This is a genomic window from Paenibacillus motobuensis (genome assembly GCF_039521865.1).
GTDB classification, from domain to species: domain Bacteria; phylum Bacillota; class Bacilli; order Paenibacillales; family Paenibacillaceae; genus Fontibacillus; species Fontibacillus motobuensis.
On record NZ_BAAACX010000015.1, the window covers coordinates 205,002 to 262,672 of the forward strand.

Genomic DNA, 57,671 nt, shown 5'->3' on the forward strand with positions numbered 1-57,671 from the left:
TATATTGAATACCCAGAATTTCTTGTTGCTTAACGTTATCTTGAAGGCCTTGGCTAGCTTTAGCGGTTGTTCCTGCGAGGCTTCAGGCCGTTCTCGGACATATATCATACAGAGGAACATAAATACGCCAAATATAAGGGCATAGATCAGAGCCATGCTCGGGAAGTTAAGTGCGGTATAAATAATTGGAGTCAATGCGGACGCGATAAGCAGCGCCACCACTTGATAGCCTTGCTGAATCGCTGAAGCCTTGGCCCGCAGCCGATCGCCGCGGAACAATTCGGGGAACAGGGCTCCATAATTCACCCATAGTACCGTAGCTGCGGCCTCGAACAGAATAAGCGCCGTCAGGAACCAGGTGAAGAGCGTATTTTGTGTTAAACCACTGGGAGGGGAGAAGACCATGATGAAGAACAGCATGAATAAGGGAATTGTGCCAAATACCCAAGGACGACGCCTTCCGTAACGGGTATTCGTGCGATCTGACCAATATCCGAATAACGGATTGTTCACCGCATCCCAGATTAGAAAGATCGTGCGCGCTAGGGTAGCTAGCCCTATTCCGAGCCCTAGCTTCTCCACGTAGAAATAACTATAGAAAGAACTGAAGGCCTGACTCGGGACCATCATAGCAAACATGCCAAACGCAAAGGTGTATGGTGAGTTGATCCATTTATGCTTCAAGCAGTTCCCCTCCTAGATAAAGAATATTAAAGTATATTTCGGGAAAGAGATTAATATAAGGGCTGCACTAAAATAAGTCTTAAACTAATGAGCGAGGAGTATTCAAATTATTACGATTTAATGAAAGGAAAGCCAATTCGGTGAATTAATAAGGAGGATGTATTGACTTATATTACATTAATAGCACTATTATACTTGGTTGGGGATTATTATCTTAAAGACAATTGTGGCTGTGTCCGTTGATGTTAAGAAGTATAATCTAAAATGAAACAAACTAACTACATATATATGTAGTTAGTTTGTTTGTTTCATAAGGGGGCGGATGAATATTGGCTAAGAAAAATAAGTATGCTTGGATCCTTATAATTATTCTTTGCATTATATCGATAGTTGGTACAATGTATTATTTCCGCCCACTAAATGCAAATAGCGTTTTTCCTGAATTGGAAAGTATAGAAAAGGTAATCTTTAATGTAAGATTTGACGAAAAGAAAAGTAGTAAATTTTTGGAGACTGAGATTAAGGGGAGAGAAGCTGAATATTTTGTTGATTTATTAGAGATGACAAAGTATCGAAGGGTTTTTGGAAGGACAAATATTCAAAGCCAGACAAATGCTTATGATATAGTAATAGTTTACAATTCGAACAATTATTCGATTGTGATTAGTGATAGAGGATACGTAGTTGTAGATGTTATAAGCAATAAAAAGAAATATAAAATCTTAAGTTCAAAAAGCGATACTTTATTAAAGTTAGTGGATGAGATGCTAATGCCGATGAGGTGACTTCCCCATTTTCTTCGCTGTAGGTTTGCTTTCTCTAACAAACGAAATGATGATAGAAAATTAGACAGGTCAGATTATCAGGTGTCTGTTTCTTGAAAAAGCACCGCCTAAAAAGCGTCTGGACGCTTTATAGGCGGTGCAATAAAAGGTATCCGTGTTTGCGTGAGCCCAGGATTGTCCTACAGTTGCATTATCCCTTCACAGACCCTGCCGCTATACCTTCTACGATACGATCGCTGAGGAACAAGAACATAATCAAGATCGGGAGAATACTGATCATCAGCGTTGCCCCGATTGCGCCCCAGTCCGTCGTGTATTGTCCGACGAAGTTTTGGACGCCGACAGTCAGTGTCTTGTAGGAGTCTGAACTGATGAATGTATTTACGAAGATAAATTCATTCCAGTTGTAGATCATATTAATGATCGCTGTCGTTGCGACAACAGAGCCTGTCATTGGCAGTACGATCCGGAAGAACATCCGGTTAACGGAACAGCCGTCAATGATTGCGGCCTCTTCTACCTCGCGCGGAAGCGCATAATAGAATCCAAGTAGAATCATGATCGTAATCGGCATATTAAATGCGACATAAGAGAGAACCAATGATAAAGGATGGTCCGTTAATCCTACTTTATTGAAGAAACTGAATAGCGGGATCAATGTAGAATGGACAGGGATCATCATCGCAACCATGAACAGGCCGAGAACGAAAGAGCTGCCCTTCCACTTCATGCGAGTAATCGCGTAAGTTACCAGACTGCCCAGGACGACGGTTAGTACCGTGGCTACAACGGTAATCCATAAGCTATTCAGGAAATACACATCAATATTCCCGGCATTCCATACCTTCGAATAGTTCTCCCAGCGCGGATGCATCGGCAAAGAGAGCGGAGGGAGGTTAAAGACTTCCTGATTGTTCTTGAGTGAGAAGAACATCAGCCAGACGAGTGGGAATAACTGAAATATGGCGACGATAATCAGGACGATGTACATGATTGAATATCCAATCCGTCCGAGTAGGCGCCATCCCCCGCTGTTAACACTAGTTTGCAGTTCTACGTTTCCGGTCATCATTTACGCCTCCCTCTTATGAATATTGAATGGTATCTTTCGATCTGGTTAACCAGCGAATGACCCAGGTGACTACAAGACAGATGACAAGCAGGAAGAAGGCAGTCGCACTACCGTATCCGAAATCATAAGCTCTGAACGCGGTATGATACATATACGAGGCCATAACCTCACTAGATCCGTTCGGGCCACCGTCCGTCATCACGAAGATAAGATCGAAATATTTCAGCGATCCGACAACAGCGAGTACGATCGTTACTTTAACCGTCTCCATAATCAGCGGGAACTTGATCTTCCAGGCGATCTGCCAGGAGGTGGCGCCGTCAATGCGAGCAGCTTCATCCAAGGATGTCGGAATATTCTTAAGTGCTGCGTAGTAAATCAGAATATAAAAACCCGCATACTGCCACAGGATTGGAATGAATAGAGCCAACAATACCAGTGATGGCTCTGCCAGCCAAGCGGGAGGATTATCAACTCCAATGGATTGCAAGACACTGTTCAATATACCGTTGGACGGGTTGTAAATTCTGAGCCACAGCTGAGCGATGGCGACGGATGACAATAGCATAGGGATAAGATAAATTTTACGGAACAAGTTAGCCCCTTTAATCCGGGCCGCCAATACCATGGAAATCATCAAATAGATAATGAGACTAAGGCCTGAGAATAGGGCCAAGAGCAAAGAATGCCATGCGCTATCCCAAAACTTCCCGTCTTTCATTAAGTTAGCGTAATTCTCCAGCCCAATAAATTTCATACTGCCAATGCCATTCCATTCATTCAGACCATAGTACCCGGTAAGGACAATCGGAATATAGACAATGGTTAGAATAAGCAATAATGAGGGGAGAACGTAGAGAGCAATCATTTTCTTGTTGGACAGCACTTTATCCATAATGGTTCAGCTCCATTCCTTTCAATCATTGGAGGAGAGGACCTATCCCGCTAGCATTTCCGAGGGATAAGTCCTCCTGGCATACATCTTAGAAATTACTTAGCGAGAGCCTTATCATGCTCAGCCGCGAACTCCTGAGGTGTTACTGCCTTACCGAACAATGCTTGAATCATGTTCAAATGCGTCTCAGCTGCTTTGGCTGGCATTTGAACGTCTGCGAATAGAGTGACACTGCTTGCTTGGTTCATCTCTGCGAATAGATCCTTGTAGAGCTGTGGCAAATCCATGTTCTCTGCGTCAACCTTCGTTGCTGGAATTACGCCAGCGTCAGTTACGGACTGCTCGCCCCATTTAGTTACGAAATATTCTACGAATTTCTTAGCTTCGTCTTTCACTTTGGAGTTCTCAGCTACGAACAAGCCTACACCAGGACCGCCTACCCAGCTGTTAATATCGCCTTTGCCGCCGTCCACAGTCGGGAATTTGAAGAATCCGACTTTATCACGGAATTCCTTTGGAATTTCTTCATTCGTGGTGAAGTTTGGAATATCCCAGGAGCCCATCAGGTACATCGCTGCTTTCTCATTCAGGAATTCCGATTTCGCTTCTTCATTGGATTGGCCGTTGAAGCCCTTAATAAATGCGTTGTTGTCAACGAGCCATTGCACTTCTTGAGCTGCTTGAACCAGACCTGGGTCGGTGAACGAAGCGGAGCCGCTAATGGTGTCAGCAAGTGTCTTCTGTCCAGCGATACGGTCTGCCAAGTACATGTACCAGAGGGAGCCGGTCCAACGATCCTTGTTGCCAAGTGCGATTGGAGCGATACCCTTAGCAGACAATGTTGTTACAACATTTTTAAATTCTTCATAGGTTGTTGGTACACTGAGACCGTTCTTCTCGAACAGGTCTTTATTGTAATAAATCGGAGCGATGTTGAATTCGATTGGGAGTGCATAAGTTTTGCCGTTAACAGCGTAAGCCTCAGTGGTACCGGCAACGAATTTGTCCTTCAGTTCACCGTTCAACAGATCGTCGAGTGGAGTGAACAGATTGCCTTCTACATAAGGCTGCATGAAGCCTGCTGCCCAAGTTACGCCGACATCAGGAAGCTCGTTGGAAGCGGACAGAACTTTTAATTTATTTTTATATTGTTCGTTGTCCAGTACTTCCTGCTTGATTGTGACATTCGGGTTCTCATCTTGGTATTCTTTAATGATTTGGTTAACAATTTTGTTCTGACCGGCAGATACGCCTTCCGGCCACAAGTGCATCAGCTTAACGGTTACTTTCTCGCCACCGGAAGCGGTATCATTTCCTTCTGAGCCATTCGCTTGATTGTTCTTACCGCCGCCACCGCAAGCCGAGACGATGACTGCCATACAAATCGTGAGCAAGAGTACTGACCATGCCTTTTTCTTCATGCTGAAAGTCCCCTTTTCTAAAAGAAATTATCAAGCGCTTACTGTAAACGCTTTAATAATTAAATTGTATCGCTAGAGTGAAAGACATGTAAGGTAACTGAGATTAGGACTAATACCACTATTATCAGTTGTTGCTCTCATTCATTTGTTGTCTGTACTGTCCGGGGCTCATGCCCTCAAGCTTTCTGAAGACCTTGATGAAGTATTTTGCAGTCTGATAACCGACACGCTCGGAGATTTCATTCACGGACAGGGTTGTACCTACGATTAGTTCCTTGGCTCGTTGAACCCTACGTCTGGTCAGGTAATCGCTGAAGGTCAGTCCGGTATGCTCTTTGAACAGCACGCTGAAGTAATTGGCGTTCATATGCGACATCTCTGCCAGCTCGCGCAAGGAGATGGGCTCTTCCAGATGGGCCTCGATATAGTTGATAGCTTCCCTTACTGGCTCGCTGTATTGATTATTTCCGTCCGAGGTGCTCATTAGCCGGGTATCGACGATTTTCTCCATGCGCTCGATCCTCTGTTTCTGGTCGTTCCGTTCCAGTGCTACTTCAACGGCGTGAGTTAATTTATTCTTGTCGATGGGCTTCAATAAATAATCGATTACCCCATATTGCAGAGCCGTTCTGGCATATTCGAATTCAGAGTACCCTGAGATGACGATGACGAAGAGGGCGGGGTGCTTGTCGTTGATTTCTTCGATCAGCCGAAGTCCATTAATTTCAGGCATACGAATATCTGTAATGAGCAGAACTGCTTCATTCGACTGCAGCCAGTCCATCGCTTCCTGAGCGCTGGCGAAGGTCTCAAACTGGTAATGCCCAGGAGACCAAGACTCCAGAGTCCTTTTGATCCCTTGTCTTGTTCGTGGTTCATCATCAACGATAAGAATGGTCTTCATGTGTTTAGCCCTCCTTGAAATTCATTGGGAATTTCGAACATAATTGAGGTTCCTTGTCCAAGCTGGCTTTCTATCGTTAACCCGGACGCCTTGGAATCATAGTATAGACGAAGTCTGCGCTCGACATTAATCAAGCCAATGCCTTGTTTGCCGGAATGCTGCATTTCATCCGTCTGTAAGGTGTTGTACAGTTCACTAAGTTTATCTTCATCCATCCCTGGACCGCTATCGGAGACAGTAACTTTCGTGTAACCCTCGCGGTCTGAAGCCTGGATCGACAGGACCACCGTGCCTGGTTCGTTGCTCTTCTCAACGCCGTGCATAATGGCATTCTCCACCAGAGGCTGGATCATCAGCTTCGGAATAGGGATATGGCGGAAGGCTTCCTCGATGTCAATTTTCCATTCCAGTCGGTCGATAAGTCTCATTTCCATAATTTTAAAATACAACTCCGCATGATCCACCTCATCCCCGATGGTTACCCATTCGACATCATCGGAGCGATTGATGACATAACGGAACAATCCCGACATGGCCAGTACGTTGTCAGCCAGCTCATCCTCGCCCTTCTCGTCCAGCGCCCAGAAGAAAGCCTCCAGGGTGTTGAAGAGGAAGTGCGGGTTAATCTGGGCCTGCAGTGCCTTCAGTTCGGTGCGGCTCTGAATGATCTCCTTCTGATAGACGACCTGAATCATCTCATTCATCGAGTCTACCATCTGGTTATACGTATGATTCAGCTCCATAAGTTCCATCGTTGATGACTTATCCGGATTGCGCTGCAAGGTACCAAATCGGGCCCCACGCATCGTGCGGATCAGATTCAGGATCGGTCTAGTAATCATCGTTGATAGAATAAAGGAGCAGATCAGGAACAGGAGCCCGCCAACAGCAATAGACACGAAAATTGCTGTCCGTAGGACCGATATGCCTTCGGTCGTATATCTGGCCGGGGTTAGAATAACCAGTGTCCAGCCGCTTAGCTCCGACTGATGTCTGACTTCAATGAACGTCTCGCCATCGATCGTTACCGAATCATGATCCATATCGAGCAATATATCTTTGTTCAGCCTGAGCGGAGAATCAGCGATGATCTCATGGCCTCCACCATCGAACAATAGCATCATTTCACGGCTATCGCCCCCGGATTCCCCCGCGGCGGTTCCGGTAAGTTCGAAATAATTGCGGTCGATGCGAAGCATCAAATACCCGGCATGCATATAGGAACGATCTATTAATCTAACGCTGCGGATCGCAATGACCGTATTCGGATCCAGAGGGTCCAGTCCGATCCACACAAGCCGGCCTTTCTGTTTATCGGCTAGTTCAACCCAGTCCTTAGGAACACGATCATTGAGCTGAACATCATCCAGCGGCAGCAATCTGCGGTAATCTGAGGTATACAGCTCCAGAGATCGGATTCCGGTGGCATATGCTTCATAGCTACGCACTTCTTCCTGGAGCGATTGGCGTTCTGAGAAGCTTAGCATCTGCCCGTCCATTTCCTGCGCGAGCTTCTTCTGCACTAAGCTGTTGGTAGAGACCTGCATCATCAAGGAATCAATCTGCTGGAACAAAGCATCCAGTTTGCCAGTCGTCTGAACGGCAGTCTGTTTTATATGCCGCTCAGCGCTTGCACGCAACAGGACGGAGACCTGGTTATAGGTGAAGACTCCAATAGCCGTCAGTACGATGATCATCACGAGCATAAACCCGATGAAGATCTGGTTGCGCAGTGTATTCCATCCATGTAGCTTGTTCAAACAGCGACACTCCCCTTCGATAGTATCCTAATTTAATATACATGACCTGTTCTAAAAAGAGAAACCCCTTTCATTTTCATAGTAAGAGGTCATAGTAATCGTAGGGAAGGGAAGAAGCCCTGTCCAGAAAGGGCAACTTTACGGATACAGAAATCGAAAATATATACCCACATTTGAGCCACCAAAGCCAGTTGAGCTCGCGAACCTCACTAGACAAAACGATCAGTATTCTCCCTTTACATGGGAATTTCAGCAAGTTAGGGTGCTGGAATCCTAAAGCTAGCGTGATCGCACTTATCAAAGCGGTCAATAATGTCCAAATGATCAGGTCAAACTTGGGTATTCAACATTTTGGGGCACGCAAAAAGGCCGTCTCCAAGGCGGGAAATCAACTTTTGAGACAGCCCCTTCACGGGTTCGATCGTTATTTCAGAATAAATTGCCCAGTCACCGGATTATGATCGCTGTTGCTGAAGCCTAGATCGTGTCCAGTGACACTTACCACCTCGACATTGGGGGATACGAGGAAGCCATCGATGACGGCTAGGAAATTGACCCCCTCATTGTACGCGGAGTCCAATGTTCGTACGCTAGGGGTGTTCGGGTCAACGGCCCATTTGAAATCACTGGGGCCGAAGCTGTCCGGGAAGGGCTGCAGCCATTCTGGCCATTCCTGCTGTGTCTTGAAAATAGCGGGATCCGTGCCTGGAAGGGCATGATTCCAATCACCACCGATGATCAGATAATTGTCATTCTCCATCTCCCGCTGGATATACTGTTCAAGGAACTCAAGCTGCTGCTTGCGGATCTTGCCGCCTTTATCAAAGGCTGACAGGTGTAGGTTAATCAGGATCAGCTCCTTGCCTTGATCTACAGGAATTCTGCTCTCCACGAAGGCGCGATCCAGTTCAAATAATTGAACCGGCCAGCTCTCCTTGCCGGGCAGATCGAAGCGGGTCTGGCTTGTGCTGTGGAAGGAGGATAAGGTCAACAGGCCGCTCTGTACTGAGCCCATTGGTCTAGTAATAGGGACGGGGACCCACGGTACTTTGTAGTTGTATGCAAAAGTATAGCCGTAGCTCTGAAGCGCATCGCTGATCTGTTTGACCTCATTGATATGGTTGCTTCTTGAGGAATCGACATCTACTTCCTGTACCAGGTAGAAGCTGGAGCCCGCATTTTCGAGAAAATGGGTGATCGCCTGGAGATTGGTCTCAGTCTGCTGACGGCTACTGGAGCGAGACATACTGCCACCATCCATGAAGAAATCCTGCCCTTGATCAAGTCCGGCATAACCGATATTGAACGTCGTGACGGAGAAAGGCTTGCCCTGCCCGATTCTGGCCTCAGGATCGCGGTCTACCGTGAGCTTAATCTCGGCCGCGGGTTTGTAGTCAGATGCAGTGACATAGATGAGGAAGACGGCAATTATCGCGATGAGAGCAAGTAGAATCCAGATGATGCCTTTAAGTGTCAGTCTGATCATTTTGTGAATGTCCCCTCCTTGGAAGAACAGTGTGTATTATGATGATTATATAGCATTGTAGGCGAGATGAGACTTAGAATATGATCTCGTAAAATGTCGAATCAAGAAATTTTAAGTAAAACTATGGCGCAGGATTATTGAACTATATATACTATATTCTTAAAGGGGACTGGAAAGATTGGGCAATCTATCCTATCTATAAAGTGTCAGGGAACTCAAGTCATTCTTACTAGCAAATCTGTCTTGATCTAGGGGGAAGCTCGTCTCATCAAGATAAATACATACATAAGGTCAAATACATAACTATTTCAACAACCGTATACCCCTCAAGGAACCTCCCTATTTGCCTGATAAAGAGGCATGCTTCATCAGTGCGAATCGGGAATTGCTGCTTACTTACGCCTGGCAAGACGAATTTCCATAGCTAGCAATTTGATGACATGACATTTTGATAGATCGAGCAATATGCTCTAACCGGATGAGATAGGCCCACAGTATAGTCGTCTCCTGGTTTGTTCTTTCATCCGCTAAGTATTTGTTGGAGAACGGACAATAAGAAGAAGAGGGGAATTGATAAACAGTATGGATAAGTTTTGTGAAAATTGCGGTGCGCCTAGGAGGGAGGGCGCTAAATTCTGTAGAGAATGCGGCCAATCATTCCCTCAGGCGGAGACTGTTCCTGTAGAAGCAGCCCCGAAAGGCATCGAACCCCAGGTAGAATCCACCGTTCCCGTACATCCGGAACAGCCTGTAGCACCGATGACCACAGAGCCAGTCACAGAGGCGGCATCAACTCCAGCAGCTGAGCCAACGATGACGGAGGTTCCTGCTCCGTCTGACGTGACCCCAGTATCCACACCTTCAGTAGAGCATTCTGCTCCCGAAAGCGTTGATACACCAGTAGAACAGGCAGCGCCTATTCAATCTCAACCAGATGCATCTGTAGAGACGCCTAGATCAACTGCAAATGACGCTTCACAAGCCGCATCGTTTACTGAGGTGCCTCCAGCTACGCCTGTACCAAGCCCTGTGCCAAACTTTGTACCACCTGTCGTTCCTCCAGCGGGAAATATTCCGACCATGCAGAGCGTGAACGGTGTGAACGGGACTACAGCCGCAGCGACACCGACACCTGCCTGGAACGAAATAGCCGATGATCTTGAAAATACTGGAAAGAAGAAGTCGAAGCTGAAGCTTCCGCTCATTATCGGCTCCATTCTAATCGGTCTATTGCTCGTTGGTGGTGCAGTATGGGCAATGATCTCCTTAAATGCCTCCAGCTCCAATCCAACACTGATATATGTTAAAGATAAGGATTTGATGCTGTCTGCCAGCAAGAAGAGCGAACCGATCAAAGCGGTGAATAATTGGCTGGATATAGATGACAGCATCAAAGAAGACTACCTTAACGTGTCATACTATGACGGGGACAGCGACGCCAGAGGTATGGAGTTCTCCATGCTGGGCGATGGCATCGGACGCTGGATCAAGTTCAATAAGAGCGGCACGCGTATGTTCTATTTGGGCAAGGTTACGGACGATGGAACAGCTAATTTGTATTATAATGATCCGTCCAAGCTGGCCAAGTCCAAGAAGGAGGATGTCGAGCCGGGCGAACGGGTGGCTTCGAATGTAAGTATTGGCGCGAATCGTTACGCTCCATTTCAAATTAGTGAGTCAGGGGATCGTGTACTCTATTTCAAGAACTATGATGAGAAAGAGTACAGCGGTAGCTTGTATATCAACGATTTGAAAGAGGAACAGCTGATCGACAATGACGTATATGGATTCTATTTTATTTCCAAAGACGAGTCGACGGTGATGTATACGAAGGCTGCGGATTCGGATTCCTACAACTATGATTTGTATATCAAGTCCCTCAATGGGAAGAGCGACAAGGTGAAGATCGATAGCGATATCAGCTATGTGGTTAATTACAGCGATGATTTCAAGAAGATTTACTATGTCAAAAATAATGGCGATATCGACGATCTGAACTATAACTCGCTCTATCTGAAAGAGGAGGGCAAGGACAAGCAGAAGCTGATCTCTGACTTCACCAGCATAGAGTCCAGCGACCAGAACGGCGTATTCTATTTCACGCGCACGAATGAGAAGAAGACCAAGCTTGTCGATCTGGTTGAGGACGATATGGCTGAGAGTGATCTGAAGATCACTGAGCCTCACTATAGTGACTTTGAGTATGAAGATTCCTATGAGGTATGGGGATACGAGTACACATCCACTGAAGTTGATTATGATAAATATTATGAAGCTTATGACTTGTATATGGGTAAGCTTGACCGCGACAGTCTCCGCAGCAGCTTGAAGGAAGAGGAGATCAACACAACAAGCAGGCAATTGTTCCTCTATTCGGCGGGGAAGGAGAAAGAGTTGTCCAATAATATCGCTTGGGTGAACTTCGCAGATGTTGCTAATAAATCAGTGATCTATTCCAAGACGGATACGGAGAAGGGACCAGTCGGCAAGATTAAGATGTCGGAGATTAAGAGCCTTTATGACGTTAGAGACCACTTCGAGGGCGATTCATCTGATATGACGGGCAAGGGCCGCTATATCATTCTGAATGACGGCCAGGAGCAAGAAATTGCCGGGGAAGCCGATGACTATTATAGCTTCCAACTCAGTGGGAATGGCAAGAAGCTGTACTATATGGAAGGGGCAGCAAGCAGTACTTCCGGTACTCTGGTCGCATACGATGTGCTGGATGGCAAGCTTAGCAATCGTAAGGTGATTGACGAGAATGTCAACTATTACATGATTCTGAGTGACGTTATCTGGTATTACAAAGATGTGAAAGATGGCAAGGGCGAACTGGACTCTTACTCAGATGGAAAGAAGACGAAGATTGCTTTCGATGTTGAAGTAGGCAGTACAAGCATCTATCCGGAGGATAACACAGTTCTCTATATTGCCGATTTCAACAGCAAGCGTCATATGGGCTCCCTATATTTGAAGCAGGGGCAAGGCGAGGCTGTCAAAGTCAATGACGATGTGAGCTTCTATAATTACGATAAAGGCAATCACCTCTTCTATATTACGGATTATAACGACAGCAAGGAATCTGGCGACTTGTGGGAATATCGTGGGAAGGACCAGAAGAAGCTGATCGACAATTCCGTTGAGGCGATGCTTCCGTTGAGAGTCGGTTATAACTTCTAAAGTATGAATATATAAGCCCCTATCAAATTCTGATAGGGGCTCTTCTACGTGTATATGAATATGATCTTGGGGTCTTGCCACCCCACTGCTTACAGTGGCTGTCTATCATGGAATACCTTTGATTCCAGCAATTCAATAGCCTGCTCGATCTCGGTCAGCTCCTCTGTGGACATATGACCGGTCCGTTCCCAGAAGCGAGCCTCAATGGTGGCAAATGCCTTATTCATCATCACCTCTCCTTGGTCGGTAAGGCGGATGTACTGCATGCGCCGATCCTCGGGAGCCGTATATTTCTCACATAGTCCCTTCTGAACCAGCTTCTTGATCTCGCGGCTCGTATTCGGTAGAGAGATATACAGGCAATCGCTGATTTGACTTGGAGTAACAAGTCCAGTCACGGCAACGTATTCCAAAATGCTATATTGCAGGGGAGTGATTGTATCTTCTCTGACACCCATTGTGATCTCATGAGTCAGTTGATGTACAGACGTCGTAAACCTTACAAATTTTTGGAACAGTGGAGCTTTGTCCAACGGAATCACCTCCTTCACAAGATAACAAACTAATTATCAAATAACAATTATCATTTGACAACTATTAATTGAATGGATATGATATTGTTATCAAATGATAAGTAAAGGAGGGGGAGGATGAACGCGTTGATCATTTATACACATCCAAACCATCAAAGTCTAAGCTATGCATTTCTACAGAGAACGATCGAGGGCTGTCAAGAGAACAAAGAGATAGATGAAATTAAAGTGCTTGATTTATATGAGGAAGGCTTCGATCCTGTGCTTGTCTTCAATGAGCAGAAGCGCCGGAGAGATATGCATAAGGAACCGAGCCTTGAGGTATACCGGCAACAATTAATCTGGGCAGATAAAATTATATTCATTTATCCGATTTGGTGGGGACGCCCCCCAGCGATGCTGCTAGGATATATCGATAGGCTGTTCGCCTCTGGATTTGCTTATCAGGACAAGGGTGGTCTGCTTCCAGAAGGGCTGCTGAAGGGGAAATCAGCCGTCTGTATCTCGTCGATGATGGGACCTGCGCTCTATCCGCTGTTCTGGTTGAACAATGCGCATAAGGTGTTAATGCGTAAGGCCTTGCTCCAGTATGTCGGCATTCGTAGCGTAAAATTTTTTGAATTTGGAAATATGGAGAGCGCCAAGGGAAGGCAGGAACAGAAGCTGGAGCGGGTACATCGATATTTTCGGGCAGTGAGCCATTGACCCATTGACCCATTGACCCATACTCAGGCCTGATACCTCATAAAAAGACGGCCTATGCGATGTCTCCAACATCGCAAAGCCGTCTAGCCACAATCGAGGAATATCTCTACCAAGTTTCTTTATTTCTCAGCAGCACTTGCTGACTAACCTCCAGACCTTGTCTGGCCGCCGCCTTGTACATCGTTAACGCTTCTTCAATCTGCCCATTCTGATGCAGCAGGATGGCATAGTTATGTTGTGCCATGGCATCGCCTTGCTCAGCCGCTGCTTGATACCATCTCATGGCCTCCTCACGGTCACCCTTATAGGCTAGCAAATTAGCGAGATTGTATTGGGAGTCAATGTCTCCCTTGTTAGCGGCAGCCTTATACCATTCAATCGCTTCATCGAAGTACTGTTCTTCTTCCAGCAGAGCGGCCATCTGGAATTGTGCACTGATCAGACCTTGTCTAGCTGCCATCTCGCACCATTTCTTGGCTTCATCCCTCTGTCCTTCCGCAATCAGCAGCAGCGATAGCCGGTACTGGGCTTGCTCATGCCCTTGCTCAGCCGCCAGCTTGAATAGCTCCAGGGCGTATTTCTTCTGCCCTGCCTTGGAGTAGATCAGGGCCAGATTAAATGCGGCCTGGATATGTCCCTCTACGACGGCCAGGTCGTACCAATGGACAGCCATCTGGGTGTTATTCTGATCCTCATAATAAGTTCCAAGGCGATACATCGCTTCCACAGAACCTTCGGCCGCCGCAATCTCACAGTCCTCAAATGATTCTGGTTCATCGCTGGACGAGTCATACGAACTTGAATCTTCGTCGTACTCATGATCATCGTGATCTTCCAGATTAGTAGCGTCCAAGCCCAATTGTTCCGCAAGACTGTACCATTTCTCCGCCTTCTTGTGCTTGTTCTGGGAACGATAAATATCGGCAATGGCTAGTCCGGCCTCAGCCGACCCTTGCTTCGCGGCCTTCTTTAACCAATAAATAGCACGCCAATAATCTTTAAAATTCCGGTATACCTCACCTAGAGCCAGTTGAGCTTCGGCCTCGCCACGCTTGGCTTGCCGGAGCAGTCTGTCCATGTCCAATTTTTCCTTCGAATGTAATTCCATCGCTGCCATGTTTCCTTTCTCTAATGACTGAAAGTAAGTACACACTCCATTGTACACTGTTCTTAGGTGAGAAATGAAGTTCGAGAGGGCTTAATGCTTTTCTCCTAATTGCTTGTAAAAGTTCAGCCAAAGCGTCACAATATAGACAATGTTGCATAAGTTCCGCGACTTGGAAGCGAATGTGGTGAACAAACTATAACTGCTGGCAATAGATAGACTTAAGAATCGGAGGGATTGAGGATGGAAATAGGAATAAGTACGTTTGCTGAGACATCACCAGATGTGCATACTGGTGAAGTAATGAGCCATGCGCAGAGACTGCGCGAGGTTGTGGAGGAAATCGTCCTCGCCGATCAGGTAGGGCTGGATGTATATGGAGTAGGAGAGCATCACCGCAAGGACTACGCAGCCTCTTCGCCTACGCTTGTATTGGCGGCGGCTGCATCGCAGACGAAACGGATCAGGCTGACCAGCGCCGTCACCGTATTATCCTCAGATGATCCGGTACGCGTATTCCAGGATTTTGCGACCCTGGACGGTATCTCTAACGGACGTGCTGAGATCATGGCTGGGCGGGGCTCTTTTATCGAATCTTTTCCGCTCTTTGGATATGATCTGGACGACTATGACGAGTTGTTCGATGAGAAGCTGGAGCTGCTGCTAAAGCTTCGCGAATCCGAATTTATTACCTGGGAAGGCAAGCACCGCCCAGCGATACATAATCTGGGCGTGTATCCGCGCCCGGTGCAGCATCCGCTTCCGGTCTGGATCGGCAGCGGCGGCAATCCGGATTCCGTCGTTCGTGCCGGACTCCTGGGTCTGCCACTGGTACTGGCGATCATCGGTGGACGACCTGTACAGTTCGCACCGTTAGTGGAGCTGTACAAGAGAGCGGCAGCCCAGGCTGGCTATGATGTGTCGAAGCTGCCGGTCGCTTCGCATTCACATGGCTTTATCGCCGACAATCTGGATGATGCAGTGGAGAAGTTCTTCCTGCCTACTCAGGCAAGCATGAATGTCATCGGCAGGGAACGCGGCTGGGGACATTATACTCGGGCTAGCTATGATGCGGCTCGCAGTCCGGAAGGTGCACTTTATGTTGGTGATCCCGATACGGTGGCCAGCAAGATCATTCATCTTCGCAAGAAAGTGGGCATCACAAGATTCATGCTGCACTGCCCTCTCGGCACAATGCCACATACTGACGTGATGCACGCAATTGAGCTGTTGGGTACGGAAGTAGCGCCGCGGGTGCGAGATGAAATTTCGCGTTGGGAAGCCGCTGGTGAGCCAGCGGAGTAAGAAGCCCAGGTCCTGCTTAGCACTGGATAGAAAAAAGCCCTGTATTTACAGGGCCGTACGAATCACTTTCTTATAATAGATGACCGATAGAATACCGAAGATGGAGTAGAGCGCGGTGTACAGCAGCATGACCAGGAACATCGGCGTCCATAGCTCGGTTCCGAAGAAGAACCAGCCGGATTTGACGGCGAAGTAGCTGTGTGACAGGCCGATGATGAGGGGAATGCCAAAGTTGAACAGCTGCTTGATCTGCACTCCGCTTAATAGATCTCCTTGGGTGAAGCCGAGCTTGCGCAGAATTGTGAAGCTCGGCTTCTCTTCTTCGCCCTCATCCATCTGCTTGAAGTATAGAATGCAGCCGGAGGTGACGAGGAAGGTCAGACCTAGGAAACCAACGATGAACATAATCAGCCCCATCATCTGCTTCTGTCCATTGGCGGAATCAAGCTGGGATTCGTTGTGGTATGGGTTATCCCCTTCCGGCAAGGTTTGGAATATAGCGTTCGCTGCCTCCAGTTGATCACGGTCTACAATATCGATGCCGATGTAGGTTGGATACTTGGTCTGAAGCTCTGGATCAAGATCTTGCTTCAACTGTGTGAAGGTGGAATCCGAGACGATCGCAACCGGTCCCCTTCCTCGCGAGAACTGCCAGGAGACGACTGTGTCCTGCTTCAGGCCAACCAACTCCCGGGACATAGCCTGATGCAACCCGTGGAACTTAACAGGTCCGGCTCCTTTATAGGAGAGCATCGATTTGAGAAAATCGTTAAATCCGGCCAGTATAATCTCATCATTGGCCAGCTGGACGTCCTTCACTTCCTTCGCGTTAACTATGGCAATCTCCATCTTCTGCACATTCATCATCATGTTGTCCTTAGAGACGTCAATAATCTGGCTCAGATCTATGATGCTGTGGATGACATCGATGCGCGTCTCTTTATAATCAATCCCTTTACTGGACAAGCTTTGCTTGAACTGCTCCGCATCTTGTACGTTAATGATGGAGAAATCGGCTGGAGAATCACTCTTCGCCATCCTCTCTGCAGAATAGTAAGAGATGTAGGAGAGGGACAACAAACCGATTGCCAGAGCCGACACCGTTGTAATGACGGTAAGCAGGATAGCATTCGACTTCATGCGGAACATGATCGAAGAGAGGGACAGCACCTCGCGAATGTTCAGATATCCGCCTTTCTGTCTGCGAATCAAATAGAAGATGAAGCGGACAGACCCACGGTAGAACAAGTAGGTACCGAGGATAACCGAACCCAGAATCGTAATCATAGCCAGAACAAGCTGATTGACATTGTTGAAGTGACCGGAGAACAAACTGGTGGAGATGTAGTACCCAGTTAGAATCAAAGCGATCCCGAACAGACCGACAACCATCTCATTTAGTGTAACGCGCTTAACCGTCTCCTCCGTGGAGGATTGTACTCTGAACAGAGATAGGATGCTCTGCCGTTGGATATATATATAATTCATCAGCAGTATAAGTAAGAAAATGATTAGAAACACAATTACTGTCTGAATAAGCGCATTCGCAGAGAACTGCAGTGTTGTAGAGGTCTTCACATTCGTAATTTTGAACAGGACCAGTGCAACGAGCCTAGAGAAGGAGAACCCGACAAATATGCCGATCGCCAGGGAACCGCAATAGAGGATGGAATTTTCGGCCGATAGAATACGGAAGATCCTCTGCTTGGTCAGGCCGGTCAATTGGTACAGCCCGATTTCCTTACTGCGCCTCTTGATGAACAACTTATTGGCATAGAGCAGGAAGATGGTCACGATGGCAATCAGCAGTACTGAGCCTGCCTTAATGGCTGCTTCTCCCTTAATGCTGCCCTTGATCTCCTCGAGTGCCGGATCGAACTGTAATGTGACGAAGGCGAAATAGAGCGCCACGCTGAAGACGAGAGCAAAGACATATAAATAATAGTTTTTGATGTTTTTCCGGAAGTTGCGGGCAATGATGTAATTAATACTCAGTTTGTTCATCCTGTACCCCTCCCAGAACCCCTTGGGTCTTCATAATGTCCTTGAAGAAGGCCTGTCTCGACTCATTCCCTCGATGAAGCTGGGTGTAGATCCGCCCATCCTTGATGAAGATCACTCTGCTGCAATAGCTGGCTGCGACTGGATCATGGGTGACCATCAGAATGGTGGCTTGGCGCTGCTGATTCAACTGACTCAGCTTGTTCAATAGATCGGAGGCTGATTTGGAATCGAGGGCTCCGGTTGGCTCATCTGCAAAAATAACACTTGGTTCATGAATGAACGCCCGAGCGGCCGACGTTCGCTGCTTCTGTCCTCCTGAGATTTCATTGGGGTACTTATCCTTGATATCTTGAATCCCCAGCTCATTCGCTAGTGCCTGGAACTTTTCGTTCGCTGATTTTTTGGAAACCCCTGTGATCGAGAGTGGGAGCAGGATGTTCTCCTTCACAGTCAACGTATCAAGCAGATTGTAATCCTGAAAAATAAAGCCAAGATGCTGCTTGCGGAATTCCGCCAATTGCTTCTCTCGAAGCGTGGTCATCTCCTGACCATTGATGATGACGCTGCCCTGGCTGACCTTATCGATCGAGGACAGTACATTCAGCAGGGTCGTCTTCCCCGAACCGGAGGCGCCCATTATGCTAACGAATTCTCCTTGCCCAATCGCCATATCTATGCCTTTTAACACTTCTTGTCTATTAAATTTATTTCCGTAGCTTTTATGAATTTTAGTTGCTTCAAGGATATTCATTACCCCACACTCCTTCACTTGGTAGCTCCATTATAAGGCGAGGTGTCCGCATCGATCCTTCGATTCACCGAACAAAAGATAGAGGCATGTGACATTGTTGTCACATCCCCCTAATCTGTACGAACTCGTTCTTGGTCGGGAAGATCAACTTCATACTAGTGCCTTCGGCAGGTTGTGAGCTGGCTTTGATCCGAATATGCAGCGGCTGAGCCGCTCTTCTAGCAAGGTAAAGGCCCATGCCGGTCGCCTTTGGATCATTATGCACTAAGGTTGAAGTGAATCCTTTGTCGAATATGCGTGGCAGATCCTTGGGATCGATGCCCCGTCCGTTATCCCTGATCTCGAGAACCGGGCGCTCTGAATGAAGGTAACTTGTAATGACGATATCTGCGCTCTCACTATATTTTACGGCATTGGTGAGGAGTTGTCTGACGATGAAGGCGAGCCATTTGGCATCGCACAACACCTCTCTTATCTCAAGATCTACATCGAAGCCAATCCCGCGACGCATACACCATGGTCGGAGCGTGCGAATTTCCTGGGACAGCAGAGACTTTAGCTCTACTTGTTCAATGAACAGGTCATTCTCCATAAAAGGAATACGCTTCTGATGCAGCTGACGGTCAAGCAGGAGGTGGATGCGCAGCCACTCATAAGTTAGTTGCTCTCGGGCAGTTTGATCATCCAGACGCTCAATCATGAGCTGCATGGCGGTCAAAGGCGTCTTCACATCGTGAATCCAGGCTAGCAGTTCATCCTTCTCCGCCTCCAGTATACTGCGATTCAGAGTACCCTCCTGCCTAAGCCGCTCCGTCTGGTCATAGAGATGGGTCTGTACGATCTGCTCGAATGGGCTGCTGCCTGGCGGTAATTCAGTTAGATCGAGATGAGGATCCCACTCTTCTAAGCTCCTGTAGAAGCGAGTCTCTCTTGAATAGCGAATCGCCAGGAAAATGACGAAGATGATCGTTGATATGAAGGTGACATAGAGCAGGGGGCCAATAGGAATATCCTGATCCAAATAAGCCATTGATAGGCTTAGGAGCTGTAGACAGAGGAACAGTATAATCCAACTGCGACGCTCTATTAGGAATTTTCTGATCATTTACGGAGTCCCTTCTTCAATCGCGATATATCCTTGTCCGACCTTGGTCTCGATCATCCGGCCTAAATCAATCGTCTCCAGCTTCTTGCGCAGGCGATTCACATTCACCGTAAGGGTGTTATCACTAATGAAGCGCTCATCATTCCATAGATTTTGGATCAACTCTTCCCGGGTGATAATCCTGTTCTTCTGTTCCAACAGCTGCTTGAGAATGAAGATCTCGTTCTTGGTTAGTTCGATACATCCTCGCTCATTGGTTACGGTATTCTTCTCATAATCGACAGTGGCTCCGCACCAGGTTCTTAGGGAGACTGCTTCTGTGTTATAGTCGTATGCGCGGCGCAGAGTCGCCTGAATTTTTGCGATAAGGACGTCGAAGTGGAACGGCTTCTGCACGAAGTCGTCGGCACCAAGCTGCATGGACATCACCATATCGGTCGGATGATCGCGTGAGGACAAGAAGATAATCGGCACACTCGAATGCGCCCGGATCATCCGGCACCAATGAAAGCCGTCGAATTTGGGCAGTTGGATATCGATAATGACGAGGTCAGGCTTTACAGCCGTGAATTCCTGCATCACATTGCTGAAATTGCTGATTCCATGGACGTCATAGGACCATTGTGATAATCGGTCTCTGATTTCACGGAAGAGACTTGCATCGTCTTCTATTAGCATAATCTTGAACAAATTGGTCACCACCAAGAGTTTTTATGCGATCTGTATTTGTCGATTATTATAGCAGAATAGTAGAAGCGAAGTAGGGAGACAGAATTCAATCAACACAATCCAACATTTGATAGATAAGCTGGAAAGGATTTTTCTCAGTCTGGTTCATTGTCCCGACAATGTAGAGGTCCCTGGATGGACAATAGAATGCGAAGCTTCCTGAAGAGCCAGAATGACCGAGTATTTCTGGTGCCGGGAAGAATGGCGACATAAGCCGGGACATTTTGACGCGCATCATTCCCATACCGTATTGCAGCGGGAAGTACTGGATTTTGTTCCAGGTCACGTTGGTAATATGGGTAGGTGAGAATAGCTCGCCATGAAAGAATGCCTTCAGAAACTTCATTAAATCTGTTGAATTGGAGATTATGGCGCCGGAGGCCCCTTGGCTCGAAATGGTCATTGGCCGATGCACCAGCTCTTTGCCAATATGGATCGGAATAAAGCGGCTATCGTTCTTGCTTAAATAGGTGGACTCCAGATTAAGCGGTTTGAAGATGTATTTATTGTACAGGTCCTCCAATGGCTCGCCGGTCACCTGTTCCGCAACTTTTCCCAATAAATCAAAGTTAAGATCGGAGTAAAAGGCCTTGCCCTCATCCCCGTTGATAAAATGAGGTTCGAGCGCTTGCTTCGGGATAAAATTTGCTCAAAATCAATAGTGGTATCTTTCTTGAGTATTTCTGCCTCAAATGAGGTACCGTCAGGGCCCTTTTCTGTGAAATAGTCGGGAAGCCCGGAGGTTTGAGATATTAATTGCTGTATCGTAATGCTACCGGTCCGATCACTCCCTTTATAAACATGCAGTCCGGTGATTAAATCGAATTCAAATAATTGATCCAACGTCTCATTTAAGGAGAGCTGGCCAGAATCCACTAGATTGAAAATGACCGCAGCGGTAAACATCTTCGTAATGCTGGCGATAGCAAAAGGACTGTCATCTTTCATCTGGCCAGCTGACCGGAGATAGGAGAAGCTCCCATTGCCAGATTCTACATTGACCGTCATATCAAATACCTTTTTATGGTCCAGTGTATTATTGAATATAATGTCCAGTCTTTGACCTGTGCTTTTCTCTCTCCAGATTGTCTGCTTAACCAATAATCCGCCAAGGGCAATGCATACGCATAGGATTAATGCAGATAGAATCACTTTTTTTGTTTTTTTCTTTCCCATGAACAATACCTCGCTCAACTTTGATTTTTGAGAATATCGATCAGCCAATCCGCCTCAGGGCATGGGGTTTCGGGATGGAGGGCTATTTCCTCGGCGATTCCCTGGAGAGAACACCAGAAGGCAACCGATAATGCCCAGGGGTTTCCTTCACGAATTTCGCCTTGTTTCTGTCCTTCAGAAATAAGAGGGATGCTGTTTTGGATGATGTTAACTTGGGACAGCATGGCTTTGGCTGCTTCCGGTATGATGTCATTGTTCTGGGCATGTTCCATGAGAACGAACATCTTCGCATAGGTGGGGTTATCTTTAAGATTCTTTAGTATTTGGTCCGCAGCGGTTTTCAATGTTTGTATTGGACTTCCATTGGTATTATTGAGTTCTAACTCCGTGCCCGTACAGCCAAGACGAATCAGTTCCTCATACAGTTTCTCTTTGGAAGCGAAGTAATGGAATAGCAGCCCCATACTCATATTCGCTTCCTTAGCGATATCGGCTATCTTGGTTGAGCCATAACCCTTGCGGATAAATAAGTTTAATCCGGCGTGGAGAATATCTGTCCTGCGCTGTTCTTTATGTTGGGTACGTTTATTCATGATGGGTCACCTTTCGTTGAAAATATATTCATTGAATTATTTTTCAATAATATATTAAGTTGTCATCCTTATTCTGTCAATCGTATTGATATGACACAAACCATGACACCGACGGACTTCGTTTTTGTGGATTGTCAACCCGGGGAACTGGTGCTATCGTTAAAGATACAATGCCATTGCATTGGCAGGAATAGAGGACTTATACTTTTACCGGAGGTGGAATATGAAAGCGCTATTTATCGGAGGAACAGGTACGATCAGTTCGGAGATTACCAGACAGTTATTGGACAAGGATTGGGAGCTCTATCTGTTGAACAGGGGAACACGTAACGATTCTATGCCAGCTGGAGCGAAAATCATCCAAGCCGATATTAACGACGAGGCCAAGATTGCGGAATTGATTCAAGATATGCAATTTGACGTAGTGGCACAGTTTATCGCATTTCATCCTGAGCATGTTGAGCGGGACTATCGACTGTTTAAAGATAAAACCAAGCAGTATATGTTCATCAGCTCGGCTTCTGCTTACCAGACTCCGTTATCGGATTATAGAATTACGGAAGGAACTCCGCTATCCAATCCATACTGGGAGTATTCCCGGAATAAGATAGCTTGCGAGGAATATCTAATGAAGCAGTACCGGGACCATGGCTTCCCGATTACCATTGTAAGGCCAAGCCATACGTATGATGAGCGTTCGATCCCACTCGGTGTCCACGGAAGCAAGGGAAGCTGGCAAGTAGCGAAGCGGATGCTGGAGAACAAACCGGTTATTATTCATGGGGACGGTACCTCTCTGTGGACAATGACACATAACAGCGATTTTGCCAAAGGCTTCATTGGATTGATGGGCAATATTCACGCGATTGGGGAAGCCGTTCATATTACTTCCGATGAGACGGTAACCTGGAATCAAATCTACGAGATCATCGCTGACGCCCTCGGGGTCAAGCTGCATGCGGTACATGTATCGTCGGAATTCCTTGATGCTAGCAGTGATGAGGATTTTCGTGGGGGCTTGTTAGGGGATAAGGCTAACTCTGTGGTCTTCGATAACTCTAAGCTGAAGCGGCTCGTTCCAGAATTCGTGGCCACCACGCGCCTGGACCAGGGAATCAAACGGACAGTAGAGCATATTCTAGCGCATCCGGAATATCAAGTAGAAGATCCGGAGTTCGATGCATGGTGCGATAGTGTCATTCATGCTCTGGAGTCTGCTGTTAAGATGATCAATGGGCGTTAATGCTGAACCAAAATAAAGCTACATAGAGCTTAAAAAAATAAAATGGCCAATCCCGGGGGGATGGCCATTTTTTAATTGTTCCACGTGGCAACTAGAAAAATTGGACGAGCTTATCTCGTACCGCTTCGTTCGTCCCATCGACGATGGTCTGATGCTGCGGCTTGGAGAAGAGCGCCTCAATTTGTTCAGGATAAGTTTGCTTAATTTCGCATAGGGCAATAGCCTCGTTGAACTTGGCTGGATGCGCAGTGGACAGCGTTACTGTCACTTCGTCCGCTGATGTAAGCCCGTCAGAAGCTGCTACTCCACAGGCCGTATGCGGATCGAGCAGATAGTCGTACTCATCGTAATATTTGCTAATGACTGCGAGACATTCGTCGTTTTCCACAGCGTGTGCAGCGAACTCTGCGTTGACTGCAGTCCTCTTGTCTTCAGGGATTACAATTTTGCCTTCGGCTTTGAGCAACTCCATCAATGTAGCTACTTCTGCTGTGTTCTCCCCGTACAAATAGAACAGGTAGCGTTCGAAGTTGCTGGCAACCTGAATATCCATAGAAGGGCTATAAGTACCTCGGAATTCACCTGGCTGGTAGACTCCCTCGTTCACAAAGCGTTCCAGAATATTGTTCTCATTCGTAGCGAGGATGAGCTTATGGATTGGCAAGCCCATGCGCTGCGCCAAATAACCGGCGAAGATGTCGCCGAAATTACCTGTCGGTACACTGAAATTCAGCTTGCCAGTCATGCCTTGCTGCGCGAGCTGCAGATAGGCATAGAAATAATACACAGTCTGCGCGAGTATACGAGCAATGTTGATGGAATTGATCGCGCGCAGATGATATTGATGTTTGAAGTCTACGTCCGCGAATAATTCCTTAATGATCCGCTGGCAATCGTCGAAGGTTCCATTTACGGCCAGATTGAGTACATTCTCGTTATCGACCGTTGTCATTTGAAGTTCTTGCACCTTGCTTACCTTCTGATGCGGATGCAGGATACAGATGCGAATTCCCTCTTTGCCGCGAACGCCTTCGATCGCTGAAGCTCCTGTATCGCCTGAAGTTGCACCAAGAATATGAATGACCGAGCCGGTCTTACGGGATACGTAAGAGTACAGATTGCCTAGAAATTGCAGAGCAACATCCTTGAAGGCAAAGGTGGGTCCATGGAACAGCTCCATAATATGAAGGTCGTCGCGAACCTTGCGGACTGGCGTTACATCAGGATGGCGGAATGTTCCGTAGCTGTCTTGAACCAGCTTCTCCAGATCAGAGCGTGGTATTTCGTCATTCACGAAGAGCGAGAATACTTCGGTAGCAAGTTCCGCATAACTAAGAGACTGCCAGTTCTTCAGCGTCTCGGCAGACACCTGTGGAATATGTTCAGGTACAAGCAAGCCGCCGTCGTCAGCCAGACCCATTAGGATGGCATCGATGAAGCCGACTCCAGCGACTTGGCCTCTCGTGCTTTTATAGTGCATAGAATGATTTCCCCCCGCTTGATAGTTTTTCATTATTGTATCAGAAAATTCCCTTTTGTTAAGGGAAAAGTTCTGAGGAGGATGTCTTCTGAAGATATCGCTACCTGGAAATAATAAATTTTGATATTCATAAGAAGCCGACGATTTCGACATCGTCGGCTTTTGTCATATTTGGGTATCTTGTAAAGGTAATTTAACCCTAACATAGAATAAATAAACGATGCTAATAAATTTATGATGATTATAGGGGGGACACCGTGAAGCCCAATTATTATGGAACACCGATTCGAATAAGCCACCGTACTGGCCCGAGATATGCGATATGGATAAAGCGAATCATAATAACCGTCATTCTAATCGCAGCTGTATTGGCGGGTCTGCTGCAGATTCGATCCCCGCGTCCGGCTGGTACGGATGCACCGCCAGAATCCTTCTCATCTGCAAGGGCGATGGAGAAGGTGGAGATGATCGCCAGAGAGCCGCATCCTTCAGGATCTTCTGCGCATGCTCAGGTACGTGATTATATTATCGCAGAGCTTGAACATCTCGGGCTGCATCCGGAAATTCAGGAGGCTAACGTTGCGCCAGGAGTGTCTAAGCGATATTCAGGCAAGCTCGAGAATATTGTCGTCCGCATTCCTGGAACCAATTCGAGCAAGCCGCTTATGTTGGCAGCCCATTATGATTCCGTTGCGACAGCGCCAGGGGCGGCCGATGATGGTTCAGGAGTTGCCGCTATGCTTGAGACAGCAAGGGCGCTGCAGGCATCAAGCCCTCTGAAGAATGATCTGATTCTGCTCATGACAGACGGTGAAGAGCACGGAATGCTTGGAGCCAAGGCGTTCGTGAGTGAGCACCCGTGGGCTGGTGATGTGGGCCTGGTATTGAATTTTGAAGCGCGAGGCAACAAGGGCCCTTCATTTATGTTCGAGACCAGCGATCAGAACGGGTGGATCATTCGGGAGTTTACACGGGCAGCTCCGAGTCCGGTAGCTTATTCACTCATATACAACTTGTATAAATTGATGCCGAATGATACAGATTTAACGAAATTCAAGGAAGGCGGGATGCCCGGTTTGAACTTTGCCTTCGGGGTCGGTTTGAATGCTTATCACACGGAGCTGGATACAGCTGCTAATCTGGATCCGTCCAGCTTGCAGCATCAGGGCGACTATATGTTAAATCTGGCTCGTCATTTTGGTAATCAAGATTTAAATCAGGTGCAGCAGCAGGATCGGGTCTACTTCAATACCATCGGCTGGAGCATGATCAGTTATCCGAAGTCCTGGATACCATGGTTCACTGGCCTTGCCGTATTGCTGTTCATTGCGACCGTATGGCATGGAATATATGCCCGCCGAGTTCAATGGATGGGGCTAGTTGGTGGATTGTTCGTGAGCTTGCTTACTTTGGTCGTCATATATGGTATAAATACCTTGTTATGGGGACTGCTTCGCTCCGGGATATCGGAGGATCGATATCAACAGATTCTTATGGATCCCCAAGTGAGCGTGTATTATTTGGCAGGATCGCTGTTGGTTACACTGCTGCTGGCTATTTTAATAGTTAGGGTAGGTTCTCGATTTATACGGTCGGAAAATATATGGTTGGGAGCAATGACGCTATGGCTCCTGTTATGTGTAGGAACGAGTATCTATTTGCCGGGGGGCAGCTATGTATTCACTTGGCCGCTGGTATTCAGCCTTATCGGTCTGAATTTGCTCTTCTTCATGGAGGAAGAGGCGAGGGGTTGGTTGTCTACTCTATTCGCTGTACCTGGCTTTGTGCTGCTGACGCCGATCTGCTATCTTATCTACTATTTGCTGACATTGAATATGGCGGGTGCACTTATGGTTATTGCAGCGCTGGCGTTCTCTTTGATTTTCCCATTGTTCTGCAGACCTAGGAAGGCGCATCGGGATATATTCGGGTAGGCGCTTGAGAGACTGGATTTCTGCACGTTATCGGTTCGCGGGAGGAAGGTATAAGAAGCACTGAGTTACAACATGCTAATGGGGAACAGAGACATTTCAGAAGGGAGAGTATCTCATTCATGAAACGTTACGATTCCAGTCTGCAAGCAGACAGCACTGTAGCTCGTGCGCAAAATTCTGTTAACAAGCTGCACAACGCCGTATCTCAAGCGCTAAGCCATCCCAATGAACAGACTGTAGAGCAAGCGCAGAACAGCCTTGATCATGCTGAACAATCCATTCAGCAGGTGAACCGTTCATTAGGGCCCCAAGGGGTCGAATTGGCCGAAGAGATGCTGGCCGACGAGAAGAGTAGACTTGCTAAACTGAATCAGCAATAGAGACTTTCAGAACGCTAATCGTTATCTGTTCAGCCTGCAGGGCCTGGTGACTCTGCAGGTTTTTTGCTGCCGATAAGTAGAAGGGCCTCATCCTCCACTTGTGGTGGTGATGAGGCCTTATTATTATAGGCTGTGGCGCTGATTTATTTCTTCAGGAGCAGATATATGAAGTAAGGTGCGCCGATGAAGGAGATGACAATCCCGACGGGAATGCCGCTCGGATCGGCTAGATTACGACCAATCGTATCCGCCAGCAACAGCATCCATCCTCCAGCTAATACGGCGACTGGCAGGAATAGCTGGTGCCTTGGGCCAACCAGAGCTTTAGCGATATGCGGCGCCATCAGACCGACGAAGGAGATACCTCCTGTTACAGAGACCGCCGAGGCGGCCAAAGCAACAGCTGCCAGCAGCAGGCCGAGCCTTTCCCTTTCCACTGCCACACCGACACCGATGGTGACATGCTCATCCAACGTCAGCAGATTCATGCGATTCGCCTTATAGAAGGTGAACGGAACGAGGATGAGCAGCCAAGGAAGCATCGCTAAGATAAAGGGCCAGTCGGTGCCCCATACATTCCCGGCGATCCATTTGGCTATAAAGTCGACCTTAGAACGTTCAGCCGAGGAGATCAGTACGATCATGATCCCGGATAGCGCCATGGCGAACCCAACGCCCGTTAATACAAGGCGGGTCGGCTGCAGTCCTTCAGTTCGGCTATATGAGAAGACATAGATTAAGATGGCCGTAATTACGGCCCCGATAAAGGCGACCACAGGCAGTAAATAGATGAATGAGCCGGCGTCAATCGGGAAGAACAGGAAAAAGACAGCAATGGCAACGCCGGCCCCTGAGTTAATGCCGAGAATTCCGGGGTCTGCGAGATCGTTGCGCGATACGCTCTGTAGAATGGCTCCTGACAGCGCTAGGGCCATCCCGGCGAGCGTGGTAATGACAATACGCGGCAGACGAACAGAGAATAAGACGAATTCTTCCTTAAATGTTCCTTGTCCGAACAAAGTTGGTAGGAGCCGGTTATAAGACAATGAGGAATAGCCCATCCCCATGCCGATAATAATGGTTGCAATAATGAGCAGAACCAGGATGCCGACGATCCGGCGCTGCTTTCTGGCTGCGATGTGCTGGTTCATGATAAGCCTTTCCCTCCTTTACGTACGATATACAAGAAGAATGGCAGACCTATCATGGCGACGATCGCGGCTACCGGTGTTTCATAGGGAGCGTTGATCGTGCGGCCGAGCGTATCAGCGATCAGCATGAACGCCGCACCGCCTATACCGGACATCGGTAATATGTAACGGTAGTCGGTTCCGACAATACCGCGGATCAAATGCGGCACCATCAATCCGATAAAAGCCAGGTTCCCTACCAGTGCAACCGAGGCACCGGCGAGAATGATGATAAGAACAATCATTAGCACTTTGATTAGCGCTGTCCGTTGCCCCAAGCCAACAGCAACCTCTTCGCTGAGGCTCATAACGGTAAGCTGCTTGGAGAAGAGCAGGGACAGAATAATGCCGACGATAATAAAAGGGACGATGACCTGAAGCTGCCCCCAGGTTGTACCGATAACTCCGCCCGAGGTCCACATCGAGACATCCTTGGAGATCTTGAAGTAGATTCCCACACCTTCAGCAATCGCATACAGGAAGGCAGATACAGCCGAGCCCGCAAGCACGAGGCGCAGCGGGGACAAGCCGCCCTTCTTGACGGCTCCGATGCCTAGCACGAACGTAGCGCCCAGAGCGGCACCGATGAAGCAGGCAATCATAATCCCGAAGTAATTCGCCGCCGGGATGATGGCCAAGGTGATGGCCAAGGCTGCATTGGCACCTGACGTCAGACCGAGCAAGCCGGGATCGGCCAGCGGGTTCCTAGTGATGCCCTGCATCATCGCACCGGATATCGCCAAGGCAGCGCCCACAACCATAGCCCCGATCTCCCGTGGCAGACGGATTTCACGGATGATGGAAATAGACTCCCCACTTGCGTGGGAAGTCAGGGCCAGCCAGACATCTCGAAGCGGTGTGTTGGCCGCTCCGAATGCCATAGCTACAGCAAATATGAGTACTAATAATATGCATCCAGCTATCAGCTTGAATATGAATGATATGGAACGTGAATTTGATCTTATCATTTGTTTTAGTCTCTCATTTTCTTATAAATTGGCTTATTTTCCAAGGAAGTGCTTAATAAAGAAGTCGAGTTGATAATCCAGGGTGAGCGCATCGTTGAAGTAGAAGTTCTGCGCATCGGCTACAAAGACATGGTCGTTCTTGACCGCGGGGATGTTCTTGTACGTATCCGTGTCCAAGAAGGAATTATCGGTCTCGCTATTTTTACTTAATATAATATAGTCCCCGGCATATTCCGGCAATACTTCCAGGGATAGTGCGTAATATCCGTCCTTCAATGCGGTTTCCTTCACTTTTTCCGGCATTTTCAACTTCATCGCTTGGTACAGAATTTCTGTGCCCCGGGCCCAATTGTCGCCGAAGACATAAATTTGCTTGTCAAAGTTCTCGAATACAGATACCGTTGCATTCTCGCCAATCTTTGCTTTGATCTCGTCGCCTGCTTTTTCCGCACGCTGCTTGAAGTCGTCGACCCAGGCCTCAGCTTCTTTCTCTTTGTTAAGCAGTTTGCCGATCTCCAAGATCTGTGTTAAGTAGTCCAGCTTGCCATAAGTATAGGTAACCGTAGGAGCAATCTCCTTCAGTTTATCCAAGTTTTTAGTGTTGGACAGGCCGATGATTAAGTCCGGATTAACCTCAATAATCTTCTCCAGATTCTCATCCGACACCTCAGCAGCATTCTCCAATTTATCCTTGAAGTTTGGATTCATCTTAGACCAGGAATCGACGCCTACCAGGTTGACACCCAGGGCCAGAACGTCACCGGTATAAGAGGATAGCACGATAACACGCTTTGGATTCGCCGGAACTTCGATGGGGCCATCCTCCGATTGATAAGTAATCGTATCCTTGGAACTGCTCTCTGTCTGGTTAGAAGTTGTATTTGAATTTCCCGATGAGCCATTCTGACTAGGTGCTTGGTTGCCACAGGCGCTGACCAACAGAACACAGAGCAGCATAATAGGTAGAAAAATTTTCTTCATTTCGCTAAACTCCCTTTATATATTCTAAATGATAATGATTATCATTCGCGGACTGATATAAATGATATAGTTCCGAGCGGTGGATGTCAATAATTATTTAAAAGTTGAACTGATATTTTAGGGATAAGAACCCCTGATATTATCGGGCGCTCACCGTGTCATGGAACCGTATTGCGGATATGTTATGCTGTAGGTAAAGGCGGATGAAATCGCTATATAATAATGTACTAAATATAGGGCAAAGGAGCTGACGCAGTATGAAGTATCGTAGACTCGGAAATAGCGGGCTTGAAGTATCGGCGATCGGGCTTGGGACGAATTCATTTGGTAAAAGAGCAGACGAATCCACCTCAATTCGCATTATGGAGGAGGCGCTGGACAACGGCATTAACTTCATAGATACGGCGAATATCTACGCTGGAACAGAGTCGGAACGAATTATCGGACAGGCTCTAGCCGGCAAAAGACAACATGTCGTTCTGGCTACGAAGGCCGGATTGGCAAGAGGGGAAGGGCCGAATCAGCGCGGCTCCTCGCGGTATCATTTGCAGCAGGAACTAGAAGGTAGCTTGAAGCGGCTCAATACCGATTACATCGATCTGTATCAGATCCATACTTTTGACCCGAACACTCCGCTCGAGGAGACGCTGCGCACTTTGGACGATATGGTGCGAGCGGGTAAAGTGCGCTATATCGGAGCTTCCAATTATGCGGCGTGGGAGCTGATGAAGGCGCTTGGCATCAGTGAACTGAAGGGGCTGAACCGCTTCGTATCCCTGCAGGTTAGCTATTCCTTAGCCGATCGAACTCCGGAGCAGGAGATGGTACCGCTATGCCTGGATCAGGGCGTTGGCATTATTCCGTATTTCCCACTCGCAGGTGGGATTCTTAGTGGGAAGTACGGCTTGTCGGACAAAATTCCGGAACATTCCCGTGCGGATAAAGACCCAAGCTTCAATCGCTTCATTAATGAACGAACGTTGACGCTCGCCGATCAAGTGAGCCAGCTGGCGGCTGAACACGGACATACACCTAGCGGACTTTCTCTAGCCTGGCTGATGAGCCAGTCCGTTGTAAGCACGGTTATTGTTGGCGCCACCCGTCCGGAGCAGCTAAGGGAGAATCTCCGCAGTCTGGAGATTGAACTAAATACAGGGCTCGTAGAGGCACTGGGCAGTTTGAGCCAGACAAGCCGCTACAGCGAACCGTTCGCAACTTATCGTCTATCTTGATCTTATGGACAGCCATTTCATATAAGGTGTTCCAAAGGTGAATTCTAATGCTGACAGGTATGGTATTGTAAATGATCTCGGGGAAGGCTTGTAAATGCCATATAAAAAATCTGCAATAAAACGGCTATCCAGAAGATAGTCGTTTTTTGTTGTTCACAGAGCTTTCACTTTTCAAATAGGAAATAGAGGTATTGTATACCAAAAAAGTTTGTGATAGAATTCACCTATATAGTGAAATATTTCACTTAATTTAAAAATGTCTATCTTAGGGGGCTTTCATGAAAATGAGGAAAATGATGTATGCGTTGTTAGTATCTATGGTTGCTATCTCCATGCTGGCTGGCTGTGGTTCCAAGAACTCAAATTCAAATTCTGCTAATTCGGGCCAGTCTGCATCTAATGAATCAACCAACAATGCTTCCACGAACAATGAAGCAACAAATAACGCAGATACTGCAGCTTCAGGACAAATTGCCAAGATTGGTCTAGGTCATATTACCTCTATTGGCAGCTCGAAGGATATGGAAGGCGACACAATGGCTACTGCACAAGTGGACACAACGATTGTTGCAGCAGCATTTGATAAAGACGGCAAAGTAGTCAAGGTTGAGATCGATAATGCACAATCGAAGGTAGACTACGATAAAGATCTGCAAGTGGCTACTGACCTGAATGCCGACAATAAGACCAAGGTAGAGCTTGGCGAAGATTATGGAATGAAAAAGGCTTCGTCCATCGGCAAAGAGTGGTACGAACAAGCGAAAGCACTCGGCGATTGGATGGTAGGCAAGAGTGTTGATGAAATCAAAGCTATGAAGACCAAAGCAAAAGATGATCATCACCCAGCTGTTCCAGATGAAGCTGACTTGGCTTCTACCGTAACGATGAACGTATCTGATTTCATTGCAGCCGTAGCTGAGGCATACGATAATGCGATTGATGTGAAGGCTGGTGCTGAGAAATTTGGCCTCGGACATAACATTTCCCTTGCTAAGTCTAAGGGTCTGTCCACGAATGATGGTCAAGAAGTGCTTCCAGCAGCTGAGGTTAACACAGTCATGGTAGCTGCAGCCTTTGATAAAGACGGCAAGGTAGCAGGTACGATTATTGATAACGCACAGACAAAGGTGAACTTTGACAAGAACGGTAAAGTGGCATCCGATAAGAATGCAGAGATCAAGACAAAGGTAGAGCTTGGTGATGAGTACGGCATGAAGAAGGCTTCCTCGATCGGCAAGGACTGGTATGAGCAAGCGAGAGCGCTTGGTGATTGGATGGTAGGCAAGTCCGTCGATGAGATCAAAGGCATGAAGACGAAGCAAAAAGATGACGCTCATCCGGCAGTTCCGGATGAAGCGGATTTGACTTCTTCAGTTACGATCAGCGTTCAGGACTATATCGCTGGCTTGGTAGAATCCTACGACAACGCTAAATAATAAGGTTCTTTAATCATCGAACAATATGGACTCCCCCATGCTTATGGGGGAGTTTTGCTTAAAAACCGAGATAGGAATGGGAAGTCTGGCAACGAGGCGCTTAAGAGGTGAAATTATGCATAGAGTAGTGGAAAAGTCAAAATGGTGGGTAGGGATTATACTTGCGGCCTTGTTGTTGGCTGGTTGCACAGCCAAGGCTGATCAATTGGAAGTGGTATATCCCAAATACAGTGACAGTTTCTTCGATGCTTTCGATACGATGACCCAGGTTGTAGCGTACACAGAGAGTGAGGAGCAATTCCAGCAATACGTCGAACAAATCCATAAGCGGTTCTTGGAGCTGCACCGGTTATATGATATCTACAACAACTATGAAGGTCTGAACAATGTGAAGACGATAAATGACCAAGCCGGGATTGAACCTGTTAAGGTCAGCCGGGAGATCATCGACTTAATCCAGTTCTCCAAGCAGTGGTACGACAAGGTTGGTGAGACCAATATAGCAATGGGGTCGGTTCTCGAGTTGTGGCATGACTATCGAGAAGCGGGTATTGCCAACCCGGATCAGGCTAAGCTGCCGCCGATGGAGGAGCTAAAGAAGGCTGCGGAGCATATTGACTTCAGCAAAGTTATTATCGATGAAGCGAATAGCACAGTCTATTTGGCAGATGCAAAAATGTCTCTGGATGTCGGTGCTGTGGCCAAGGGGTTCGCGACTGAATTGGTTGTCAAGGAAATGAAAGCGCAGGGGATGAACTCCTTCATGATCAGCGCTGGTGGGAATATCCGCTCCGTGGGAAAACCGCTGGATGGGATACGGCAGCGCTGGGGCGTCGGTATCCAGAATCCGAATAAATTCATCGCGATGGAAGAGGATAATCTGCTGGATACGGTATTTATCCGCGATGCTTCTGTCGTCAGCAGTGGGGATTACCAGCGTTATTACTCGGTAGATGGCGTGAAGTACCACCATTTGATTGATCCGAAGACTTTGATGCCGGGAAATTATTATCGGGCGGTGACGGTCGTTACCGAAGATTCCGGTCTGGCGGATTTTTTGTCGACGGTTGTATTCTTGCTGCCATATGAACAGAGCGCTGCTCTTGTGAAGAAGCTGGATGGAGTCGAGGTGCTCTGGGTGATGCCCGACGGTACTGTGAAGGCAACGAAAGGCATGCAGAAGATCATGAAAGGCCATGGAGCGACAGGGGCGAGAGCGTCATAGCTCGAATCGGTGGAGTCCGGTAGATGGTTTGCTTATGTATGACTATATTTTTCAAAATTGCAGGGATTTTGTGGGACTAGTTTGAGTATTATGGTAATATATAAGCAAATTCATAGATGAGGTGATTGATTCTTGATAGGTCGTAGCGGTAACCCCACTCTAAATGACAAGACTTTTGAAAGAGCCGGTCAGTTTAGTGATTTGGACCGGATGACAATTGGAGGCACAGTGAATAAGGCGTTTATTACGCTCATTATTTTGCTGGCAAGTGCCTTCAGTACATGGATGATGTTCTTCGACGGGAAGAATGTAGTTCCTTTTGCCATCGGCGGAGCTGTTGCCGGGCTTATTATTGCGATAATCCTTGCTTTTAAACCAGCGATTTCTCCCTATTTAGTACCGATTTACGCACTTTGTGAAGGCTTTTTCCTTGGAGCCATTTCAGCTACATACGAGACTTTATACTATGGAATCACTTTACAGGCAGCCTTGCTGACAATGGGTGTCTTTCTCGCTCTGCTGCTTGCATACAAGACAAGAATTATTAAAGCGACAGAGAATTTCAAACTCGGTGTATTCGCGGCAACCGGCGGCGTAGCACTGCTCTATCTGCTAAGCATTGTATTACGGTGGTTCGGTATTCAAATTCCTTATTTGCATGACAGTACGCCAATCGGTATCGGAATTTCCGTCGTCATCGTAATCATTGCTGCACTGAATCTGGTGCTGGACTTTGACTTTATCGAGAACGGCGCACAGAATGGGGCTCCGAAGTATATGGAATGGTATGGAGCCTTCGGTCTAATGGTAACGCTTGTCTGGCTGTATCTTGAGTTGCTTCGTCTGATCGCCAAGATTTGGAGCCGTGATTAGACAAAACTAGTGGTGTGTGTTCGACAAAACTAGTATTATTTTACCTTTTTTAGCGATTGACTCCAGTTCTAAATGTGAAATATATTAATGTCACACAGAGGTCGTTGTTCTTCATCTAGAGAACAAGGGCCTCTTTTTATATTTCATATCTAGGCACACTAATCGAAAGGTTAGGTCGCAAAGCTCTGGAGTCTAATGGTTCTGATCAGAATACTGATCCGGCTAATGACAGTCCGGCTGCATTCACAATGCTTATTGTAGATGCAGCCGGATTTTTTTGTTTTCTTCCTGGTTGCGAAGTCATTCCCAGTGAATTGCCTTCGTAAGATAAGTATTAGTGCCTGAAAAGAGGGGGGGATTAATGCAAGAAAAGTAGCCTGGGAGTGAAGATAACAAAATGAGGAGGAGCTATGAAAAGCGGATTTCGATTAATTGTTACTTGGTTGTGTATGATCTCCCTTATATTAGGGATGCCCTCTATGGCGTTGGGGGCCGGTGGTAGTAACAGTGATCCGGAGTGGCCGGCCCAAGGGTCGATCCGGCTGAACAAGACGGCAACCCCTACAGGTAACTTCGGAGAATGGCAGGTAACGCTGACTGTGGAGGGCAAGCAGTTGAAGACTAGCACAGACATTGTGCTTGTCATCGACAAATCGGGCAGTATGAACGATGGGAAGCGTCTGGCAAATGCCAAAGAAGCGGCCAAGAGCTTCGCGGATTCACTGCTAACGAGTGATTCGGGTGTACGTTTGGCGGCGGTATCGTTTAATAATGCGGCTTCTGATCCACCAGTGTATGGCTTTGCAGATGCATCTAAGAAGGATGACTTCAAGAAAGCCATTGATAAAATCAGTGCAACTGGCGGAACAAATATTCAAGCCGGAATTAAAGCTGCTGATGATCTATTGAAAAATAGTCAGGCTGATAAGAAGTATATCGTGCTGCTGAGCGATGGGGAGCCAACCTATAGTTATAAGGGGACGGCTGCTAAGAGTTATAACGACTGGCCTAATAACAAATACAACTTCACAATTACTGATTTTGACTTCACATCTTTAAAAGGAACTGGAAACAGTTTTTCCCTATCCAGCTATAATATTGGTACCTACAAGGTCACGGATAATGGACTTCCGACCATTTCCCATGCCAAATTGCTGCACGATAAGGGTATTGGTATTTATAGCATTGGCCTGGAAGTAGGCAACAACAGCAATGCTGTGTATGTACTCAACAACAGTCAGAATCGAGGCTACTATTCAGCGAACAGCGATGAGCTGAAGAAGGTATTTGCCGAGATATCCAGCGATATTAAATTTGCTGCCAAAGATGCGGTTGTGACAGATCCGATGGGCGAGAAGTTCAATCTGCAGCCGGGTGCGCTGGAGGGCAAGGACTACGAAGCGTCCCAAGGCGAGGTAGTATGGAACCCGGCGACGGAGACATTCCAGTGGAATGTCGGTACGGTCTCTGAGGACAAACCGGCGACATTAACTTATGTTGTCGTGATCGATCCAACTTCGAACCCGGTATCGGATACGTTGTATCCGACGAACGGAGAGACGACGATTGATTACACAAATGTGTATGGTCAGACGCATGTTGTGAAGGAATTTACTGTACCTGAAGTGAAGATAGGTCAGGTGAAGATCCTTGTTAAGGGCTACGCGGTGAATCTGGAAGGGAAGCCAGTAGATGAAGCTGGCAATGTAGTGGATAGTCCAGATCTAGCTAAAGAGCTTTACTCCGGGTACTATTCCGTCGATGGCAAGGACACATTCCCGGTCGGAGGTGAACCGGTTTCCGTACCGGCCAACCCAGTAGACGGATACAGCCTCAGGGTTGGGGATGATCCGACAAGCGTTACTTTAAAAGCGGCAGCAGAAAATATCGTACTGTTCGGCTACGCGAAGGTGATCGAGAAGCAGGTGACAGTAAAATATGTGAATCGCGATTCGAACAAGGAGATTGCTGATCCGGATGTGATTGAGAAGGCTATTGTCGGCGAGAAGATTAAGCTCGAAGCGAAGCAAATTCCGGGCTATACAGCAGAGGAGCCTACAACCTTTAATTATTCTGTAGAGAATAAGGATAATAATGAGCATATTTTCTATTACACGGCGGATGAGCAAAGCGTAACTGTGAAGTATCTTGAGAAGGGAAGCGGCAATGAGTTAGCGCCGTCCACTTCCGTACCAGGAAAGACAGGGGAAGCTGTGAAATTAATGGCTGTCACCGTTCCGGGTTATACTCCAGAGATAACGGAAGATATGTATACAGTGAAAGCAGAGGGTAACGAGTACATCTTCTACTATACTCAAGATGAACAACCTACCCAGGAACGTGCAGTAACGATCCACTTTCTTGAAGAAGGCACGGACGCTGTATTGCAGGACCCAGAGGTCAAATCAGGCAAGGTTGGAGATACATTAACTTGGACGGCCGAGAACATTACAGTAACTGATTCGGTATATGTTCCGGTTCAGCTTAACCATAGCTATACAATCACAAATGCAGAAGTTCAGGACTACTCTGTCTATTACAAGAAGAGTGATCCTGAAGAAAATTTGAAGCTTACAATTCATTATCTTGATCGGGCGACTGGAGTGTCAGTGGCTGAAGCGGATACGGTGTTCGGAAGCGATGGCAAAAAGATCACTTTGTTGCCTAAGGTCCCGACCGTAACGGATGCAGTATACGTACCAGAGCTGGAGAGTGCTGCTTATACCTTTACCGCTGAATCAGAGCAAGAGTATACCTTCTACTACAACAAACAAGTAGCTGAACGCTTGGTAACCGTGAAGTATCTTGAACAGGGTAGCCATCGTCAGCTTGCCAATCCTACCACGGTAAAGGGCAAGATAGGAGATACACTAACCTTAACGGCGATAAGCATATCTGGCTATACTCCAACGAAGTCCAGCGATACGTATAAGATCGGAGATGGCGAATCGCAAGAGTATATTTTCTACTACACAGCGAATTCGACTAGCCCAGGCAATCCTAGCTCAGGAGGCTCTTACACCTCTTACACATCACCTTCGCCATCACCAACACCACCAGCACCACCAGTGCCTCCATTACCGCCAGTACCGCCTAAGCTCGACACCGAGAATCACTTTGATTATATCCAGGGCTATCCGGACGGTATGGTGAAGCCGCAGAACAATATCAGCCGCGAAGAAGTGGCGGCGATCTTCTATCGTCTGATGGAAGGCGAGAGCCGGGCGAACTACTACTCAACAACGAATTCCTATAACGATGTGAAGGATACACGCTGGTCCAACAAGCATATCTCGACGATGGCCAATGCCGGAATTATTACCGGCTACCCGGATGGCTCCTTCAGACCGGGTCAGGCAATCACCAGAGCTGAATTTGCTGCTATTGCAGCTCGATTCGATAAGCTGGATGAGCGGGAGAGCGGACTGTTCACGGATATTAGCGGACATTGGGCTGAGAAGTACATTCTCTCGGCAGGTAATAAAGGATGGATCAAAGGGTATACGGATGGTACCTTCAGACCGAATCAATATATTACTAGAGCCGAGGCAATGTCCTTCATCAATAGTGTATTGAATCGCAAAGTGAAGGAGTCCGGAATCCATAAGGATGCCAAGAAGTGGCCGGATAATCCGGCAACGAGCTGGTATTACGAGGATGTCATTGAAGCGACGAACAACCATGATTATTCACGGGATACGGACGATTATGAGACTTGGGAACAGCTTAAGCCGCATAGAGTTGAACCCTAATGAATGAGTGATTTAACGTAAAGAGGAGGCTCCCGTCGGGGAGCCTCCTTGTGCATTATTATTGATATTTAGAGAATAAGTCCTTCATAAATTGATAGGTTAAAGGCATGTCCTGCTTAAGCCTAGCTTGTGTCTGCTCACTATATAGATACAGCGTCGCGGTTTCCGCGAAGTATTCGGTAGCGTACGATGATAAATATCCATCTCCCTTATAGTCGACGTCAGCTTCTTTCTTCCATATGTCTGTGAACTTTGTGGAAGAGCTGATGTTGCCGAGTACAAGGCGGTCTATGGCGTGGAACGTCTCATGCAGCTCCAGGTTTTGCCCGTTATGGCCTTTGCCTTTGTCGCTGTAGCCGATTCTGGCAATAACGATATTGGAGCTGACACCAGGAACGTCGTCCCAAGTGAGGCCGGTATTCTCCCATCCCCGTGGGGTGACTCCCTTATATTGCGAGAATTCAGGCTCATCGGTGATTTTTCCGGTAACGAGCTTAATATTTATTTGTTTATCCTTAAGAGCTTGCAGAAGCGGGGCGGGAATCAGTGCCAGATGATTCATCATCTTATCGGCTTCTAGCTTATCGTAATTGCCCTGAGGCAATATGACAATGTCTTTAAGCAGGCTAGTATCACCCTGAGCATAGCTTGATGGGGTAGAGAAGCTCATAACGATGAGCAGACAGGTAAGAAATAGGATCGGGATGCGTCGGATCAGCTTCATAATAATCCCTCCATTCATCTCATGAAATTTGCATAGTTCACCGAGTCGGAAGAAATGAATGAAGTATTCATCCGCTTCCATATCGGCAGCTGGCTGGCTTGGCGGCAGATCCGCTGTAGCCCCTGTAGCTTTGCGCCCCCATCTTTCGATGGGTTTGCCCTGAGCAATATGAAAATAGTAAGGTAGTTCAAAAAGTCCGCTTTTGATAAGAAAACCGATCGAAGTAATTCAAGGATGTGCGACCGCGATCCAGATGTAGGTTTTCTTGCGATATAGAATTTCATCAGCACGCTGATAACGAATAAATTCTATATCTAACACGAGGTGAATCAGGAAGTGGCTCGGCATCGAATCTTGAATTCAGCCGGGCTTTCCGGTGCTCACGTACAAACTACGTACGCTCCGCTCCTCAATCCCTAGCTTCATCCAACCTTCTCGGTGCTGAAAACCGACCTTTTTGAACTCATTGAACTTGAAAAAACTAATTTCCAAAGAACAAAAAATCCTTCTTACCGAGTAAGAAGGACGGTTCGAGCAGTGATCACGCTCTACAGCTTCTATATCGGCAACTGGCTGGCATGTGAAGGAATTCATCCTCACGAAGCCCCTATAGCTTTGCGTCCCCGTCTTTCGAAGGGTTTGCCTTGATCGATTAAGAGAATAATAGAATTGGAAAAAATATGAATCTATCTACTAATAAAAATAAATCTAATAGATTGAATAGTCAACTCTTTTCTGCTAAAAAGGGCGTGAATTCGAGCGGAATATACGTTATGACGGATTACTATGGAAAACGGACGGATGCAAGTGTTGGCAAGCGGGGCCTAGCTCTTGTGTTAAAACTAAAAATTTGGGACAATAGTACAGATTACATCCTTTTCGGAGTGACAGACGAGAGGCTATTTTACAGTTTTGAAAAGAGGAACTGGCATGAATAACACATCCATTTATGGATTTACATTAGAACAACTTGGAGCTTGGCTCGAGGATCATGGTGAGAAGAGATCAAGAGCTGGGTTTGTCTGGGATAACTTATATCGCAAGCGGGTTAAGAGCATTTCAGCAATGGTGGATGTTTCGGCTCCGTGTGTAGAATTACTAAGCGTTCATATGACGATGCAGACAATGACTGAGCATACTCGCCAGGAGTCCAAGGACGGCACTGTTAAATTTCTGTTCAAATTACAGGACGGCAATCTGATCGAGACGGTGCTGATGAGACATAAATTTGGCCTGTCCGTCTGTGTAACGACCCAGGTGGGCTGCAATATCGGCTGCAGCTTCTGTGCGAGCGGATTGCTGAAGAAAAGCCGGGACTTGTCCACGGGCGAGATTGTCGAACAGATTATGAAGGTTCAGCTCTATCTGGATGAGGCGCAGCGCGGAGAATTGGTTAGCCATATCGTAGTTATGGGGATTGGCGAGCCGTTCGATAATTTCGACAATGTCGTTAATTTCCTGAAGGTGATGACCGATCATAAGGGACTGGCGATTGGCCCAAGACATATTACGGTCTCAACCAGTGGCCTAGCGGATAAAATTAAGGAGTTTGCCGATCTCAACCTTCGTGTCAACCTGGCAATCTCTCTGCATGCCCCGAACAATGAGCTGCGGACCCGGATCATGAAGATCAATCGCGGTATTCCGATCGAGAAGCTGATGGAGGCAATTGATTATTACCTGCAGCGTACGAATCAGCGGGTTACGATCGAGTACATTTTGCTTCGGGATGTGAACGATGGCCGGGAGCAGGCTGTGGAATTAACTGAGCTATTGGACAGTCGCAGATCCTATGTCAATGTGAACTTGATTCCCTACAATCCGGTCGATGAGCACAGCCAGTACCAGCGTAGTGACAAGGATGCCGTGCTTGAGTTCTATGACGAGCTGAAGAAGCAAGGCATTAGCTGCAGCGTTCGGATGGAGCATGGCACCGACATTGATGCCGCATGCGGACAGCTCAGAAGTAAGCAGATGAAGCAGCGGGCGTAATCTATAACTTGGTCGAAAACGAACAAAAAGCAGCTCATATCCTGAATAGGAAGGGCTGCTTTTCTGCTATTACTGACAACCCCCGGAACTAACGAAACAGGGTATCGCTATTGCGCTCATCTATCTCATCTACGCTAATTACCCTCTCTCTGCGCCGCTGATCCGGAATTTTCTGGGGGTCATGCCGGTGAAATTTTTGAACAACTGCGTATAATAACTCTGATTGCAGAATTTGAACGTAAAGGCAATTTCAGAGATCGATTGATTCGTATGGATCAACAGGTGCTTGGATTCTTCGATCTTCCGTTGGTTAATGAACGTGGTGAGCGGAGAGCCAGTCTCCCGCTTGAAGCGGTCTGACAAATAGCTGGGATGAACCTTAAGAACATCGGCAATCTTCTGCAGGGTCAGTTCCTCGAAGATATGCTCACGGATATAGCGAATCGCCAGATTCACGATATGCGAGTAAGGCAGCTCAGCTTTCTCGGAGCGGATCATCGCCACGAACTGCACCAGCATTTCATATTCGAAATGAATGAGCCGTTCGACATCCCCGATCTTTTCGATTTCCAATATCACCGTATCGCTCAAATGGAAAGCGACCTCCGGGTCAACACCACCCTTAATAATCGCACGAGTAAATAAAGTGCAGGAAGCGATCAAGGCATTCTTCTTGGAACGAAGCGGGTAGGTGGCAAGTACTGCGGCCTCTAGCTCATTGATTCTGTGCAGCATTTCCATAGCTCTATGTTCATCGCCAAAGCGGATAGCTTCCAGCAGCTCATGCTCATAATCGAAAGGGGGATGGATGAAATTGTCGCGCAAATACTGCATCCGGGATGATACATAATACGGCGGATTGTCCGGACGAGAAGACTTGTTCATTATTTCCCACCACCTAAAAATATTGATAAAAAACTTGATATTTTAGTATAACATAACCTCTTTTCGCACTAAAATTCAAGCATAACCTGTTAGGGAGGAAGGGCAGATTATGACCTGGAAAATATCAAACGCTGAACTGTCACAGCAAGTTTTGCTCAATATGGAAAGTATTTTTGCGCTTGGCAACGGTTACTTGGGAGTGCGCGGCAACTTTGAAGAAGGTTATGGAGCAGATATGTCCACGATTCGTGGTACTTATCTGAATGCTTTTCACGATGTGATTGAAATTCCTTACGGTGAGAAATTGTTCGCCTTTCCTGATACACAACAGAAGCTTGTTAACAATATCGATGCTCAGACGATTCTGATCTATTTGGGTGATGAACAGGAACCGTTCCGGCTTGATCAAGGAACGATTACAGCTCATGAACGCAGTCTGCATATGGATAGAGGCTATGCGGAGAGAATGGTGCAGTGGAGATCACCTGGTGGCAAAGAGATCAAGCTGACTTTCCGCCGTCTCGTATCCTTTGCTCACCGGGAATTGTTCGCAATTCAGTTACGGATCGAACCGATAAATTACAACGGTTTGGTGAGAATCGTCTCGACCGTGAACGGTAAAGTGACGAATTATACAAATGCCAATGATCCCCGCGTGGGTGCCGGACATGCCGAAAGGATGAAGGTCATCGATACGGGCGTTCAAGGCGATATGGGCTATGTTGTTGATGAGACGTTTGTGTCCAAGCTGCGTGCGGCTTGCGTGACCCGTCATGATCTGAGTACCAATGCCGATGTTCAATGGCAGGCTGATGAGGGCCAAGTGACTTACACAGCATCCTTCACTTTGGAAGAAGCAGTAGCTCTGACGAAGTATAACCTGTACACAGACAGCCTCCGTCATGGCGAGGCGATTGTCGAACAAGGGACTCAACTGCAGGAAGGTCTGAAGGAGCTATCCTTTGAGCAACTGCTGGCTGAACAGACGGCATATTTGCAGGAATATTGGAAATCCGCAGATGTGGTGATCGAGAATGATGCGCAACTGCAGGAAGGAATTCGCTTCAACCTGTTCCAACTGCTGCAATCAGCGGGCCGGGATGAGCACAGCAATATTTCTGCCAAAGGCTTAAGCGGTGAAGGCTATGAGGGCCATTATTTCTGGGATACGGAAATTTACATGTTCCCGATATTCCTGATGACGCAACCCGATATTGCCCGTCAACTCCTGCTGTATCGTTACTCTTCACTCGATCAGGCCAGAGCCAGAGCGCGTGAGATGGGGCATAAGCAGGGCGCGTTATTCCCATGGCGCACAATTGCGGGCACAGAGTGCTCCTCGTTCTTCCCGTCGGGAACGGCGCAATATCATATTAGTGCAGATATCGCTTATAGCTATATCCAGTATTATCTTGCTGAGCAGGACAAAGGCTTCCTTCTGTCCTATGGCGCAGAGGTGCTGATTGAGACCGCCCGTCTATGGGCCGAGATCGGCCATTACTATAACGGTGCCTTCCATATCGACGAGGTGACCGGACCGGATGAATACACCTGCTGCGTGAACAACAACTACTACACCAATGTGATGGCCAAGCATAACCTGAAGTGGGCAGCCAAGAGCTGTTCGATTCTGAAAGATTATAATGCTGCCGGCTTTAAGGCGCTCTGTGTCCGTCTTGGAATTACCGAAGAGGAGATTACGGCGTGGGAGAAGGCTGCTGATGCTATGTTGCTGCCCTATGATGAAGCATTGGGCATTAACCCGCAGGACGACACGTTCCTTCGCAAGGCGGTATGGGACTTCGACAACACGCCGAAGGAGAAGTATCCGTTGTTGCTGCACTATCATCCGTTGACCATTTACCGCTATCAAGTGTGTAAACAGGCAGATACGGTGCTGGCTCACTTCCTGCTCGAGGATGAACAGAGCGAAGAGACGATCAAGCGTTCATACGACTACTATGAAGGAATCACGACGCATGATTCTTCCTTGTCTTCCTGTATCTTCAGTATTATGGCTTCAAAAATCGGCAATGTGGAAAAGGCGTATGAGTACTTTATCGAGACCGCGCGCCTGGATCTGGACAATACACATGGCAATACGAAGGATGGCCTGCATATGGCGAATATGGGCGGCACGTGGATGTCGATCGTATACGGCTTTGCTGGTATGCGTTTGAAGGAGAGCGGGCTTTCGCTCGCGCCAGCGATTCCGCAGGATTGGCAGAAATACGCTTTCCGCCTCAATTTCCGTGGTCGCCTCATTGGTGTATCGATTGGCAAAGATAGTGTAATGCTTGAAATTGTCGAAGGAGAGGCTATCTCCATTAAGCTTTATGATGAGGAAGTAAGGTTGGAGCCAGGACAATCGGTGAAGCGGGCGCTTCGGTAGTCATTTTATTAAATAGGAACGGATGAACGGTGAAGGGAATTCCGCTCGCATCTTACCTAAATGTAAATAGTACAACTAAATGCGTAAGAATCGGCGTAACTCAGGATTTAATTGCAAAATATACACTTATTTGCACGATCAATTTCATATCGGGTCTAAAACACAAAAAATAGCTGCAGAGATGCAGCTATTTTGTACTTTCAAAGAGAACTACGCTTAATAAGTGCATATTAGCAGCTATTTCTATTTCCTATTCAATAAGGGAAGAAGTATACGGGCCGACAGATACTCATTTTCTCCATCCCGTTATTACATTGCGTGTTCAAAAATCCTGTTTTACAGTAACTCGTTTCTTCGCTTCAAATGGCGATATAGAATGAGGCTGGCCAATGAGCAGATAATCGCACACAGAGCGATAAAGCTGTATCCAGCCTGCAGTCCGCGCAGCAAGCCGAGCTCTGAGCCTTGGCTAGTCATGAACAGCCGTTTGATCCCGTCGGTAATCGCACCGATCAGATAGTTGCCGATGACACTGCCGACGCCCATTAGCGTGACGATGAAGGTAATGGCAGTGTCGCTGTTGCTGCGGTATCGCTTGGCGATCAGCGCCATGATGGTCGGATATACCGGGGCGATACCAATGCCGGCAATCGCGAACAGAACCGCTCCCGGCTCGCCGATCAGAATGGCAGCGAAGGTGCATACTCCTGTGAAGGCCGCCAGAATAATTAAGGATAACGTGAATCCGATCCGGTCAACAATGGGGCCTACGAGCAGACGCGCCACGGTGAAGCATAGGAAGAAGCCGGACAGCATCCCGGCTGCTGCGGTCGTATCCCAATGATAGGCCTTCTCCAGGAAGTTAACGAGCCATCCGCCTACGGCCAATTCGGATACGACGCCGAAGGACAAAATGGTGACGAGCAGCCACATGACCGGGTCGCGCAGAAATGCTTTGATCGGCGTGCGTTCTTCTCCCGAATCGTTCTGATCCGGGAATCGTCCAAGCAGGGCCGGGATCATCGGGATAAGACATAAGGACAACACGACCAAATACATGCCTCTCCAATCCAGCGTGTGCCCGAACAGAGTGACCGTCATTAAGCCGGATGCGAGCATCGGGGCGACCGTTGAACTTAAGCCGTAGAAGAAATGCGATAAGTTCATCATCGTACCGGTATTTTTGACAAAGATCTGCGCGCCCAGCACAGCTAGTGCGATCTCCAGCATCCCGTTGCCGAGGTACATGAAGAAATAGGAGCCGGTTAACGCAGGATAGCTCTGGGACAGAAATATGAAAATTCCGGAGGCAACCATCGAGCCAAAAGAGATTAATGTTACACATTTGACGCCCCATTTACGTACCAGGATGGCGGTAAATGAACAGGCTAGCAAGTAGCCGAGTGAATTCAGCGACAGCAGCGTTCCAATCTGCATCTCGTCCAGACCGAAATTAGTCTGAATTCGCGGAATGGCTGGGCCCTTAACATTCTCGGAGAAACCGAATACAAGAAAACCGATAAATACGGTCAGAACCTGGAATATGTAATTGCGCTTTGAAGCTTTTGATGACGTAATCAAAATGCCCTCCCTGATCCATGAATGATGTATGAATAAGAGAGAGAATATCACAGTTCAGGCAATCCAGCTAGTTGAAAAATGCGCTTTGATGGTCAAATATATACATTCAAATAAGTGGAACCTTGCACAGATAAAACGAGAAAGGACCTCGGGAGTCCCCGGGTCCTTAATAATGCATTATGGAATATCGCATTTGTTCCTGATAAATGAGATTTGGTTCTCAAGACGATGAATTTGTTCTTGAATATCTTTGCCCGCTTCGCCTTGTCCGCGCAGGGATTCAAGCTCTTGTATCAGTTGATGAAGATCATCTCCCGATTGAGAGCAATCATAATTGCTATTGATATCCTTCAACATATCCTAAACACCCTCCATAATATCAATTGGACTCGCATGATTTTGTCCTCGGGGACAGTCCTTAACACGCATATTATGGCAGTTTTCAATGTGAAGTTATTCAGTAAAGTTTGCAGATATCTTATACTTCGTGATCAAAAGCGGACTCCTCTATAATTGTGGGAGGATTTCAGCCCACACAATATCCAAAATCTCTTGCATATGCTCTTCCTGGCTGTTGATGGCAATGACAGCGTCCTTATCGGACAATACGATGCAGAACTGACCATAGGCTCCATCGGCGCGGTAGGCGTCATGGGTACACATCCAGAATTGGCATCCGTAGCCTTGGCTCCAATCTACGCTGCCCTGGTTGTCGATCTGCTTGCGCGTTACAAAGTCAATCCACTCCGCAGGCACCAGCTGCTTGCCCTCCCACATGCCCCTCTGCAGCAAAAATTGCCCAAATCGGCTAAGCTCCTCATTGTTGATGACCAATCCAGCGCATCCGAGCGTAATGCCTAGCGGGGAGGTCTCCCAGTATACATCATGGATCCCCAACGGCTCGAACAAGTGAGGGGTCAGATAATCCTGCACGGTCTGTCCTGTGGCAGCCTGGATTAATGCCGAGATGATAAAGGTATCTCCGCTACTGTAGGTGAACAGTTCCCCTGGGGCTCTGTCCAAAGGCAGGGACATATAGTATTTCACCCAATCCTTTTCTTCAAGACTTGCTCTCTCCGCCGCAGTAAGCGGAGGGTTGTCATGTCCGGAAGTCATGCGGAGCAGATCATACAGGGCTAGATCGCCAGGGCACATGGCCGGCTCTATATTAGCGTCTTCAACGACATATTGCGGGAAAAATTCGTTCAACTTCGTATGTAATGACAGCTTCCCTTCGGCGATCGCTAGCCCTGCCGCCATACAAGTGAACGATTTGCTGATAGAGTGCTGAACACGACGCTCATCTATGGTCAGATCCCACTGTGCAGCTAACTCTCCATGCTGAAGCACACGTGTGGACAATACGTTCAATCCTTGCTCAGTAACACGATCGACAAAACCTGTAAGTGACAGAGTCATGGTTAGGGAGCCTTCTTTCTTGTTTAAATAAATAGAAACGTTTCATATAAACGCTATCAAAAAAGAATTTATTACATTTTCATCAAGGTGTCAACCGCCGCGGTGGAAGCCGTAGGTGTGGCGTGATCTGGACCTGTTTCGGGCTGTAAATGCATGATAGAACATCGATTTTTGGTGATTTTACAGTCATAGGAGGCTCAGAAATGTTTTATAAAAAATAGGGTTGACACGATCTGAGAACAGGAATATGATGTTATCGAAACGATTCGAGTTAATCGCTTACATCATCCTTAATTTTCCTGTATCCGGGCCTGATTAACATGAGTATCATAGGCTTGTACCCTAATGGTATGGGAGAGTAGAAGGATTTCGGCCATTTTCTCGAATATTTCCTGTGAAATGAGAAACGTTTCGTTTCAGTTTCAGTCTTGTAGTCTGATAGCACTTGGATTACGTGAATAGATCATTACAGCTGCTTGCAAAGAAGCCGCTTAAATCATGTATTGGTGAAAGGGGTTACATATGGCGCACATCACGATAGATACAGGATCGCCGACACTGCGAATGACAACTAGTATCCATGTGATCTCTCCCATTGATAGTGGAGTTCCCTCAGACAGTACCTTGTATCTACTGCATGGTGCAGGTGACAATGCGAGTACCTGGCATCGCCTGACAACGGTGGAACAGTATGCTGCAAAGTATGGCTGCACGGTTATCATGCCGCAAGTGAATCGTAGCTATTACACCGATATGGAGTATGGCTTGGATTATTTCCATTATGTCACGCAGGAGCTGCCAGCATTTTGTTCTTGTCTGTTCAAGCTGAACGATGATCCGCAGAACACCTATATTGCAGGCTTGTCCATGGGCGGATATGGCGCGCTTAAGGCTGCTCTCACTTACCCGGAACGGTATGCAAAGGCGGTATCGCTCTCCGGGGTAACCGACATGCAGCAGCGTCTTCGCGATCCGAAGATGGAGCCGGGGATGGCCCGGGAGATGCAGGCTGTCTTTGGAACCGAGCTTCTCGTCAGCCCGGAGCAGGACTTATATGCTCTTGCTGCTCAACGGATTGAAGATGGTGTGAAGCTTCCGGCCCTGCTCTGCTGCTGCGGAACGGAGGACCCCTTCATCGGGATGAACCGTGAGTTCGCCGATCATATGCAGTCTACACCATTTGACTTCAAGTATGTGGAAGGGCCGGGAACCCATGACTGGCTCTTCTGGGAGAAGCATCTTAAGACCACGTTTGAGTTCCTATTCGATGAAAAGAAATAAGTAGAGTGAGGGGATGCAATTTGAAACCTGCTGCCATAGGGCCTGACAAAAAAATAAATACTCAATCTAAACCACGGTCCTGGTTCATGGAAATCTGGAAGCACCGGATGACCTATACGCTGCTCCTGCCCGGCTTGATCTGGTTATTTGTATTTGCCTATATGCCGATGGGCGGCTTATCGCTAGCCTTCAAGCATTACAAAGCCAATATGGGAATCTGGGGAAGCCCATGGGTAGGATTGGAGAACTTTAAATACGTCTTCCGTGATCCTACTTTTATTGATGCGATATGGAGAACGTTATACGTCAACATCATCAAGTTCTTGATTTCATTTCCGTTCCCGATTCTGCTTGCTCTTCTACTGAATGAGCTGCGGATGGGCAAGATGAAGAAAGTGTTCCAGACAATATTTACTTTCCCGCAATTCTTGTCATGGATTATTGTGTCGGGGATTGTTATCAATGTTCTATCTTATGACGGTCTGCTGAATAGTGCGCTCTCGATGCTTGGGCTGTCGACGATCAATTTCCTCGGCTCGGAGAGAATGTTCCTACCGATGCTGATCCTAACAGATATCTGGAAGTCAACAGGATGGGGAGCGATCATCTTCCTGGCGGCGATCTCCGGAATCGATCAGGATCAATATGAATCAGCGCAGATCGATGGCGCCTCACGGATGCAGCAAATATTCAAAATTACGCTTCCGAACATTCTGCCAACCGTTACGGTCATGTTCATTCTGAATGTGGGCGGTCTGATGTCAGCCGGCTTCGATCAGATCTTCAACCTGGCGAATGCAGCAACACAGAACGTATCTCAGGTACTGGATGTGTATATTTACCGGATTACGTTCCAGTCTTCGACGGACTTCTCGTTCTCTACGGCGGTCAGCTTGTTCCGGTCACTAGTCAACATGATTCTGCTGCTGTCTGCGGACCGGGTTGCAAAAATGATGGGTGGAGACGGATTATTCCGTTAGGAAAGGAGTGTAGTGATAGATGAGTACGAAAGCTGCGAAACGACATAAATTCCGGGTCGGAAAAATGACGTTTCTGGATTATTTTCTACTGGTTCTGTTAACGGTATTGTCCTTGATGATCATCATTCCTTTCTGGAACGTCATTATGATCTCGTTCGCAACCCAGAAGGAGTATGCGGATAATCCGATGTTGATGTGGCCGAAGCACCCTACGCTGGATGCTTATCGGGCGCTATTCCAAGATGGAAGACTTCTCGGGGGCTTCCTGAACACGTTCAAGATCTTGCTCGTCGGACTACCGCTCAGCTTGTTCCTGACGAGTACGATGGCCTACGGTCTAAGCCGGAATAAGTTCCCCGGCAAGAAGGGCATCTTCTTCATCGTCCTGTTCACGATGATATTCAACGGTGGGATCGTTCCGCTATACCTGGTTATGAAGTCGCTCAACCTGACTGGATCGCTCTGGTCCGTCATCTTGGTAGGAAGCTTCAGTGCCTTCAATATGATACTGATGATGAACTACTTCCAGGGGCTGCCGGAATCGCTGATGGAATCGGCGAGACTTGACGGAGCCGGGGAATGGAAGATCCTCTTCTCCATAGTGCTGCCGCTTGCGGCTCCAATTATGGCGACAATTACTTTGTTCTACGGCGTGGCTTTCTGGAACGGATGGTATGATGCGATGATCTTCCTGCGCAAGGCGGAGCAGCTCCCGCTGCAGAACGTCCTGCGGACAATCATTGTAGAATCTACCACGAATGTATCCAACGCTGCCAGTGTGGATGCCTTGGCCAAATCGGGCTTCTCCACAGGCATGAAGATGGCCTCGGTCTTTGTATCGATGCTGCCAATTATGTGCTTCTTCCCGATGCTGCAGAAACACTTCGCCAAAGGGGTGTTAACAGGGGCAATCAAGACCTGATAACCAATAGATTTTTTAGAGGCAGTTCAAAGAGTTCACTTTTGATCACGAAGTGGATTTTTGAACAAGACTTGTAACAAAAATCTTATTAACACGGGGGTAAAGTATGAAAACGAACAAAAAGTTGTCAGTAAAACCTCTTCTGGCCGTCGTACTTGTACTAACGATGATGCTGACGGCATGCTCCTCGAAGCAGGATAATACGTCCAGTGCTGGAGGCAATGCCAAGGATGAGAACGGTGGATACAAAGATAAGTTGAAAATTTCCACTGCACAGTTGACTGAGGTGAAGGACGGCCAGATGAACAATGAGTTCCACAAATTCTGGACGGACAAGTTCAATATCGAGTGGGATTACAACTATGTACAATGGGATTCCTGGGCTGAGAAGCTGCGCCTCTGGATCAACTCCGGCGACCTTCCTGATGTGGCAAGCTGGAACTATGTACACGGCGATTTCATGAACTATGTAGATCAAGGACTACTATATAAATTCCCGGATGATTGGAAGGAACGCTGGCCGAATATTGCGGCTGCTTACAAGCTGACTGGACTTGGTGACAAGCTGGAAGAGTTGACTGGCGGTACTTACATCCTGCCAAAACCAGTGTACTTTGAGAATAAACCGGCAGATCCTCTTACGAACCAGATCGGTGTTATCGCACTGCGTAAGGATTGGGCAGAGGCAGTTGGTTTTGAACTGAAGGATGCTTATACAACTAGCGAATTGATGGAATATGCAAGATTGGTAAAAGAGAAGGATCCCGGCAAGCTGGGCTCCAAGCTCGTTCCGATCTCATACAACGCGGATGATGCGCTGACAAATATCATTATGGCGAATAGTGAGCACTCCCGTGTTGAGTCCGCATTCTACAAAGGTGAGGACGGCAAATTCCATTGGGGTCCTGCTGACCCTGAGACGCTGACGGGTCTTAAATTAATGCAACAAGCCTACAAGGAAGGCCTCTTGAATCCAGAGTTCTACACTTGGAAGAACAATGAGGGCAGCGATAACTTCAGAGTGAAGGGCGTAGCAGCTATTACAAGCCTTGGCGGCCTGGCGTCATACAGAAAAGACATGGATACGCAAATGAAGAAAAACCTCGGTGTAGACAGCGACGAGCTTGTTCATACAGCTATCGTTCTTGGGGATGACGGTAAGTACCGCAACCTGGAACAGCCTAACTTCTGGTCCTCGTTGATCTTCTCCCCAGATATTAACAAAGAGAAATTCGAGCGCATTATGGATCTGATTGATTATTCAACAAGTAAGGAAGGCCAATTGCTGTTGAATATGGGCTTCGAAGGCACGGACTGGAAATATGATGATAACAAAGAACTTGTGAGCTTGCTTCCAGAAGGAACTTCTCTGGAAGATAAATATCCAGCCCGGTTTGAAGGTTTGTATGTTCTTGGCGATGACTTCAGTATTATCAATCCAGCCATCAAGAAGGAATATCGTGATAGATCTGTGAAGCTTTATCAAGACAAGGCGAAGCTGGGAGTAGAAGGCGGTAAGCTGGCTACCTACGATTGGGATGTACAATTGTATGACTCCAAGGCGAAGAGCCAAGCGTCGTTCGAATATCAGAACGAATATGCTAACTTGATTTTGCAGCCGGGTGATTTGGAAGCCAACTGGAAGAAGTGGGTTGAAAGCAAGCAATCCTTGGTTCAACCGGTTCTGGATGAGCTGAACAATTTGAATAAGTAGGATACCGCTTCAATCAGATTCAGACTGAGGCGAATGTCCGCAGTCCGAGTCGATGGAACCCGGCATGCAGGATAGGATGCAGCCGGGTTTCTTTTCATGAAGGATAGGAGGAATAGAGAGATATGGCAGCCACCATTACAGATTCGAAATATAGCATTCAGGCCGGAGATCTGAGCTTTACTTTTTGGGAGAGCGGAGATTTGCATCAGGCTGTTAGTGGTTCAACCATGATCAATCAGCTTATGACTAGCCCTGTGGAAGGATCCCTGAACAATATATACTTGCGCATTCATAGCGAATCAGGTATTTCCTTTTACCCGTTGCTGGGCATTCAATCGGGAAGTACAGTAAGCGTCGGCAGGGATCGTATTGTGTGGGAAGGAATTGCCGCAGGGGTAGAATACCGTGTAATCTTCGCATTGTCGGCTCAGGGCATCTGGTTCTGGGATGTAACGGTTCAAGGCAAGGGCGTCACTGTAGATGTGATTTATGGGCAGGATATCGGAAATGCTGATATCGGAGCTGTACGTAGTAATGAAGCATATTTATCGCAATATATAGATCATTCCGTATTCGAAGATAAGGACTATGGCTATGTCGTCTGCTCCAGGCAAAATATGCCGCAAAGCGGAGGCTTCCCATATTTACAGCAGGGCTCGCTAACCCGTGCAGCGGGGTTCTCTACGGATGGATTTCAATTCTTCGGGCTCTCTTATAAAGAGACCAATCTACCATCCTGCTTGAGCGAACCCAAATTGGCTAATGAGATTTATCAATATGAATTCGCATATACAGCGCTCCAGTCGGAGATGGTCTCGCTAGATGGCGAAGCGCGCTTTGTGTTCTATGGTCTCTCCAAAGTAGATCATTCGGCCGCTGTGACGGAGTTGGAATATAGAGAAGAGATTGTTAAGGCATGGCAGGATTACAATTCGGAAGTGGGAAGTGGCGAACTAAGACGTATACAGCCTATGCGTTTCAAGCCGGAATTCGGTCAACCAGTCCAGGCTCTTGCTATGACGGAAGAAGAAGTAGATGCCTTGTTCCCTGGGCCATTGAGACATCAAGAAGAGCGCAAAGATGGGAAGCTGCTCGCTTTCTTCACCGAAGCTTATGAGCATGTGATTCTGAAGGAGAAAGAACTGCTCGTCGAACGCCCGCATGGACATATTCTGATGAGCGGCAGCAATGTAGAACTGGGAGCTAAAGTTGTTACGACAACCTCATATATGTACGGTATTTTCAATTCTCATCTTGTTGTTGGCAATACGAACTTCAATAAAATGATGAGCAACGCCCGCAACGCGCTTAACGTGCCGAAGGTAGCCGGACAGCGGATCTACGTAGAGCTCGGGGGCGAGTATCGGCTGTTGACGATGCCATCGATGTTCGAGATTGGCTTCAATTATGTACGTTGGCATTATAAGCTATCCGATGATGTTCTTGTGATCACGAATTATAGTGCCGCGGAATTGCCAGTCGTTCGCTTGCATGTGAAGTCGAAGAACGGTAAGAAGTACAAGTTCCTGGTGACCAACCAAATTACGATGGATGTTAATGAATATGGGGCTTCGGTCCGTATGACGGAGGAACAGGGTGTCCTGACGTTCTATGGCGGCCAGGATGAGATTCGCGCCCAGGCTTATCCGAACCTGAAATACCGGATGCAGGTGCATGGAACGGACGTCGAAATTGGCGATGAGACTATGCTGATGGATGGGATTCCTTCAGGCTCAGCATCACTGGTGAATATGAAGCTGGCATCTACAAGTGAGTGGAGCCTTACGATGCAAGGGTTGCTTGAGGGTGAAGAGATCGCTATAGACGCGATATCGAATGCCAATACAGAGATCGAAGCCTACCGCAGCTTTCTGAATAATGTCATGAACGGGTTCCGTCTTAGAGATGCGGACGGCCAGGAACGAGATGATTTGTTCAAATTCAATGCACTGTCCTGGTGGTATACGCACAATATGTTGGTGCACTATTCAGTACCTCATGGATTGGAGCAATACGGAGGCGCAGCCTGGGGAACACGCGATGTATGCCAAGGTCCGACGGAATATTTTATGGCCACTCAGAAGTTTGAACAGGTGCGGGATATTCTGCTGACGGTATACAGCCATCAATTTGAAGATGACGGGAACTGGCCGCAGTGGTTCATGTTTGACCGCTATGCCCAGATACAGCAGGAGGAGAGCCACGGCGATATTATTGTCTGGCCGTTGAAGGTGCTTAGTGATTATTTAGCGGCTACACAGGACTATGGCATTCTGGAAGAGTCTGTTCCATATACAGTGAAGGGAAGCTTCCGCTTTACAGATCAAGCCTATACGATCCTGGATCATATGAATCGAGAGATTGGTTATATCCGCAGCCACTTCCTGCATGATACGTATCTATCCTCATATGGGGACGGGGATTGGGATGATACACTACAGCCAGCAAATGCACAGTTGAAGAAGTATATGGTTAGCAGTTGGACCGTTGCTCTGACTTACCAATCTATGAATCAATTGTCTAAGGCATTGACTTCCGTTCAACCAGAATTGGCTGCTGAGCTTGCGGAGATGACTGACCGGATCAGACAAGATTACTATCACTATATGCTGCAGACGGACGTGATCCCGGGCTTCCTCTACTTGGAGAATCCCGAATCAGCGAAGCTGATGCTGCATCCTTCGGATACGGAGACAGGCATTCAGTATCGTCTGCTTCCAATGACTCGGAGTATGATTGCCGAACTGCTTGATCCGCAACGTGCGGCATCGCACTATGAGCTCATTAAGGAGAAGCTGTTCTTCCCGGATGGTGTGCGCTTGATGAATCGTCCAGCTCAGTATGCCGGTGGAGTCAGCACGCATTTCAAACGGGCGGAGCAAGCTGCTAACTTCGGTCGCGAGGTTGGACTTCAATATGTCCATGCTCATATCCGCTTCATAGAAGCAATGGCCAAGCTGGGACATGCGGAAGACGTATGGCATGGTTTGCAGGCTATTAATCCTGTAGGCATCCAGGATGTGGTTCCAAATGCGGAGATCCGTCAGAGCAATGCCTACTTCAGCAGCTCGGACGGGAAGTTCAATACGAGATATGATGCTCAGACGGGCTTCGAACAGCTGCGCAGCGGCGAGGTTCAAGTCAAGGGTGGGTGGAGGATCTACTCCAGCGGCCCAGGGATCTATATGAATCAGCTGATCTCCAATGCGCTTGGAATTCGCCAGGAACAGGGCGATCTCGTGATTGATCCGGTATTGCCAACCGAATTGGATGGATTGCACTTCGATTTCCAATATGCTGGAATGAAGATTACTTTCATCTATCATATAACAGGCGGACCGGTGAACGCAGTGGCCTTGAACGGAAATCAAATAGATACTGAGAGACTGACGAATCCTTATCGCCAAGGTGGAATACGGCTATCCCAATCCGTCTTCGAACAGGCGATGAATCCAGAGGATCATGTCATTGATATTTTTATGTAAATTTATGGCGATCTGTATAGATCGCCCTTTTCCATAACTATAGGAGTTGAACTTGGCTTCACTCATACGACCATTAGTTCAGCCTTATGTCTTTGGTTGAGAAGATGAAGGAGCGAGGGTAAATTGACAAGCATTAAAGATATTGCCAAAAGGGCTGGCGTCTCGATCTCGACAGTATCCTATGCCCTTAATGGCAGCAGCAAAGTGACGGATGAGACACGGTCTAGAATTCTTCATATCGCCAATGAGTTGAATTATATCCCCAATGCAGCGGCAAGAACGTTGAAGAAGAAGGAGTCGAGGATCCTCGGCGTGTTCCTTACCGATTTCAAGGGGGATGTGTACGGAGAGTTGCTTGATGGGATGAAGGAGATATGCAATTCGCAGGGCTATGACCTGATCGTATGCAGTGGTGAACAATCTCACCGTATGCTTCCAGAACGGATGATTGACGGTGCAGTCATTCTTGATCATACCTTCTCTAGCGAAGAACTGCTCAAGCATGCACAGCGCAACCATAAGATCGTCGTATTGGACCGGGAGCTGGAGCATCCGAACATTAATCAGGTGCTGCTTGATAATAAAGCGGGGGCCACCTTGGCCACGGAATACCTCGTTGAACAGGGGCATAAGAAGATTTATGTCGTAACCGGCCCAGACGATTCGTTCGACTCGATTCAACGGATGAAGGCAGTTAATCTGGTCGCGAGTCGGGCTGATGATGTGGAATGGATTGACCTGCCCGGAGATTTCAAGAAGAGCGGAGGCGAGAGGGCTGCCGAACGGATTATTCAGGAGTATACAGAGCCGGTTGCTGTCTTCTGCCTGAATGATGAGATGGCTATCGGTCTGTGCAACCGTCTGGCGGATACGGATTTCATCATTGGCGAGCATGTACACTTAATTGGCTTTGATAATATCGAGCTCAGCCGGTATATGCAGCCGCGATTAGCTACGATTGATTACTCCAAGCGTAAATGGGGGGCACTCGCTGCCGAGCAGCTCATCAAGATCATTTCTGGAGAGGCTGTAGAACATGAACGGATTTATGTAACGCTAGTGCACGGTGCTTCCGTTGGTCGGGGACCGAAGCGGAGTAAACTGCATACGAATTAAATAATGACCCGAGCCTAAGACACTTATGACAAGTGCTTTCGTTCGGGTCATTTTGTATGTTGGGAGACTTTGGCTAAGCTTCATTGATGGTCACAGCTTGCTGACCGCGTTCTAATCGTAAATTTACTTTAAACCCGCTTAGCCTTGCCAATATACCAATAGGGTACCCCTACAAACAGGATGCCTCCTACCATGTTGCCCAGAGATACCGGAATCAAGTTCGCGACAAGACCTGCCAGTGTTACAGTTTCCGGATGGGGAACCAGCAGCGAGATGGATAGGAGCGTCAT

Annotated in this window: 46 protein-coding genes and 3 riboswitches (2 of these 49 cut by a window edge); of the genes, 20 read left to right on the forward strand and 26 right to left on the reverse strand. The window is 47.4% G+C overall.

The features are described from left to right. Window positions 1-684, reverse strand: the 5' portion of a protein-coding gene (locus ABD014_RS16905; RefSeq protein ID WP_343863018.1) for an MFS transporter. 606 nt of this gene lie to the left of the window's left edge; the window shows 684 of its 1,290 coding nt (coding positions 1-684); the start codon lies at window positions 682-684; its stop codon lies off the left edge, out of view. Between the two features lie 329 nt (window positions 685-1,013). Between ABD014_RS16905 and ABD014_RS16910 the strand changes: the two genes are divergently transcribed. Next, on the forward strand, window positions 1,014-1,469 hold the full coding sequence (locus ABD014_RS16910; RefSeq protein ID WP_343863019.1) for a hypothetical protein: 456 nt from the start codon (window positions 1,014-1,016) through the stop codon (window positions 1,467-1,469). Window positions 1,470-1,659: 190 nt separating this feature from the next. On the opposite strand, the gene ABD014_RS16915 is transcribed toward ABD014_RS16910, so the two are convergent. The 6 genes from ABD014_RS16915 to ABD014_RS16940 all read right to left on the reverse strand — a co-directional run bounded on the left by ABD014_RS16915 (window position 1,660) and on the right by ABD014_RS16940 (window position 9,007). Beyond that, window positions 1,660-2,541 (reverse strand): carbohydrate ABC transporter permease, encoded by an 882-nt coding sequence (locus ABD014_RS16915; protein WP_379339613.1) that lies wholly within the window; start codon window positions 2,539-2,541, stop codon window positions 1,660-1,662. 13 nt (window positions 2,542-2,554) lie between these two features. Beyond that, complete coding sequence (locus ABD014_RS16920; RefSeq protein WP_343863020.1) at window positions 2,555-3,436, reverse strand: carbohydrate ABC transporter permease; 882 nt, start codon at window positions 3,434-3,436, stop codon at window positions 2,555-2,557. 95 nt (window positions 3,437-3,531) lie between these two features. Beyond that, a complete protein-coding gene (locus ABD014_RS16925) occupies window positions 3,532-4,857 on the reverse strand; it encodes an extracellular solute-binding protein (protein WP_343863021.1) in 1,326 nt (441 codons plus the stop codon). 124 nt (window positions 4,858-4,981) lie between these two features. Continuing rightward, window positions 4,982-5,761 carry a response regulator gene (locus tag ABD014_RS16930; protein ID WP_343863022.1) on the reverse strand — a complete coding sequence of 260 codons (780 nt, stop codon included), beginning with the start codon at window positions 5,759-5,761 and terminating at the stop codon, window positions 4,982-4,984. Beyond that, on the reverse strand, window positions 5,758-7,521 hold the full coding sequence (locus ABD014_RS16935) for a cache domain-containing sensor histidine kinase (RefSeq protein WP_343863023.1): 1,764 nt from the start codon (window positions 7,519-7,521) through the stop codon (window positions 5,758-5,760). Before ABD014_RS16935 ends, ABD014_RS16930 begins: the two co-directional genes overlap by 4 nt. A 424-nt stretch (window positions 7,522-7,945) precedes the next feature. Then, on the reverse strand, window positions 7,946-9,007 hold the full coding sequence (locus ABD014_RS16940) for an endonuclease/exonuclease/phosphatase family protein (protein WP_343863024.1): 1,062 nt from the start codon (window positions 9,005-9,007) through the stop codon (window positions 7,946-7,948). Between the two features lie 582 nt (window positions 9,008-9,589). Here ABD014_RS16940 and ABD014_RS16945 point away from each other — a divergent pair. Further along, window positions 9,590-12,190 carry a zinc ribbon domain-containing protein gene (locus ABD014_RS16945; RefSeq protein ID WP_343863025.1) on the forward strand — a complete coding sequence of 867 codons (2,601 nt, stop codon included), beginning with the start codon at window positions 9,590-9,592 and terminating at the stop codon, window positions 12,188-12,190. Between the two features lie 89 nt (window positions 12,191-12,279). On the opposite strand, the gene ABD014_RS16950 is transcribed toward ABD014_RS16945, so the two are convergent. Continuing rightward, window positions 12,280-12,732 (reverse strand): MarR family winged helix-turn-helix transcriptional regulator, encoded by a 453-nt coding sequence (locus ABD014_RS16950; RefSeq protein ID WP_343863221.1) that lies wholly within the window; start codon window positions 12,730-12,732, stop codon window positions 12,280-12,282. A gap of 108 nt (window positions 12,733-12,840) precedes the next feature. Here ABD014_RS16950 and ABD014_RS16955 point away from each other — a divergent pair, with 108 nt between their 5' ends. Further along, window positions 12,841-13,428, forward strand: a complete 588-nt coding sequence (locus ABD014_RS16955) for an NAD(P)H-dependent oxidoreductase (protein WP_343863026.1) — start codon at window positions 12,841-12,843, stop codon at window positions 13,426-13,428. A 106-nt stretch (window positions 13,429-13,534) separates the two neighbouring features. On the opposite strand, the gene ABD014_RS16960 is transcribed toward ABD014_RS16955, so the two are convergent. Then, window positions 13,535-14,536 carry an SEL1-like repeat protein gene (locus ABD014_RS16960; RefSeq protein ID WP_343863027.1) on the reverse strand — a complete coding sequence of 334 codons (1,002 nt, stop codon included), beginning with the start codon at window positions 14,534-14,536 and terminating at the stop codon, window positions 13,535-13,537. Between the two features lie 240 nt (window positions 14,537-14,776). Here ABD014_RS16960 and ABD014_RS16965 point away from each other — a divergent pair, with 240 nt between their 5' ends. After that, on the forward strand, window positions 14,777-15,838 hold the full coding sequence (locus tag ABD014_RS16965; protein WP_343863028.1) for an LLM class flavin-dependent oxidoreductase: 1,062 nt from the start codon (window positions 14,777-14,779) through the stop codon (window positions 15,836-15,838). Between the two features lie 45 nt (window positions 15,839-15,883). Here ABD014_RS16965 and ABD014_RS16970 read toward each other — a convergent pair whose 3' ends face one another. The 7 genes from ABD014_RS16970 to ABD014_RS17000 form a co-directional block, all read right to left on the reverse strand. Then, a complete protein-coding gene (locus ABD014_RS16970) occupies window positions 15,884-17,833 on the reverse strand; it encodes an ABC transporter permease (RefSeq protein ID WP_343863224.1) in 1,950 nt (649 codons plus the stop codon). After that, a complete protein-coding gene (locus ABD014_RS16975) occupies window positions 17,823-18,593 on the reverse strand; it encodes an ABC transporter ATP-binding protein (RefSeq protein WP_343863029.1) in 771 nt (256 codons plus the stop codon). The genes ABD014_RS16970 and ABD014_RS16975 overlap by 11 nt, the downstream gene beginning before the upstream one ends. Before the next feature lie 100 nt (window positions 18,594-18,693). Then, a complete protein-coding gene (locus ABD014_RS16980; RefSeq protein ID WP_343863030.1) occupies window positions 18,694-19,698 on the reverse strand; it encodes a sensor histidine kinase in 1,005 nt (334 codons plus the stop codon). Then, a complete protein-coding gene (locus ABD014_RS16985; protein ID WP_343863031.1) occupies window positions 19,699-20,388 on the reverse strand; it encodes a response regulator transcription factor in 690 nt (229 codons plus the stop codon). Window positions 20,389-20,473: 85 nt separating this feature from the next. Then, window positions 20,474-21,067 carry a serine hydrolase domain-containing protein gene (locus ABD014_RS16990; protein WP_343863226.1) on the reverse strand — a complete coding sequence of 198 codons (594 nt, stop codon included), beginning with the start codon at window positions 21,065-21,067 and terminating at the stop codon, window positions 20,474-20,476. Further along, the gene (locus ABD014_RS16995) at window positions 20,962-21,603 is read right to left on the reverse strand and encodes a serine hydrolase (RefSeq protein ID WP_343863032.1); all 642 of its coding nucleotides are present in this window, start codon (window positions 21,601-21,603) and stop codon (window positions 20,962-20,964) included. Before ABD014_RS16995 ends, ABD014_RS16990 begins: the two co-directional genes overlap by 106 nt. 14 nt (window positions 21,604-21,617) lie before the next feature. Beyond that, window positions 21,618-22,196: a TetR/AcrR family transcriptional regulator gene (locus ABD014_RS17000; protein ID WP_343863033.1), complete on the reverse strand. Its 579-nt coding sequence runs from the start codon at window positions 22,194-22,196 to the stop codon at window positions 21,618-21,620. Window positions 22,197-22,419: 223 nt separating this feature from the next. Here ABD014_RS17000 and ABD014_RS17005 point away from each other — a divergent pair, with 223 nt between their 5' ends. Then, complete coding sequence (locus ABD014_RS17005) at window positions 22,420-23,439, forward strand: SDR family oxidoreductase (RefSeq protein WP_343863034.1); 1,020 nt, start codon at window positions 22,420-22,422, stop codon at window positions 23,437-23,439. Window positions 23,440-23,530: 91 nt separating this feature from the next. On the opposite strand, the gene thrC is transcribed toward ABD014_RS17005, so the two are convergent. Beyond that, entirely contained in the window at window positions 23,531-24,919 is a 1,389-nt protein-coding gene (thrC, locus tag ABD014_RS17010) for a threonine synthase (protein WP_343863035.1), read from the reverse strand. A gap of 257 nt (window positions 24,920-25,176) precedes the next feature. Between thrC and ABD014_RS17015 the strand changes: the two genes are divergently transcribed. Next, window positions 25,177-26,853 carry a M20/M25/M40 family metallo-hydrolase gene (locus ABD014_RS17015; protein ID WP_343863036.1) on the forward strand — a complete coding sequence of 559 codons (1,677 nt, stop codon included), beginning with the start codon at window positions 25,177-25,179 and terminating at the stop codon, window positions 26,851-26,853. A 119-nt stretch (window positions 26,854-26,972) separates the two neighbouring features. Continuing rightward, entirely contained in the window at window positions 26,973-27,233 is a 261-nt protein-coding gene (locus ABD014_RS17020) for a hypothetical protein (protein WP_343863037.1), read from the forward strand. Between the two features lie 143 nt (window positions 27,234-27,376). Here ABD014_RS17020 and ABD014_RS17025 read toward each other — a convergent pair whose 3' ends face one another. Genes ABD014_RS17025 through ABD014_RS17035 form a run of 3 tightly spaced genes read right to left on the reverse strand, consistent with a single transcriptional unit; the run spans window position 27,377 to window position 30,372 of the window. Beyond that, window positions 27,377-28,384: a FecCD family ABC transporter permease gene (locus ABD014_RS17025; RefSeq protein WP_343863038.1), complete on the reverse strand. Its 1,008-nt coding sequence runs from the start codon at window positions 28,382-28,384 to the stop codon at window positions 27,377-27,379. Next, window positions 28,381-29,391 carry a FecCD family ABC transporter permease gene (locus tag ABD014_RS17030; protein ID WP_343863039.1) on the reverse strand — a complete coding sequence of 337 codons (1,011 nt, stop codon included), beginning with the start codon at window positions 29,389-29,391 and terminating at the stop codon, window positions 28,381-28,383. Before ABD014_RS17030 ends, ABD014_RS17025 begins: the two co-directional genes overlap by 4 nt. 33 nt (window positions 29,392-29,424) lie before the next feature. After that, window positions 29,425-30,372 carry an iron-hydroxamate ABC transporter substrate-binding protein gene (locus ABD014_RS17035; protein ID WP_343863041.1) on the reverse strand — a complete coding sequence of 316 codons (948 nt, stop codon included), beginning with the start codon at window positions 30,370-30,372 and terminating at the stop codon, window positions 29,425-29,427. A gap of 257 nt (window positions 30,373-30,629) precedes the next feature. Between ABD014_RS17035 and ABD014_RS17040 the strand changes: the two genes are divergently transcribed. From ABD014_RS17040 to ABD014_RS17060, 5 genes are all read left to right on the forward strand, one after another. Continuing rightward, entirely contained in the window at window positions 30,630-31,604 is a 975-nt protein-coding gene (locus ABD014_RS17040) for an aldo/keto reductase (protein ID WP_343863042.1), read from the forward strand. A 278-nt stretch (window positions 31,605-31,882) separates the two neighbouring features. After that, window positions 31,883-33,040 carry a hypothetical protein gene (locus ABD014_RS17045; protein ID WP_343863043.1) on the forward strand — a complete coding sequence of 386 codons (1,158 nt, stop codon included), beginning with the start codon at window positions 31,883-31,885 and terminating at the stop codon, window positions 33,038-33,040. A gap of 115 nt (window positions 33,041-33,155) precedes the next feature. Beyond that, window positions 33,156-34,265 carry an FAD:protein FMN transferase gene (locus ABD014_RS17050; protein WP_343863044.1) on the forward strand — a complete coding sequence of 370 codons (1,110 nt, stop codon included), beginning with the start codon at window positions 33,156-33,158 and terminating at the stop codon, window positions 34,263-34,265. A 132-nt stretch (window positions 34,266-34,397) separates the two neighbouring features. Then, complete coding sequence (locus ABD014_RS17055) at window positions 34,398-35,138, forward strand: Bax inhibitor-1/YccA family protein (protein WP_068778761.1); 741 nt, start codon at window positions 34,398-34,400, stop codon at window positions 35,136-35,138. A 142-nt stretch (window positions 35,139-35,280) separates the two neighbouring features. Continuing rightward, window positions 35,281-35,383, forward strand: a riboswitch (cyclic di-GMP riboswitch). A gap of 234 nt (window positions 35,384-35,617) precedes the next feature. Further along, window positions 35,618-38,890: an S-layer homology domain-containing protein gene (locus ABD014_RS17060; protein WP_343863045.1), complete on the forward strand. Its 3,273-nt coding sequence runs from the start codon at window positions 35,618-35,620 to the stop codon at window positions 38,888-38,890. A gap of 58 nt (window positions 38,891-38,948) precedes the next feature. On the opposite strand, the gene ABD014_RS17065 is transcribed toward ABD014_RS17060, so the two are convergent. Beyond that, window positions 38,949-39,614: an anthrax toxin lethal factor-related metalloendopeptidase gene (locus tag ABD014_RS17065; RefSeq protein ID WP_343863046.1), complete on the reverse strand. Its 666-nt coding sequence runs from the start codon at window positions 39,612-39,614 to the stop codon at window positions 38,949-38,951. A gap of 81 nt (window positions 39,615-39,695) precedes the next feature. Then, window positions 39,696-39,783: riboswitch (cyclic di-GMP riboswitch) on the reverse strand. 392 nt (window positions 39,784-40,175) lie between these two features. After that, a riboswitch (cyclic di-GMP riboswitch) is annotated at window positions 40,176-40,268 on the reverse strand. Between the two features lie 276 nt (window positions 40,269-40,544). Here ABD014_RS17065 and rlmN point away from each other — a divergent pair. After that, complete coding sequence (gene rlmN / locus ABD014_RS17070; protein ID WP_343863047.1) at window positions 40,545-41,606, forward strand: dual-specificity RNA methyltransferase RlmN; 1,062 nt, start codon at window positions 40,545-40,547, stop codon at window positions 41,604-41,606. Between the two features lie 138 nt (window positions 41,607-41,744). Here the strand turns inward: rlmN and ABD014_RS17075 are convergent, their stop codons facing one another. Further along, on the reverse strand, window positions 41,745-42,491 hold the full coding sequence (locus ABD014_RS17075; RefSeq protein WP_343863048.1) for a helix-turn-helix domain-containing protein: 747 nt from the start codon (window positions 42,489-42,491) through the stop codon (window positions 41,745-41,747). Between the two features lie 109 nt (window positions 42,492-42,600). Between ABD014_RS17075 and ABD014_RS17080 the strand changes: the two genes are divergently transcribed. Continuing rightward, the gene (locus tag ABD014_RS17080) at window positions 42,601-44,883 is read left to right on the forward strand and encodes a glycoside hydrolase family 65 protein (protein WP_343863049.1); all 2,283 of its coding nucleotides are present in this window, start codon (window positions 42,601-42,603) and stop codon (window positions 44,881-44,883) included. Between the two features lie 336 nt (window positions 44,884-45,219). Here ABD014_RS17080 and ABD014_RS17085 read toward each other — a convergent pair whose 3' ends face one another. The 3 genes from ABD014_RS17085 to ABD014_RS17095 all read right to left on the reverse strand — a co-directional run bounded on the left by ABD014_RS17085 (window position 45,220) and on the right by ABD014_RS17095 (window position 47,883). Next, window positions 45,220-46,464: an MFS transporter gene (locus ABD014_RS17085; protein WP_343863050.1), complete on the reverse strand. Its 1,245-nt coding sequence runs from the start codon at window positions 46,462-46,464 to the stop codon at window positions 45,220-45,222. 177 nt (window positions 46,465-46,641) lie between these two features. Then, window positions 46,642-46,821: a DUF2524 domain-containing protein gene (locus tag ABD014_RS17090; protein WP_343863051.1), complete on the reverse strand. Its 180-nt coding sequence runs from the start codon at window positions 46,819-46,821 to the stop codon at window positions 46,642-46,644. Between the two features lie 150 nt (window positions 46,822-46,971). Next, window positions 46,972-47,883 (reverse strand): serine hydrolase domain-containing protein, encoded by a 912-nt coding sequence (locus ABD014_RS17095; RefSeq protein ID WP_343863052.1) that lies wholly within the window; start codon window positions 47,881-47,883, stop codon window positions 46,972-46,974. A gap of 522 nt (window positions 47,884-48,405) precedes the next feature. Here ABD014_RS17095 and ABD014_RS17100 point away from each other — a divergent pair. The 6 genes from ABD014_RS17100 (at window position 48,406) to ABD014_RS17125 (ending at window position 57,381) form a co-directional block, all read left to right on the forward strand. Continuing rightward, a complete protein-coding gene (locus ABD014_RS17100; protein ID WP_343863053.1) occupies window positions 48,406-49,164 on the forward strand; it encodes an alpha/beta hydrolase in 759 nt (252 codons plus the stop codon). Window positions 49,165-49,184: 20 nt separating this feature from the next. Next, window positions 49,185-50,144, forward strand: coding sequence for an ABC transporter permease (locus ABD014_RS17105; RefSeq protein ID WP_343863054.1), 960 nt, complete (start codon window positions 49,185-49,187; stop codon window positions 50,142-50,144). Window positions 50,145-50,163: 19 nt separating this feature from the next. Further along, window positions 50,164-51,066 carry a carbohydrate ABC transporter permease gene (locus ABD014_RS17110; RefSeq protein WP_343863055.1) on the forward strand — a complete coding sequence of 301 codons (903 nt, stop codon included), beginning with the start codon at window positions 50,164-50,166 and terminating at the stop codon, window positions 51,064-51,066. Window positions 51,067-51,172: 106 nt separating this feature from the next. Next, complete coding sequence (locus ABD014_RS17115; RefSeq protein WP_343863056.1) at window positions 51,173-52,780, forward strand: extracellular solute-binding protein; 1,608 nt, start codon at window positions 51,173-51,175, stop codon at window positions 52,778-52,780. 122 nt (window positions 52,781-52,902) lie between these two features. Then, entirely contained in the window at window positions 52,903-56,265 is a 3,363-nt protein-coding gene (locus tag ABD014_RS17120) for a GH36-type glycosyl hydrolase domain-containing protein (protein ID WP_343863057.1), read from the forward strand. Window positions 56,266-56,388: 123 nt separating this feature from the next. Next, window positions 56,389-57,381, forward strand: a complete 993-nt coding sequence (locus ABD014_RS17125) for a LacI family DNA-binding transcriptional regulator (protein ID WP_343863058.1) — start codon at window positions 56,389-56,391, stop codon at window positions 57,379-57,381. Between the two features lie 128 nt (window positions 57,382-57,509). Here the strand turns inward: ABD014_RS17125 and ABD014_RS17130 are convergent, their stop codons facing one another. Beyond that, on the reverse strand, window positions 57,510-57,671 hold the end of the coding sequence (locus ABD014_RS17130) for a formate/nitrite transporter family protein (protein ID WP_343863059.1). Its footprint extends 609 nt past the window's final position; 162 of the gene's 771 nt are visible here — the last part of the coding sequence; the start codon falls outside the window, past its right edge — the gene reads right to left on this strand; the stop codon is at window positions 57,510-57,512.

Excerpts from the sequence above, each read along its gene's own strand:
- ABD014_RS16915 (WP_379339613.1), bottom strand. The coding sequence starts at position 2,541 with ATGATGACCGGAAACGTAGAACTGCAAACTAGTGTTAACAGCGGGGGA.
- ABD014_RS16920 (WP_343863020.1), bottom strand. The coding sequence starts at position 3,436 with ATGGATAAAGTGCTGTCCAACAAGAAAATGATTGCTCTCTACGTTCTC.
- ABD014_RS16925 (WP_343863021.1), bottom strand. The coding sequence starts at position 4,857 with ATGAAGAAAAAGGCATGGTCAGTACTCTTGCTCACGATTTGTATGGCA.
- ABD014_RS16930 (WP_343863022.1), bottom strand. The coding sequence starts at position 5,761 with ATGAAGACCATTCTTATCGTTGATGATGAACCACGAACAAGACAAGGG.
- ABD014_RS16940 (WP_343863024.1), bottom strand. The coding sequence starts at position 9,007 with ATGATCAGACTGACACTTAAAGGCATCATCTGGATTCTACTTGCTCTC.
- ABD014_RS16945 (WP_343863025.1), top strand. The coding sequence starts at position 9,590 with ATGGATAAGTTTTGTGAAAATTGCGGTGCGCCTAGGAGGGAGGGCGCT.
- ABD014_RS16955 (WP_343863026.1), top strand. The coding sequence starts at position 12,841 with ATGAACGCGTTGATCATTTATACACATCCAAACCATCAAAGTCTAAGC.
- ABD014_RS16960 (WP_343863027.1), bottom strand. The coding sequence starts at position 14,536 with ATGGAATTACATTCGAAGGAAAAATTGGACATGGACAGACTGCTCCGG.
- ABD014_RS16965 (WP_343863028.1), top strand. The coding sequence starts at position 14,777 with ATGGAAATAGGAATAAGTACGTTTGCTGAGACATCACCAGATGTGCAT.
- ABD014_RS16975 (WP_343863029.1), bottom strand. The coding sequence starts at position 18,593 with ATGAATATCCTTGAAGCAACTAAAATTCATAAAAGCTACGGAAATAAA.
- ABD014_RS16980 (WP_343863030.1), bottom strand. The coding sequence starts at position 19,698 with ATGATCAGAAAATTCCTAATAGAGCGTCGCAGTTGGATTATACTGTTC.
- ABD014_RS16995 (WP_343863032.1), bottom strand. The coding sequence starts at position 21,603 with ATGGGAAAGAAAAAAACAAAAAAAGTGATTCTATCTGCATTAATCCTA.
- ABD014_RS17000 (WP_343863033.1), bottom strand. The coding sequence starts at position 22,196 with ATGAATAAACGTACCCAACATAAAGAACAGCGCAGGACAGATATTCTC.
- ABD014_RS17005 (WP_343863034.1), top strand. The coding sequence starts at position 22,420 with ATGAAAGCGCTATTTATCGGAGGAACAGGTACGATCAGTTCGGAGATT.
- thrC (WP_343863035.1), bottom strand. The coding sequence starts at position 24,919 with ATGCACTATAAAAGCACGAGAGGCCAAGTCGCTGGAGTCGGCTTCATC.
- ABD014_RS17020 (WP_343863037.1), top strand. The coding sequence starts at position 26,973 with ATGAAACGTTACGATTCCAGTCTGCAAGCAGACAGCACTGTAGCTCGT.
- ABD014_RS17025 (WP_343863038.1), bottom strand. The coding sequence starts at position 28,384 with ATGAACCAGCACATCGCAGCCAGAAAGCAGCGCCGGATCGTCGGCATC.
- ABD014_RS17030 (WP_343863039.1), bottom strand. The coding sequence starts at position 29,391 with ATGATAAGATCAAATTCACGTTCCATATCATTCATATTCAAGCTGATA.
- ABD014_RS17035 (WP_343863041.1), bottom strand. The coding sequence starts at position 30,372 with ATGAAGAAAATTTTTCTACCTATTATGCTGCTCTGTGTTCTGTTGGTC.
- ABD014_RS17040 (WP_343863042.1), top strand. The coding sequence starts at position 30,630 with ATGAAGTATCGTAGACTCGGAAATAGCGGGCTTGAAGTATCGGCGATC.
- ABD014_RS17045 (WP_343863043.1), top strand. The coding sequence starts at position 31,883 with ATGAAAATGAGGAAAATGATGTATGCGTTGTTAGTATCTATGGTTGCT.
- ABD014_RS17050 (WP_343863044.1), top strand. The coding sequence starts at position 33,156 with ATGCATAGAGTAGTGGAAAAGTCAAAATGGTGGGTAGGGATTATACTT.
- ABD014_RS17060 (WP_343863045.1), top strand. The coding sequence starts at position 35,618 with ATGGCGTTGGGGGCCGGTGGTAGTAACAGTGATCCGGAGTGGCCGGCC.
- ABD014_RS17065 (WP_343863046.1), bottom strand. The coding sequence starts at position 39,614 with ATGAAGCTGATCCGACGCATCCCGATCCTATTTCTTACCTGTCTGCTC.
- rlmN (WP_343863047.1), top strand. The coding sequence starts at position 40,545 with ATGAATAACACATCCATTTATGGATTTACATTAGAACAACTTGGAGCT.
- ABD014_RS17075 (WP_343863048.1), bottom strand. The coding sequence starts at position 42,491 with ATGAACAAGTCTTCTCGTCCGGACAATCCGCCGTATTATGTATCATCC.
- ABD014_RS17080 (WP_343863049.1), top strand. The coding sequence starts at position 42,601 with ATGACCTGGAAAATATCAAACGCTGAACTGTCACAGCAAGTTTTGCTC.
- ABD014_RS17090 (WP_343863051.1), bottom strand. The coding sequence starts at position 46,821 with ATGTTGAAGGATATCAATAGCAATTATGATTGCTCTCAATCGGGAGAT.
- ABD014_RS17095 (WP_343863052.1), bottom strand. The coding sequence starts at position 47,883 with ATGACTCTGTCACTTACAGGTTTTGTCGATCGTGTTACTGAGCAAGGA.
- ABD014_RS17100 (WP_343863053.1), top strand. The coding sequence starts at position 48,406 with ATGGCGCACATCACGATAGATACAGGATCGCCGACACTGCGAATGACA.
- ABD014_RS17110 (WP_343863055.1), top strand. The coding sequence starts at position 50,164 with ATGAGTACGAAAGCTGCGAAACGACATAAATTCCGGGTCGGAAAAATG.
- ABD014_RS17115 (WP_343863056.1), top strand. The coding sequence starts at position 51,173 with ATGAAAACGAACAAAAAGTTGTCAGTAAAACCTCTTCTGGCCGTCGTA.
- ABD014_RS17120 (WP_343863057.1), top strand. The coding sequence starts at position 52,903 with ATGGCAGCCACCATTACAGATTCGAAATATAGCATTCAGGCCGGAGAT.